This window comes from Paenibacillus polysaccharolyticus, from assembly GCF_023714295.1.
Taxonomy (GTDB): domain Bacteria; phylum Bacillota; class Bacilli; order Paenibacillales; family Paenibacillaceae; genus Paenibacillus; species Paenibacillus polysaccharolyticus_A.
Genome location: NZ_JAMAUN010000005.1, coordinates 1 through 57,671, shown reverse-complemented (window position 1 = coordinate 57,671; position 57,671 = coordinate 1). Strand labels below are relative to the sequence as shown.

The 57,671-nt window shown below is 46.9% G+C and carries 43 protein-coding genes, 1 pseudogene and 1 riboswitch (1 of these 45 running past the window's edge); of the genes and pseudogenes, 17 read left to right on the top strand and 27 right to left on the bottom strand.

The genetic code is table 11. The features are described from left to right. From M3629_RS14575 to M3629_RS14560, 4 genes are all read right to left on the bottom strand, one after another. Positions 1-934: the 5' portion of an alanyl-tRNA editing protein gene (locus M3629_RS14575; protein ID WP_251507564.1), read on the bottom strand. 248 nt of this gene lie to the left of the window's left edge; only the first 934 of its 1,182 coding nucleotides appear in the window; it begins with the start codon at positions 932-934; its stop codon lies beyond the left edge, outside the window. A 687-nt stretch (positions 935-1,621) separates the two neighbouring features. Further along, the gene (locus M3629_RS14570) at positions 1,622-3,769 is read right to left on the bottom strand and encodes an alpha/beta hydrolase family protein (protein WP_251507562.1); all 2,148 of its coding nucleotides are present in this window, start codon (positions 3,767-3,769) and stop codon (positions 1,622-1,624) included. A gap of 489 nt (positions 3,770-4,258) precedes the next feature. Continuing rightward, a complete protein-coding gene (gene dhaK, locus M3629_RS14565) occupies positions 4,259-6,028 on the bottom strand; it encodes a dihydroxyacetone kinase subunit DhaK (protein ID WP_251507560.1) in 1,770 nt (589 codons plus the stop codon). Beyond that, on the bottom strand, positions 6,029-7,168 hold the full coding sequence (locus tag M3629_RS14560) for a glycerol dehydrogenase (protein WP_090917434.1): 1,140 nt from the start codon (positions 7,166-7,168) through the stop codon (positions 6,029-6,031). Between the two features lie 367 nt (positions 7,169-7,535). Here M3629_RS14560 and M3629_RS14555 point away from each other — a divergent pair, with 367 nt between their 5' ends. Together M3629_RS14555 and M3629_RS14550 are read left to right on the top strand one after the other, a co-directional pair. Further along, positions 7,536-8,567, top strand: coding sequence for a PocR ligand-binding domain-containing protein (locus M3629_RS14555; protein WP_251507558.1), 1,032 nt, complete (start codon positions 7,536-7,538; stop codon positions 8,565-8,567). 106 nt (positions 8,568-8,673) lie between these two features. Next, on the top strand, positions 8,674-9,663 hold the full coding sequence (locus M3629_RS14550; RefSeq protein ID WP_251507556.1) for an aldo/keto reductase family protein: 990 nt from the start codon (positions 8,674-8,676) through the stop codon (positions 9,661-9,663). A gap of 6 nt (positions 9,664-9,669) precedes the next feature. On the opposite strand, the gene M3629_RS14545 is transcribed toward M3629_RS14550, so the two are convergent. The 4 genes from M3629_RS14545 to M3629_RS14530 are packed head-to-tail and all read right to left on the bottom strand — an operon-like array spanning position 9,670 to position 13,013. Beyond that, the gene (locus M3629_RS14545; RefSeq protein WP_251507555.1) at positions 9,670-10,545 is read right to left on the bottom strand and encodes a LysR family transcriptional regulator; all 876 of its coding nucleotides are present in this window, start codon (positions 10,543-10,545) and stop codon (positions 9,670-9,672) included. 28 nt (positions 10,546-10,573) lie between these two features. Beyond that, the gene (locus tag M3629_RS14540; protein ID WP_251507553.1) at positions 10,574-11,047 is read right to left on the bottom strand and encodes an SMI1/KNR4 family protein; all 474 of its coding nucleotides are present in this window, start codon (positions 11,045-11,047) and stop codon (positions 10,574-10,576) included. Next, entirely contained in the window at positions 11,044-12,138 is a 1,095-nt protein-coding gene (locus M3629_RS14535; protein ID WP_251507551.1) for a threonine aldolase family protein, read from the bottom strand. Before M3629_RS14535 ends, M3629_RS14540 begins: the two co-directional genes overlap by 4 nt. 14 nt (positions 12,139-12,152) lie before the next feature. Then, positions 12,153-13,013: a LysR family transcriptional regulator gene (locus M3629_RS14530; RefSeq protein WP_251507549.1), complete on the bottom strand. Its 861-nt coding sequence runs from the start codon at positions 13,011-13,013 to the stop codon at positions 12,153-12,155. 268 nt (positions 13,014-13,281) lie between these two features. Here M3629_RS14530 and M3629_RS14525 point away from each other — a divergent pair, with 268 nt between their 5' ends. The 6 genes from M3629_RS14525 to M3629_RS14500 all read left to right on the top strand — a co-directional run bounded on the left by M3629_RS14525 (position 13,282) and on the right by M3629_RS14500 (position 16,955). Further along, positions 13,282-14,274, top strand: a complete 993-nt coding sequence (locus M3629_RS14525) for a zinc-binding dehydrogenase (protein ID WP_251508120.1) — start codon at positions 13,282-13,284, stop codon at positions 14,272-14,274. 84 nt (positions 14,275-14,358) lie between these two features. Continuing rightward, a complete protein-coding gene (locus M3629_RS14520) occupies positions 14,359-14,661 on the top strand; it encodes a hypothetical protein (RefSeq protein ID WP_251507546.1) in 303 nt (100 codons plus the stop codon). A gap of 58 nt (positions 14,662-14,719) precedes the next feature. After that, positions 14,720-14,938: a hypothetical protein gene (locus M3629_RS14515; protein ID WP_251507544.1), complete on the top strand. Its 219-nt coding sequence runs from the start codon at positions 14,720-14,722 to the stop codon at positions 14,936-14,938. A 26-nt stretch (positions 14,939-14,964) separates the two neighbouring features. Beyond that, the gene (locus M3629_RS14510; RefSeq protein WP_251507543.1) at positions 14,965-15,486 is read left to right on the top strand and encodes a hypothetical protein; all 522 of its coding nucleotides are present in this window, start codon (positions 14,965-14,967) and stop codon (positions 15,484-15,486) included. Then, entirely contained in the window at positions 15,486-15,899 is a 414-nt protein-coding gene (locus M3629_RS14505) for a hypothetical protein (RefSeq protein WP_251507542.1), read from the top strand. The genes M3629_RS14510 and M3629_RS14505 overlap by 1 nt, the downstream gene beginning before the upstream one ends. 264 nt (positions 15,900-16,163) lie before the next feature. Next, positions 16,164-16,955 (top strand): formate/nitrite transporter family protein, encoded by a 792-nt coding sequence (locus M3629_RS14500; protein WP_090917411.1) that lies wholly within the window; start codon positions 16,164-16,166, stop codon positions 16,953-16,955. 231 nt (positions 16,956-17,186) lie between these two features. Here M3629_RS14500 and M3629_RS14495 read toward each other — a convergent pair whose 3' ends face one another. From M3629_RS14495 to M3629_RS14475, 5 genes are all read right to left on the bottom strand, one after another. Further along, on the bottom strand, positions 17,187-17,639 hold the full coding sequence (locus tag M3629_RS14495; RefSeq protein WP_251507541.1) for a GNAT family N-acetyltransferase: 453 nt from the start codon (positions 17,637-17,639) through the stop codon (positions 17,187-17,189). Between the two features lie 266 nt (positions 17,640-17,905). Then, positions 17,906-22,879 carry a DUF5724 domain-containing protein gene (locus tag M3629_RS14490; protein ID WP_251507539.1) on the bottom strand — a complete coding sequence of 1,658 codons (4,974 nt, stop codon included), beginning with the start codon at positions 22,877-22,879 and terminating at the stop codon, positions 17,906-17,908. A gap of 36 nt (positions 22,880-22,915) precedes the next feature. Then, positions 22,916-23,335, bottom strand: coding sequence for a hypothetical protein (locus M3629_RS14485; protein ID WP_154891135.1), 420 nt, complete (start codon positions 23,333-23,335; stop codon positions 22,916-22,918). A 414-nt stretch (positions 23,336-23,749) separates the two neighbouring features. Continuing rightward, on the bottom strand, positions 23,750-25,882 hold the full coding sequence (nasC, locus tag M3629_RS14480) for an assimilatory nitrate reductase catalytic subunit NasC (protein WP_373323222.1): 2,133 nt from the start codon (positions 25,880-25,882) through the stop codon (positions 23,750-23,752). A gap of 35 nt (positions 25,883-25,917) precedes the next feature. Further along, a complete protein-coding gene (locus M3629_RS14475) occupies positions 25,918-28,224 on the bottom strand; it encodes an FAD-dependent oxidoreductase (protein WP_251507514.1) in 2,307 nt (768 codons plus the stop codon). Positions 28,225-28,729: 505 nt separating this feature from the next. Between M3629_RS14475 and M3629_RS14470 the strand changes: the two genes are divergently transcribed. Continuing rightward, the gene (locus M3629_RS14470) at positions 28,730-29,962 is read left to right on the top strand and encodes a nitrate/nitrite transporter (protein WP_251507503.1); all 1,233 of its coding nucleotides are present in this window, start codon (positions 28,730-28,732) and stop codon (positions 29,960-29,962) included. A gap of 83 nt (positions 29,963-30,045) precedes the next feature. On the opposite strand, the gene fabF is transcribed toward M3629_RS14470, so the two are convergent. Further along, complete coding sequence (gene fabF, locus M3629_RS14465) at positions 30,046-31,284, bottom strand: beta-ketoacyl-ACP synthase II (RefSeq protein ID WP_251508102.1); 1,239 nt, start codon at positions 31,282-31,284, stop codon at positions 30,046-30,048. A 147-nt stretch (positions 31,285-31,431) separates the two neighbouring features. On the opposite strand from fabF, the gene M3629_RS14460 reads away from it, so the two are divergent. Then, on the top strand, positions 31,432-32,280 hold the full coding sequence (locus tag M3629_RS14460) for a helix-turn-helix transcriptional regulator (RefSeq protein ID WP_251507501.1): 849 nt from the start codon (positions 31,432-31,434) through the stop codon (positions 32,278-32,280). 74 nt (positions 32,281-32,354) lie between these two features. After that, positions 32,355-33,029, top strand: a complete 675-nt coding sequence (locus M3629_RS14455) for a response regulator transcription factor (RefSeq protein WP_251507499.1) — start codon at positions 32,355-32,357, stop codon at positions 33,027-33,029. A 22-nt stretch (positions 33,030-33,051) separates the two neighbouring features. Here the strand turns inward: M3629_RS14455 and M3629_RS14450 are convergent, their stop codons facing one another. The 6 genes from M3629_RS14450 to M3629_RS28670 all read right to left on the bottom strand — a co-directional run bounded on the left by M3629_RS14450 (position 33,052) and on the right by M3629_RS28670 (position 43,671). Continuing rightward, complete coding sequence (locus M3629_RS14450) at positions 33,052-36,252, bottom strand: response regulator (protein ID WP_285888775.1); 3,201 nt, start codon at positions 36,250-36,252, stop codon at positions 33,052-33,054. A gap of 266 nt (positions 36,253-36,518) precedes the next feature. Then, positions 36,519-38,513 (bottom strand): methyl-accepting chemotaxis protein, encoded by a 1,995-nt coding sequence (locus M3629_RS14445; RefSeq protein WP_251507496.1) that lies wholly within the window; start codon positions 38,511-38,513, stop codon positions 36,519-36,521. A gap of 191 nt (positions 38,514-38,704) precedes the next feature. Next, a complete protein-coding gene (locus M3629_RS14440; protein WP_251507494.1) occupies positions 38,705-39,541 on the bottom strand; it encodes a MetQ/NlpA family ABC transporter substrate-binding protein in 837 nt (278 codons plus the stop codon). Positions 39,542-39,592: 51 nt separating this feature from the next. Beyond that, entirely contained in the window at positions 39,593-40,264 is a 672-nt protein-coding gene (locus tag M3629_RS14435) for a methionine ABC transporter permease (protein ID WP_251507493.1), read from the bottom strand. Next, positions 40,251-41,093, bottom strand: coding sequence for a methionine ABC transporter ATP-binding protein (locus tag M3629_RS14430; RefSeq protein WP_251507491.1), 843 nt, complete (start codon positions 41,091-41,093; stop codon positions 40,251-40,253). The genes M3629_RS14435 and M3629_RS14430 overlap by 14 nt, the downstream gene beginning before the upstream one ends. A gap of 154 nt (positions 41,094-41,247) precedes the next feature. Beyond that, positions 41,248-43,671: a PQQ-binding-like beta-propeller repeat protein gene (locus M3629_RS28670; RefSeq protein WP_251507489.1), complete on the bottom strand. Its 2,424-nt coding sequence runs from the start codon at positions 43,669-43,671 to the stop codon at positions 41,248-41,250. 275 nt (positions 43,672-43,946) lie between these two features. Here M3629_RS28670 and M3629_RS14420 point away from each other — a divergent pair, with 275 nt between their 5' ends. After that, complete coding sequence (locus tag M3629_RS14420; RefSeq protein WP_251507487.1) at positions 43,947-44,909, top strand: copper amine oxidase N-terminal domain-containing protein; 963 nt, start codon at positions 43,947-43,949, stop codon at positions 44,907-44,909. 117 nt (positions 44,910-45,026) lie between these two features. Here the strand turns inward: M3629_RS14420 and M3629_RS14415 are convergent, their stop codons facing one another. The 6 genes from M3629_RS14415 to M3629_RS14390 all read right to left on the bottom strand — a co-directional run bounded on the left by M3629_RS14415 (position 45,027) and on the right by M3629_RS14390 (position 51,674). Continuing rightward, positions 45,027-45,728 carry an ankyrin repeat domain-containing protein gene (locus M3629_RS14415; protein WP_435368229.1) on the bottom strand — a complete coding sequence of 234 codons (702 nt, stop codon included), beginning with the start codon at positions 45,726-45,728 and terminating at the stop codon, positions 45,027-45,029. A 9-nt stretch (positions 45,729-45,737) separates the two neighbouring features. After that, positions 45,738-47,249 carry an S-layer homology domain-containing protein gene (locus M3629_RS14410; protein ID WP_251507485.1) on the bottom strand — a complete coding sequence of 504 codons (1,512 nt, stop codon included), beginning with the start codon at positions 47,247-47,249 and terminating at the stop codon, positions 45,738-45,740. Between the two features lie 120 nt (positions 47,250-47,369). Beyond that, positions 47,370-48,062 carry a response regulator transcription factor gene (locus M3629_RS14405; protein WP_251507483.1) on the bottom strand — a complete coding sequence of 231 codons (693 nt, stop codon included), beginning with the start codon at positions 48,060-48,062 and terminating at the stop codon, positions 47,370-47,372. Next, positions 48,055-49,536, bottom strand: a complete 1,482-nt coding sequence (locus tag M3629_RS14400; protein WP_251507481.1) for a sensor histidine kinase — start codon at positions 49,534-49,536, stop codon at positions 48,055-48,057. The genes M3629_RS14405 and M3629_RS14400 overlap by 8 nt, the downstream gene beginning before the upstream one ends. 219 nt (positions 49,537-49,755) lie before the next feature. Beyond that, positions 49,756-50,424, bottom strand: a complete 669-nt coding sequence (locus M3629_RS14395; protein ID WP_145415114.1) for a pectate lyase — start codon at positions 50,422-50,424, stop codon at positions 49,756-49,758. A gap of 368 nt (positions 50,425-50,792) precedes the next feature. After that, on the bottom strand, positions 50,793-51,674 hold the full coding sequence (locus M3629_RS14390) for a radical SAM/SPASM domain-containing protein (RefSeq protein WP_251507479.1): 882 nt from the start codon (positions 51,672-51,674) through the stop codon (positions 50,793-50,795). A gap of 229 nt (positions 51,675-51,903) precedes the next feature. Further along, a riboswitch (TPP riboswitch) is annotated at positions 51,904-52,006 on the top strand. A 156-nt stretch (positions 52,007-52,162) separates the two neighbouring features. Between M3629_RS14390 and thiM the strand changes: the two genes are divergently transcribed. From thiM to M3629_RS14370, 4 genes are all read left to right on the top strand, one after another. Then, on the top strand, positions 52,163-52,972 hold the full coding sequence (gene thiM / locus M3629_RS14385) for a hydroxyethylthiazole kinase (protein WP_251507477.1): 810 nt from the start codon (positions 52,163-52,165) through the stop codon (positions 52,970-52,972). Then, positions 52,972-53,784 carry a bifunctional hydroxymethylpyrimidine kinase/phosphomethylpyrimidine kinase gene (thiD, locus tag M3629_RS14380; RefSeq protein ID WP_251507475.1) on the top strand — a complete coding sequence of 271 codons (813 nt, stop codon included), beginning with the start codon at positions 52,972-52,974 and terminating at the stop codon, positions 53,782-53,784. Before thiM ends, thiD begins: the two co-directional genes overlap by 1 nt. Next, positions 53,784-54,449, top strand: a complete 666-nt coding sequence (gene thiE / locus M3629_RS14375; protein WP_251507473.1) for a thiamine phosphate synthase — start codon at positions 53,784-53,786, stop codon at positions 54,447-54,449. The genes thiD and thiE overlap by 1 nt, the downstream gene beginning before the upstream one ends. Positions 54,450-54,837: 388 nt before the next feature. Continuing rightward, positions 54,838-55,293: an Lrp/AsnC family transcriptional regulator gene (locus M3629_RS14370; RefSeq protein WP_251507471.1), complete on the top strand. Its 456-nt coding sequence runs from the start codon at positions 54,838-54,840 to the stop codon at positions 55,291-55,293. Positions 55,294-55,326: 33 nt separating this feature from the next. Here M3629_RS14370 and M3629_RS14365 read toward each other — a convergent pair. Further along, positions 55,327-56,512 (bottom strand): annotated as a pseudogene (locus M3629_RS14365) (MFS transporter). Between the two features lie 263 nt (positions 56,513-56,775). Here M3629_RS14365 and M3629_RS14360 point away from each other — a divergent pair. Then, a complete protein-coding gene (locus M3629_RS14360) occupies positions 56,776-57,519 on the top strand; it encodes a MerR family transcriptional regulator (protein WP_251507469.1) in 744 nt (247 codons plus the stop codon). The last annotated feature ends 152 nt before the right edge of the window (positions 57,520-57,671 follow it).

Here is a 57,671-nt window from a genome sequence, read left to right as displayed (position 1 = left end):
CAAGGCTTTGCATGTCCTTGAGTGATTTGTCCTCGAAAATCTGGGCAATAACCAGCCCTTCACGTGCCGCAAGCAGTTCCTCTGCATAGTAAGCGTCGTTGGTGGATTTTACAGCATTCAGCTCGCTTTGCAGCTGTTTCTGTTCCTGCTCCATTTTCTCAATACGCTCTAGAAGCTCGTCCCGGCTTGTCTTTAATTTGGTCGTAATGCCGTTCAGCACCTGCTGAATTGCCGTGAATTCGTTCAAAGCTCTCGTACCGCATTTAAAATAAATTCGTGTGTTACTCTTGATCTTCTCCGTTTTCAACAACTTAATGATGCCAATCTCGCCCGTTGCCGCCACATGTGTACCACCGCAAGCATTGTATTCCACACCCTCAATCTCCACGATGCGAATGTCCTCCGTTACCGTTGGTTGCTTCACTAAAGGCAGTCGCGCCGCCTCTTCCGCGGTAACCCAAGATGAGCGAACCGGAGCATTACGAACAATCTGCCGATTCACCTCTTGCTCGACTTCAGCCAGCTGTTCCGGGTCAAGCGTCTCTGTAGCTACATCAATCGTTGCGTAGTCCGTACCCAGGTGAAAACTGAGTGTCATCGCATCCGTCAGTTTTAGTGTAATTGCCGATAACAAATGCTGGCCCGTATGTTGCTGCATGTGGTCAAATCTTCGCTCCCAATCCAGCTCACAGTGCACTTCATCCTGCTCCGGGGCACGCTCCAGCTTATGCCACACTCCACCGTCTTCCAAGTTCACATCCAGAACCGCAATGCCGCCAATCTGTCCCAGATCACACGGTTGTCCGCCTCCATGCGGATAAAATGCCGTCTCGGCGAGCGTAACGAATACGCCATCTTCTTTCGTCACTCGATTGGTAATATGTGTATGCCACTCGCGCGTGTACGCAGCGTCATAGTAAATTTTTTGAGTCATTGAATGGATTCGTTCCCTTCTCGTTCAAGTAAGTTACAACTACTCTCAGATTACACTATTTCCCATAGCTAAAGCCAATATTGCTACTTCAACGTTCATTTTTATGAAAATATAAAAAGACCGCTCTGTAAGCCAAGTCCACAGAGCGGTCTATATTCTATCCAACGTTTAATTTGAAAACGTTGGATATGGATGTTCCTATCGATTACACCGGAACGAAGATGACAGACGAATGCTCGCTTTTGTAGACACCAAGAACAAAGCAGACAGAAAGAACCTGGAGAAGCATAGCGTTCGCATTTATCACCGGATTGTTCCCATAAGGGAATCAATCAACATAATCCGGGGATAAGGGCGATCGTAAGGTTTTCTGGCTGTGACGTTCCCGTGTGTCTACTCTCTACTCCCTTCAAGCCATAAAAAGACCGCTCTGTAAGCCAAGCCCACAGAGCGGTCTATATTCTATCCAACGTTTAATTTGAAAACGTTGGATATGGGAGTTCCTATCGATTACACCGGAACGGAGATGACAGACTAATGCTGGAGAAGCGGAGCGTTCGCCTTTATAACCCGATTTTCCCCTAAGGAAAAACTTCAATAAAATCGGGGGATAACAGCGATCGAAAGCATAGTCAGTCATCGGAGTGGTCAAGTGTAATCTAAGGCCACGCCATATCTTTTTTCACATTAAACCAAGTTCCAGAAGAGAACGGTATTCGCCACCGTCACCATCGTAAACAGCAACGTATTCACAAATGCCGCGAGCCATACATTGTTCGTTTTTTCAAACAACTTGCGTGCGTATACGGCAGCGATGATCAGACATGGCACCAGTGCGAACAACAGAATGCCGTTCAGCGCTTGAGTTGGATACAGCGCCACACCTGTCATAAAGTCTTTGCCATACTGTGCCAGCATCCACAATACCAGTCCGCCAACATTCAGTACAATCGCAAGGAACATCCCCCCGCGTTTGCCGCGTGTATTGGCGTTCAGAGCAACGGCACTCACAAAGTAATAGATCAGGAACAGTGGTGCATAACGCAGTGCAGTCACGAAATGTGCCTGTTCAAACGTACGTACCGCAAATGTCCAGATTCGGAAGTCGGTTCCGAAGATCGCCTGTACTGCGAACAATAGTGCATAGCCGATAACAATAGCTAGTACGGCTGTCACAAGGCTTGCAATAATGGTTCCAACGTTAAGGCTAATGCCGTAATCACTGAAACGAGTGCCTGCATCCTTTTTGGAGAAATAGTGGAATGCAAAGGTCACCAGAATCATAATCAACGCCGATACCAACGCCCAGTATACGATCTGGTTCGTCGTTGGTTCATTGAAATAGGTGCCTGTAACGACTATTTTACTCGCATAGTTAAACACAATCCACATCACCAGGGATACAATGACGAGCAGCACGCTGCCTACGCCCATGTTTTTCATCCGGCGGCTTGCCGCATAATTATTCTTTTTGCTTCCAGCCAAGATAAATCCAATGACTGCACCAAGCACACTTACGATCAACAAGATCAGAGCAATGACACGCAATACATTCAATCCGTCTGCCGATTTATCCATTAGCGTTGGGAAAAGAATAGCCGGAATCAGCGTGCTGAACGCAATCGCAAGCCAGTAGATCGTTTTTTGCTTGCCGCTTACCGCAGCGGAAACTGTTGCGATCTCGTTGCTAACCGCTTTACGCAGCAATGGCAGTCTGAGTAGCAACGTAATCAACGGTACAATCATAAGGAAGAAACCGATCAAGGCTACAAAGTTAAAGGCTTCCTTCGCCCACCAGATCTGATTTCCCGATCCCAGATTCACATTCGTCTGGTTCGGTGACGTTACCCCATTGAAAGCATGTGCGTAAAAGTCGATCAGATGTCCCGTAGTTGTTGGCGAGAAATGGTTCCACGGGTGAGTCTGATTCGGTGTGAACATGATGTGCTCGCCCGTTTGCGAAGGACGTACCACTTTTCCATCAACTATCAGGTCACCGGACTGAACTTCCGTGAATTTGTCCGTTTCCGCTTTTGGCGCATCTGCTGCCAGTCCAAGGAATGCTTTCCCCGAGATGGTAGCGGCAAAATCTTTGCGCATTACGGTACCTTTGATCTCTTTTTCAGCGGCTGTCTTCTCTTCGTCGGATTTATTGAAGAAAAACTCGTCATATTTACCCGCAATCATCCCTACTGTACGGCTTCCAAAAGCTGCTTGCAGCTGATCTTGCGGAGCCACGGCTGCCGCATACGAATAATCCGCGCCTACAGAGATTCCTGTATAGATCATGCGGTGACCAGTTTGCAATGCAGTCATCTCATCCATGTACATGGAGAGCAGTGTCGAGAATCCGCCCATGGAGTGACCGCTCACAGCAACATATGCGTTACCTTTATCATCTTTTTTGGTGAAATCCTGATCATAGATATATTTAGCTGCATCGAATTGAGAATAAATCCAGAACGTGCCGAACATATCTTTCACCGGAATAGGAGCACTCCAGCGGGAATCCCCGTGATCATACATATCGAGTGCGAGCACGATGTAACCACGTCTGGACATCTCAATGGCAGGAGCATCCTGCATTTCTTTCGTGTTCAAATAACCATGCGTTGTAATGATGACCGGTCTTTTGTCATCAGCACCCGCGCCTTTCGGCATGTACAGCAGACCCGACAGCGTTCCGTGGTCAGCCTGGAATTTGATCTCTTTAACCTTGACGGAATAGAAGGATGTGTTGAACATGCCGGCAAACAAGCTGCCGAAAATGACCAGAACGAGTGATAAAACCAGCAACCCCTGCGGTTTTTTCAAGAATGATGTGACTGTTCTCATTGGTTGGCTCCTTTAGTAATATAAAATGCGATATAAGTTGAACTAAAGATGTTTACACATGCACTTCGATGACAGAATAACCTTCCGATCGCTGTTATCCCCAGATTTTTTGATTCCCTTTTAAAAAGGGAAAACCCGGTGATAAAGGCGAACGCTTCGCTTCTTCAGGTTTTTTCTATCCTCTCCGTTATTGTGTAATTTAATAGTTCAAATTATATAGATAAATAGATATCACTATGCATACGCTTCCGTTCATAAAATGAGGGAAAACAGCATGTCATAATGCAGTTAACAATACAAGCCAACAATAAATCTAAATTTAATTATTCAAATTCGATGTAAATGAGTACATGTAAATATTGACTCACTATGGCCTAAAAAAGGCACACATAACGACGCCGGACTCCGGCGCCGTCACCTGTGTCAATTCGGTTTGTATAGTTCTGTATAATCTATATCGTCATTCAAACTATTTTAATGAATTCTATCTTACTTCAAAGACTCGGACAGTTCGGTGAAAATAACACCCAGCGCATACGCGCCAGCATCCGGATATCCCAGGCTGCGGTCACCGACCGTACCTGCGCGTCCCATACGTGCTACGATATCTTCCGTTTTCTTCGCACCTTCTACCGCTGCGGCTGCACCTTTGGCAAACACAGCTTTGAAGTCATCGCCAGACTCTGCACTTTGCGTCCAGGCATCTGCACATGGGACGAGTGCGTCGATCAGTGTTTTATCCCCTACAACCGCACCGCGTCCGAAGGAACGCTCACCTGTTGATTGAATGCCTTGTACCGCTGCCTGCATCATTTCAGCAAACTCAGCGACATTCAATTGTTGCTTCTCGCCAACTGCTTTGCCCGCTGCACGGAATGCCGAACCCCAGATTGGGCCGGATGCTCCGCCGCAATACTCCATGATGACGAGAGAGCATGCATCGAGGAATGAACCGATATCTTTTTTCTCTTCGTTAATGATGGTGTTCCACTCGCGCTTCAATTGACGGAAGCCTTTAGCTACGCTCATCCCGAAGTCACCGTCACCTGCATGCGAATCCAGTTCGCAGAACGGCACTTCGTTCTTGATGATGATCTCACCCATTTTATCGATCAGGTAAACCATGTTATCCAGTGAAAACTGATTGTTTTCAACAACAGCTGCTGATGCAACCGTCTGCACCTCATAGGATACTGGAGCATCTTCCGTCACAACTGCTTCGAGCGCTTCAGAGTAAGCAACTTGTGCCACTGGAGGGCCAGACACTTTAAATGCAGGTGTGTCGCTTTCCTTAAACAACAAGGTTTTCAATTCCTCATCCAGCTTCAGAATCGTTACCGATGCACCCGCCATGTCAATACTGGTCATGTAGTTGCCTACAAATGTCGTCGCTACGTTAAGACCTGCATGTCCTGCAAGCTCACGTTGAACTGAATTGTTGAGCAAGTACAGTTCTTGCAGAGGTGTCGCACCAAAACCGTTCACAAGCACAGCGATCTCGGCAGACGCATCCTGATCCAGCTTCATATCTTTGAGCAATGCGGACACCATACGTCCTGCAAGCTCATCTGCAGAGACGATTTTTTCACGACGAATACCCGGCTCACCATGGATACCTACCCCGAACTCCATCTCGTCTTCCGCGATTTCGAAAGTTGGTGTTCCCTTGGCAGGAACCGTACAAGACGTGAATCCAAAACCGATACTGCGCACGTTCTGCGCCGCTTTCTCGGCAACAGCCTTCACTTCTTCCAGGCTAAGTCCTTCTTCCGCTGCTGCGCCGGCAATTTTATGAACCAGAACCGTTCCAGCCACGCCGCGGCGTCCTACCGTATACAAGCTGTCTTGCACAGCAATGTCATCTTCCACACGTACATATTGCACGTTGATGCCATCTTCTTCAGCCAGATGCGCTGCGTTTTTGAAGTTCATCATGTCGCCGCTGTAGTTTTTGATGATAAGCAGTGTACCTTTATTGCTTGCCGTTGCTTTGATCGCTTGATATACCTGGATTTGGGAAGGGGATGCGAATACATCTCCGCATACCGCTGCATCCAGCATACCTTTACCGACATAACCAGCATGTGCTGGCTCGTGACCGCTACCGCCGCCGCTAATCAGGCTGACTTTATCCGCCTGAATCTCTCTGCGTTTGATCACTTTATATTTTTTCAGGAATTCCAGCTCCGGGTGCGCAAGCGCAATCCCGTTGCACATTTCCATGACAACATGTTCAGCTTGGTTGATGATTTTTTTCATTTATTTTGCCTCCTGGCGTGCTTTGTACTCCCGTCCGATTCGGTCAGCTGCTGCAATCGCTGCGGCTACTTCAGGAACAGTAATCGGGAATGGCATCGCGTGGATAGATTCCTCTGGAATGCACGCAATCTCTGCTACTTTCAACAATTCTTCTTGTGTAATGGTTTCTACGCCGATATCTGCCAGACTTACAGGCAATCCTACGGAAAGACAGAAATCCATCACTTGGTGTAATTCTTCGGTCGGTGCATTTTCAAGAACGAGCTGCGCAATCGTACCGAAGGACACTTTTTCACCGTGGAAATAGTGGTGTGTGCCTTCCAGAACCGTCAGACCATTGTGGATCGCGTGAGCTGCAGCCAAACCGCCGCTTTCGAATCCAAGACCGGACAGCAAGATGTTCGTTTCTACGATGTTTTCCAGGGCTTGAGTTACCACATTGCTGTCACTCGCTACTTTTGCTTTAGCGCCGTCCGTCAGCAACATTTCGTAACACAATTTAGCAAGTGCCAGTGCTGCATTCGTTCCTACAGCAGAAGGTGTGTACCCTTCACGGGAACCCATTGGCAGACTTGCATTCACACGGGAGTAAGATTTTGCTGTTGCTCTTGCCTCGAAATAAGTTGACAACGCATCTCCCATACCGGATACGAGGAAACGTGTTGGTGCATTCGCAATAACCGTTGTATCTACGAGCACCACGCTAGGGCTTTGTTTGAAGTATGCATAATCGTCAAAAGAACCTTCTGGTGTGTACAATACTGCCGAGTGGCTTGTCGGTGCGTCTGTTGCTGCAATCGTTGGGCAGATGATTAATGCATCACCTTCAGCAACACATTTTGCAGCATCAATGGCTTTACCACCACCGAGACCGATCGTGCACGTACAGCCTTTTTCTTTCGCAATTTCTTGCAAACGAGCAACTTCCTCACGTGAACATTCGCCTCTAAAACCGCTTTCAACAAACGTGATATTGAATTTTTCTGCTGTTGCATCCAGCTTGGCTTTGACACGCTGTACATCGTCCGGGTGTGCAATCAACAATGCAGAATCTCCGAAGGATTTTACGAAATAACCCAGGTTCAACAATTCGTCTTCGCCTTGCACGTATTTGGTTGGGCTGATAAATGCTTTTCTCATAATATGATATGCCTCCTAAAAGTAGATTCGATAGAATGTTTTGCGCAGCAACGCTTGTCCTTCTTGACTTGAATTCAGAGGTTAAGGTGCCTCGCTCCGTGTTACATCAAATTTTAATTGTTGCAATTGACCTAAATATAACGCAGAAGCAAGAGGTTTACAGTGGACTTTGATAACAAATTATTATAATTTGCAATCGTAATTTTTTGCTTTTTCACATAATCGTGGTATGTTATTGTCATGAGATGGGTGAATTTTGACCTCCCATGTTCCATTACCCGTCCTGTTCACGTCTTAATATGTACAACTTTCAACTTTTTAACGACTCTCCGATCGATGAATTCGGTCTGCCACGGAGGTTTTTCACATGATCAAAGAATATCTGCACATCAATAAAATACTGGATCTGGACAAGTGGAAGCGCCTTCAGGATTCCCTCGCCACCGTCACCAAACTTGCTATTCTTACCGTTGATTATAAAGGTATACCCGTGACCAGCCACAGCAGCTGTCAGGCTTTCTGCCAGAACGTTCGCAAAGACCCTGAGCTTCTTCCCTACTGCCAAAAATGTGATTCTCGCGGCGGTTTGGAAGCTGTCCGCCTTAACGAACCTTACGTTTATCTATGTCATTTCAATATCATTGATATTGCGATTCCGATTACGATTGACGGAAAATATATTGGCGCGGTCATGGCCGGACAAGTCAAACTGGCCGATCCCGAGAAGGGAAGCGATCTGGAGCAGATCGTGACGTCCAAAAACGTACCGATGCATGATGCGAAAATGAAGGAGCTGCAGGCAGATTACGACCAATTACCTGTCATGACGTATGAGGAGATCGTGAAGATTTCCAATATGTTATCCCTGCTCTGCAACTATATTGTCGAGGAAGCGCTGAACAAAAACTTGCTGGTGGAGATGTTCGAGAAAGCTTCAGGCAATCAGGAGTCCGTCAACTTGTCCACCATCCTGCCAGGGTATTCAATCCGCAACATCGAATCGATCAAAAAGGAAATGACCAATGCCATTGCGGACGCTTATCTCAAAAATAGTCCAAGTGATACGGAGAGTCTCAATCCGGTACTCCAGCCTGCTTTTGAATATATCCATAGCCATAAGAGCGAACAAGTGTCTCTTAAACAAGCAGCCGATCTGTGCCACCTGAGTCCAAGTTATTTCAGTAGACTGTTTGCCAAGGAGACGGGTGAAAACTTCACCACCTATCTCGCCAAGCTCAAAATCAAGTGGGCCAAGCAACTGCTGGAGGTCACAGACATGCCCGTTTCACAGATCAGCGATGAGCTGGGATTTAATGAATCGGGGTATTTTATTAAAATATTTAAAAAGTTCGAGGAAATCACACCTGCCCTCTATCGTAAATATATTCAGGAGAGCTGATTAACCTGTGATATGTTTTTCATATCAATCATGCGCTTAATAGATATTTCACCTAATTATCTGCACTTGCTACAATGGAGTCCAGATGAGTAAGGAGGCATGACAAATGGAATATCGCAAATTGGGAAACAGCGGTTTAACCGTCAGTGAGATTTCGCTGGGCAACTGGATTACACATGGATCACAAGTTGATGATCCAACAGCACAAGCTTGTGTCCAAGCTGCATTGGAGGAAGGTATTACGACATTTGATACGGCAGACGTATATTCGGATACCAAGGCGGAAACTGTGTTGGGACAGGCTCTCAAGGGAGTACCAAGAGAGAGTATTGAACTATGCACCAAAGTCTGTCATCCAACCGGCTCAGGTCACAATAACAGAGGACTTTCCCGCAAACATATTATGGAAGCCTGCAGTGCTTCATTACAACGATTGCAAACAGATTATATCGATGTCTATTACGCTCACCGCTATGATACACACACTCCACTGGAAGAGACATTCCTTGCGTTTGCTGATCTTGTTCGTCAAGGCAAGGTTCATTATATTGGGGTTAGTGAATGGACAGCTGCTCAGATTGAGCAAGGCTCCGCACTAGCTAAAGAGTTGCGTGTACCTTTCATCGCAAGTCAGCCGCAGTATTCGATGTTATGGCGTGTAATTGAGCAAGAAGTTGTGCCCGCAAGTGTACAGGCAGGTCTGGGACAGATTACATGGTCTCCACTCGCTCAAGGCATACTATCGGGTAAATACCTTCCGTATGAAGCAGTGCCGCCCGGATCACGAGCAGCAGCCCAAGCAGGGAAACCCTTCTTCAACAAGCTCGCCGGTCGTTGGTTACACGATGATGTGCTGACTGCTGTACAACAGCTTCTTCCTCTAGCGAAGGAACTAGGTTTGACTCTTCCTCAACTCGCTGTTGCCTGGGTTCTTCATCATCCCTACGTCAGCTCAGTGATTATTGGGGCATCCAGGCCAGGACAAGTACTGGAAAATGTGAAAGCTTCCGGTGTGAAACTGGATCAGGATATCCTCACTCGAATTGATGAAATATTAGGAAAATGGATTGAGAGAAATCCTGTCCTGACGGGTTAATATAGTTTAGTCGCTCTTGTCCATGTGTATAAAGCGGGTGACCACACCCTGATTCATGTCCGTCCGCCATGCCATGTATAAGGGCACGGAGGGCGGTTTTTCTATTAAAGATAAAAATACCACACCTCTGCGCTGAAACACCTCCACCGAAGAAGGAACAATGGAAACTCCCATGCCTGCAGCAACGAGGTTCACAATCGTATACATCTGGATTGCTTCCTGCGTAATTCGCGGTTCTACCCCATGCTCCCTGCAATACTCCCGAACGAGACGATGAAATGGTGAGCCCAAATGGCTAGGGAACAAAATAAAATCCTCTTCCGCCAAGTCAGTAATCGACACTTGAATCTGCTCTGCCAAAGGGTGATCGTCTGGAACCACCACCATTAACGTTTCTTCCTGGAAGATCCGGAAAGACACATTTGGCGTATGCTCCTGATATCGTAAAAATCCAATATGGATCTGTCCATCTTGCAGTGCCTGCAGCTGTTCAGAAGATGTCATCTCACGCAGTGTAATTTCGATCTGTGGGTACGCTGCTCGAAATCGCCTTAGCATATCGACCATCATACTGCCTGAAGCCGAATCCACAAAAGCTACCGTTATATGACCAACGATGCCTTGGTCAACCTTCTGTGTGAGATGGATAGATCGTTCAAGCTGAGCCAAAATTAGTCTTGCCTGATCTAGAAATACGGCTCCCGCAGGTGTTAGCCTAACCATCTTTTTCGTACGTTCCAACAGCTTAACACCTAGTTCTTCTTCTAGATTTTGGATCTGTTGACTCAGCGGAGGCTGAGTCATATTTAATCTTTCGGCCGCACGATGGAAATGAAGTTCCTCCGCCACGGCGATAAAGTAGCGTAACTTTCGAATATCCATTACACCTGATACACCTCCCCTCTCCCCGTTACTTCATCTGCTCCTCCACCCAGATGGCAGACTCGGCATGCATCGTCATGAGTGCACAGAAATCGGACTCGATTTCTACTAAAGGAACATCGTCTCCACTGTCATGTACGAGCATTAGCACTTTGCCAGAAGATTCATCCAGAACAGCCATACTGCCCTCACCAAATCCGCCGATTGGAAAAAGCTTCAGCCCGTCAGGCAGGTCGTATTCCTTCTCGTACTCTCGATATGCATCCAGAAACTCGGGATACGCCCAATCCAGCTCTTTGACTGAATACAAAGCGGGGTCACCAAAGTTGCACGCCCCGAATTCTAGTAGCAGCGCACGGTACGCCGCAGGCAGCTTCACTTGGTACTTTTGCTCAAAATTGTCGATGTCCTGCTCGGTTTCAGGTTTACTGCCACTCCCCATCGATGTTCCATATGCCTGCACCAACAAATCCCGAATCGGGTCTAGCTCTACGAATTTCATCTGTTTTGCAACTCTCCGTCCAGCCAAGTTAGTGCATCTCGTAGCTTCTCCTGCGGCACCGTATCGTATCGATCCCCTGTCGACATTTCGAATGAGCAGCTGTTGCCTCCGGTTTTGTTCAGATAAGATGTAATCGCGATATCAAACTGCTGCGCCATCTGCACAAGCAGTGGTTCAACCTCCGAAGCGGCAAGTGCAAAGTGAATGTGAAACATATTGGAAACGGGAATTTCAGGGATCGTGCGAATCCCATAGCATGCATTGAACAGTGAGGCCAGTTCCTTGGCCTGCTCGTAATAATGTCCCATTTTGCCAACACGTTCGTTGTAATAATACCGGGAGCTGAGAATATACGGATACAGGCCAATCAAGTCGCCGCCATGCCGCCGTTTCCAAACCTTGGATTCCTGCATGATGTCCGTATCCCCAGCAAGAATAGCTCCTGCAATGCCGCCAATACCTTTGTAAAAAGAGATGTATACACTATCAAACAAACCGCAGATCTCCGCTGGTGTTTTCTCGTAATAAGGCGTGATCTCAAACAGGCGCGCTCCGTCCAGATGCAGCTTGATCCCTTGCTCACGGCAGTACGCCGAGATCGCTTCCAGTTCCTCATAAGCCGGCAGTTGCCCGCCAATCTCACGTTGTGGCAATTCAAGTAACAAACAGGCGTAGTTCTCCTTAATTGCTTTCACATCGCTGAGAGTAATCAATCGATCCGCTTTGCCAAGCAAAATGCTTTCGATCTGATGCAGCTCCTTTAGCCCATCTTCTTCATGAATCTCCAGATGAGACAGCGGATGATACGCCACTCGCTTGATACCTGCCCGGTCACACCAGATGCGAAGGGCAATCTGCTGCGCCATCGTGCCGCTTGGGAAAAACACCGCCGATTCCTTCCCTAGCACATCTGCCATCTCCTGTTGAAACTCATCAATGATTGAGCCATTCCCGTAGTGGTCACTAAACGTTTCTCCATCCACCTGTTCCAGCGCTTCCTGCAGCACTTTCACTTTGCGGCTGCCGTGCCCGCCTACAATGTACGCCGCCTGACCGAATGCGTCGGCAAGCGTGAATTTGTTATTAACCAAAATCAACCTCTCCTTTACTGTTCCGGTATCGTCATAATCTCCACTAGAGCTTGAAGCGCGTTAGAACGATGTTCACCATGAGCATAAACAAATCCTACTTCCAGACGAGAATACGGGTCAGGCAATGATACAATCTGCACCTCACCTCTGGATGCCGCTTGAACCACCGAAGAACGGGGCAATAAGGACACGCCTAACCCGGAAGTAACGCCGTTAATAATGGTATCGAGTGTCCCATATTCCATGACATTTAATGAATCAACCCCTTGGGTTTTCAAAAAATCCTCCGCCTGAGCTCTGTGCGTGCATCCAACCTCAAAAAATAACATCGGCTTGCTGAGCAGTGTTGACATGTCATGTTCGTCCGGTTTAACGATGAGCACCAGTTCATCGTCATACATTTTTATATAATTCAGCTTCTCATGTTTGACCGGGCCATACACCAAAGCGCCATGTAATTCATGGGCTATAACCTTCTGATTCAGCTCATGTGTACCACCAGTGACAAGGGAATAACGTACCTTCGGATAACATGCGCAGTACTCGGCCAGAAGCGGTGTCAGAAAACGAGAAGCCGCAGTCTCAATCGAACCCAAACGAAGATTTCCTGTCGGTGGACTTCCTTCCTGTGCGGCCTGCTCTGCTTCATCTAATAATTCCAATATTCGATCTGCGTATCCCAGCAGGTTCTCCCCTGCCGGAGTGAGCAGCATCCCCCGATTGGAGCGATGAAACAACGGCACTTGAAGCTGATCTTCCAATTGTTTGATTCGTGTGGTCACGTTGGACTGAACATAATTAAGTGCGGTGGCGGCTTTAGTGATACTGCCTTCGCGGGCAACCGCCTGGAATATTTTCAAATCCCCTGCATCCATTTTCTTCTCACCTGCTTGTCTTTATATCAGAGCATTCCGCCCTATTGAGATGTCGTACATCAAGCTAAACACTCTTCATTTCTTCACGTATTCTTATCTATCATTATTCCTGATACTGACCTTCATTTCTGTTTATTTTACGTGTTTCCATCTCACCTGTACAATGACTCCGTAATGAGTCGTCCATCTACTCTATAAGAGCACTAAGCACGATGACAGAGTAACTATATTATACAGGGAGGTAACATCCATGAACGTATCCAAAACGATGAATGCAATCATCCATTCAGGTCATCGCGGCCTTGAAGGTCTTCAATATTCAACCTGTCCAACACCTGAAGCAGGCCCCGGACAAGTCGTTGTAGAGCTGAGCGCTGCTGGACTGAATCACCGGGATCTCTTCATTATGTCAGATCGTACGCCTCAAGACACTCCGCTTATTCCCGGATCGGACGGGGCAGGCATTGTGGTAGAAGTTGGCGAAGACGTGCAACATATCTCCATAGGCCAAGAAGTCATCATTCATCCGACGCTCGGCTGGGAGCATACCGCAGAAGTGCCTGTCGTTCCAGGTATAGTCGGCGGCCCTTCGCATGGAACACTAGCGCAATATATTACACTGCCTGCCAGCAATGTGTTGCCCAAACCTGAACATCTCTCCTGGCTTGAAGCTGGTGTATTGTCTCTTTCTGCACTGACGGCGTATCGTGCGCTGTTCACTCGCGGGGGGCTGAAAGCAGGCGAACATCTTCTGATTCCCGGAATCGGAGGTGGTGTCGCAACGTATGCTCTTCTTATGGCTTTAGCTGCGGGAGCAAAGGTCACCGTAACATCTAGAAGTGAGGTTAAACGAGCTGAGGCATTACGTCTCGGGGCTCATCAAGCTTTGGACAGTCATGCGGATTGGAATGACACGATGAATTCTGATGAGCCTGTAGACATCATTCTGGACAGTATAGGACAAGCCATGTTTCCTAAATACGATAAGATCATCCGACCCGGCGGCCGCATCGTCATGTTTGGCGCAAGTTCTGGCGATGACTTACATCTGCCGATTCGTTCGATCTTTTTTCCACAGATCAGCTTGATCGGTACTTCTATGGGCAGCCGTGAGGAGTTTGTACAGATGCTGGATTGGGTAGATAAACATAAGATCCGCCCTGTAATAGACAGCATCTATCCACTGCATAATACGGCACAGGCGTTTGAACGGTTGGAAAACGGCGAGCAGTTCGGCAATATCGCGATTACGATGCACTAAACAACGACCTTTTTACCATGAACTTTCCCCTTATCAATGATAGACTAATGCTTAGACATGGTCATCAGATAGGGGGATTTGTTTTTGACTCGTTTTCTTAAACGTTACATGAAACGCACTATCATTGTACTGATTGTATTTTTGCTGGCTGCTCAGATCCCTCTGGTGAAGGAATTACTGGCTAGAGGGGCTACAACTTTATACGTAGCTGTCAAATATCCAGATCAAACGATCACATTTGAACGCTTTGAATATGAGCCGCACTTTGGGGACTATATCATTTCTTATCAGACTCAAAAGTCAGATGCGCTACATCTCACATTAGCACCAAAAATGCTACCCATTTTCGTAAAATATGATCCATGGAGTGAGCCTATATTAAACTAAACGGAACGGGCACCATCTTATTCATTCAATCCACTTCATCATTCAGGAGGCACTAGCAATGTCCAATCATGAACATCTCGTTGTATTAGTTCACAAAATCATGAATGCAGAAGGAACTGAGCAGGAGTTAGATGATATGTTAACAGATGTGCAACAGGCATTGCCTTATGCGGAGGTTAGTAATCTGATTTTCTGGGATGAACGTGAGTTAACTGCGGAGCAGATTGTAGAAGAAGCGCTTCAAGCACGTCCAATACAGCTCCCGCCCCAATCTTGAACTTATTCAGGAGGTGAATGATATACATGTCTAATGAAGATAAAGAAATACATTATGCAATTGGAGCTCATCATTTCGATTCAGCGACTTCAGAGGAAAAACAGGAAGCGCTTCGTCAGATCATCGAATTACATGATGCAGAAATAACTCGGCAAGTCCTTGCTCTTGGTATGAATACACAGGAAGAAGATCTGGTGCGTATTGAAGCTTGGCGCGCTCTGGGTATGGCGGAAGCTTCCCCCCTTTTGCATAACATTCGTGAAGCAGCAGGACTGCTGGTACGTAATCCGGAAGAAGACGAGGACGTTCAGATTTATGCTTTAATGGCGTTAGCCCTGCTCCCCGTTACCGAAGCTGAAATTCAGCTGGCTCTGGATGTCATTCAGTCGGATGCCTACATTCTGGTGCAGAGTGCCGCTTTCGATATTGTAAAAGCAAACAAACACCGGCCGCATACTGTGCTGGCGCTGGAATCACTGCAAACGCATCCTGAGTTCGGTACTGCGGCAGTACGGGAACTTCAATCTATCTCGGGACGTGATCATTAATGAGTTTGAACGATAAACAGCAGTCACCAAAACAAGCTGATGAACATTTAACAGAGGAAACGACTCAGGCGGTACATCTTACTCAAGGCGAGATTCATGCCATTCAGAAGGCACTTCTTTTTCTCAAATTCGAATGTGAAGAGACTTCATCTTTGTTGTATGCAGGCAGTCCCTTAATCAATAGTGCTCTTAGCAAACTGAGAGAGGCAGACATTCACGGCGATTTTTCCAAACAGTTTCACTCTCGCCCTAGTCCCCATGCAGAAGCGTTTATGCGCGATAAGCTGGAACGCTCTTATAGCGAAGAGCATGTTCCACATGAACGGACAGAAGCACAGCTGAATGACATCTGGCAGAGTTGCATGTTCCCCTTTCCCGTGGAGCTATACAAGCGGGGGCTTGATCCCATATAACTTAAAGTCCTTCCCCTGTGGAAGGGCACCCTACGTTAGTTGTTTATGAACTAGGTATTTCTGTGTTAAATGCTTCTGCATTAAGTGTTTCTGTGTTTTGGTTACCCATCTTGATGTTTTCTACAGAAACGTACATACGCCAGCCGCCAACGTTCTCGGCGATCTAATGATATAAAGTTTAAATTCTTTCATTTCGGTCCACTATTGAAGCAAATTACAGGTATAATGTAGAAAACTTGGTTGATTACATACAGGAGGGGAATTATGGAAACGGAAGGTTTACGGGGCGTCGAGCAGCTTGCTCTGAAGAAACACAAAATCTACAAGCAAAGTTTGTTGCGATACCTGTCACGCTCCATGCTAGCCAGTATGTTCATCGGCTTCGGGGTCATCGTGGCTTTTAAGACGGGCAATTTCTTCTATATGGAGAATTCCCCGTTCACATACCCTATGGCAGCCATTACGTTCGGTGCGGCAATTATTCTGATTGCCTATGGCGGCGGTGACTTGTTTACAGGCAATACGTTCTATTACACCTATGCGGCATTACGCAAAAAACTGCGCTGGTTTGAAGTGGTTAAGCTGTGGATTGCGAGCTACAGTGGAAACTTGATGGGCGCGGCGGTATTTGCCCTGTTGATTTATCTTACGGGACTGTTCGATTCGGCACAGGTGAACGGTTTCCTACTCAGTGTAGTCGAGCACAAAATGGAAGCTCCAGCGATGCAACTCTTTTTCCGCGGAATCCTCTGTAACTGGCTCGTGTGTCTGGCGTTCTTTGTGCCGATGTTTATGAAAGAGAATGGCGCCAAAATGTTTGCCATGATGCTTTTTGTATTTTGTTTTTTCATCTCGGGATATGAGCACAGCATTGCGAATATGTGTACGTTTGCGATTGCGCTTGTGTTAAACCACCCGGGCACGATCTCATTCGGTGGTGTGATTCACAACCTGGTGCCTGTGACGCTAGGCAATCTGGTGGGCGGCGTACTGCTGATGGGCTTTATGTATTATGCGGTGAACAAACCTTTCCTGGACGATGAAGAGGCACATTAATTATCGAAAAAAGGTCCTCCTTACTGCCCAGTCTAACGACAGCGGCCCATGGTAAGAGGGAAACCCAAAACCCCCGGTGGTATCTCTTCTACTCTGGAGATACCACCGGGGGTTTTACTTTACCTGCTGTCCATCCGGAGATAAAGCCGCCGCTCCAGGTTGTTCGATCATCCAAGTTTCCTGTATAGATTGCTTCATGATCTACTCATATAACAGATGCTTCACCCTGAATTAGGCCCCTGCTCGTTTCATCTCCAGATGAAGCAACGGAAAAGGATTACCTGAACTGTCCAGTTCGGATCGTCCTGTCTGTACAAATCCCATCTTCGCATAAAACCGGGTTGCATCCTCATTCTGCTCATTCACATCTACTCTAAGCTCAGTGCCCTTCATTTTCATCGTTTGATGAACCAGAAATCGCCCAACGCCTTGTCCCTGAAAATACTCGTCTACAAACAACATCTCAATAAAGCTATTGTCCAGACCGATGAAGCCAATCGGCTCTTGCTCGGTATCCAGCACTTCCCAGACCTCGACTTGTTTGAATTCCAAAGCTTCACCGACCATCTTTTTATAAAACAGAATGTGATGCTCCTCCAGAAATGTATGTGTTGCTCGAACAGCACGCTCCCAGATAGCTACTAACTTGGCGTGATCCTGCTCCCGATAAGGTACCATTAACATATCTTATGCACTCTCCTCTGCTGAAAACATAATGTAGCGCAGAATCCCATCCGTACTTACTCATGTACCATTCGTATGTACCTTGATTCCTGCGTATATCTTAACATATTCTGTCATCCTCAACATCTGCAAACAACAGCATTATATAGCCAATCCAATCCATAGATTACACCGCTTCTTTTCTCATTAAAAAATGGTATGACCAATAGGCCGCCCCAAGTGAGGCGGCCTATAATTATTCGAGCACATCCATGCTATATATATCTTTATTGCTGAAGCTGTGCGAGAATCTGCGGATCTTTGATTCTCTTGTCCTCAGCCAGCAGTACGATTTTGGACAAAATCTCAGCGGTTCTTGGATCTTCATCCAGGAATGGCAGGAAGATTCTTCCCCGGTGCTGGCTATGCACAGGCACGATATACATTGCACCAGTGGCCTGCTTGAAGACATTACCGCTTCCCAAATGAACGGCATATTCCCCCAGCTCACCATCGATTCGTGCGTAATTGCCGTCCAAACGCACATTATCCAGCTTGAGCAAACGCAAAGACTCATTCACAATAACATGTCGCATCTCTATGGTTGTAAGACTTGCCTCTGGGTCCACACCGCCAACGTGGGCAATGCTAACTACCAGATCAATATCACGCATGACCTCTGAGAAGAACACCTGTGGTACATCCTTCAATTCTACAGGTTTATACGTGCGACGATCATAGAATTGAACGGTCTCCAGCGTAGGTGCCTCTGTATCTGCTGGAGAGAACCAGTCCGCCATCGCATAGAGATTAGCGATCAAGTTATGCTCATAACTCACCTTTTGCAATCCCTCTTCATAACTTACCGTCCATTGACGGCTTTTCAACAAACTTACCGTTTTATTCGGCTGAATCTGATATCCTGCGTAGCGACGAGAGACCGTACCTTGAGCAAGTTCATCTTCATTCGGCAGGTAAAATTCGCGGAAAACCTGTTTAAACGGCTGACGCTCCTGACGAGTAAAGAGATCGCGCTGGAATTCACTCCACTTGCCACTCTCATACAAATGTAGCGGATGTGCAATCAGCAACTGATCTTCTTCCTTCAATGTATAGGCAACTCCCTCTGCGACCGGGGCTAGCAAACCACCGGATGCAACATCAAATCTTCCAAGCTGCTCACCTGACTTGAAGATCAACGTCCTGAGTAGCGGATGAATGACCGGATTAAGCATCAGACTTGCAATCTCCTGACGTGTGAAGGCTGTGCCTGCGACCATGGAGCGCTCCAGTTCCTGTCTAGCCCGTCGATACTGATCGACCAGATCGGATTTTAGCTCCTTCAACTCTGCAATATATCCGTCCTTTTTGAGACGAGCAGGAACGGACTTCAGCACTTTGCCTTTACTAACAATGACGAGATCAGCCTGCCCCTCCTCATCAATGACGAGTTGAGCCGTCGTATCGTCATCCAGTGCATGCGGTTCGAAATACGATTTCACCTCATCCAGCTTACGCGCTTCCATATCCCACATGAGACGTGTTACATCAGCATAACCCGCGTTCCGCGCAAGGTTACCAAGCGCAATCTGTGAAGCTAATCCTTCACTCGCGCGCCGCTGCGCCCCGAACTGCTTGCTCTGCAACTGAAACTTCTGGATAAAGTCGTAACGCTCTCTTACATCCCGATCCCGTTCCTCTGCCAGCGGAATCAGACTATAGGTCAGTAAGTGATCCTTATTCCGCTTGTCTGCTACCGAATCATACATGTCCTTCAGACTGAGTTTGCCAAGGGCTGCATCTGCGAACAATTGTGATCTGCGATGGTTGGCTCCGCCCGAGATGTACTTCGCACAATCGTACAACAGGTTGAATCGCTCTTCTCCAACCTCAGCGTAAGCCTCTTCAAACCAGGCGATATCAAAGGCCCCATCATTAAAGTCCTGCGGCGTAATTGGGGAGTAATGCGCAACAATTGTTTCCTTCTCCGCACTGAATTGTTCATTAATGTGAGCATGGAAGTACCAAGCCGCACTACGAAGCCCCTTCCAGCCTAGATGTTTCGCCACAAGTTCCATCCATTGCGGTGCATACATGGCGGCTTCCAGCAGCTTTTTCTCCTTAACCGGATACTTCTGCAGCAATTCCGCCAGCAACTGTTCATCTTCCCCAGCCCGTGGATGACAGTGCTTAATCAGATAACTGAACATTTCTTTACGCGTTGTATTCCCTTCACCATAACTATAAATATACCCACGAACAAACGTATCCTGATCCATGGCAGCAACCAGATGCACCCAATGTTCCATGCCTTCAATGCGTTCCAGTTTCATAGCCAGATTACTCACTTCAGTAGATAGTTCCCCCCGGGTCAGTTCAATCTCCAGAATGCGATTGACCACCGTATCGCGCAGTTGAATCAGCTTTGGATCATCTTTGATCCGCTCTGTGCGAGCCGAGGTCATGTCACGGATGAACAGATAACGGAACGGTCCAACCATCAGTTGACGGTAAATCTCCTGATTATCAATCAGCTCTAATTGGTAGGCTCGCAGGAAATCGTCAAGTGACAGGAGAGACAACGGATGGTAAGGCTCTACCAGATGAGAGAATTGATAGGCTGTCTGGAAATATCGCTTAAAGCTCGCGTCGTCATACACGGCATTCCGGACAATATATTTCCACGGTTCAGTCAGAATCTGAAGCATTCCCATTTCCTTCTCCATATGCTCTGCAGGCATACTTAAAATAATGGAACCCCATGCCTTCTCTGCAATCTCGAAGATTTCAGCTGAATCACGATCCAGAAATGCAGCCGAGATCAATGCATGAACCTGATCTTTATATGGCAGTGTGCCCATCATCTCGTGCAGCTTCACTATCTCATTCAATGGATAGGTCTGTTCAGCAAATGTTTTGCGCCAACCCTCTAGTAATGGCATCTTTCTTAATTTGTCGTAATCATACTGCTCGCGATAAAAAGAGTAATGTTCATCCAATGTGCCATTCAGCTTGCCTAACTGCAGTTCGACATATAGCTGTAACAGTTCAATACTGCTCAGACCGTTTTGCTCGAAATATTGCTTCCACACTTCATCCAGCGGAAACTGATCCAGTTGTTTCATTTTCGACCGATCGCCATAAGGAACCTTGGAACGAAGGCTGGTTCCGACTAACAGGGTATCTTTGTAACCTGCATAGTACTCCACCACATATTCATGATCCCTGTGCTCATGAACCAGTTCATTTAATCCTTTCATGAAGGCACTGATCTTATCCAGTGATATATTAAATATATCCTTCGGTTTGTTGCCAGAAAGGTCACGTTCTTCATCGAGCAGCGTTTGCCGTTGATTCGGGTCAAATAGACCATAGCCATTGGAGGCCGTATAACGACTTCCTTCATTAAACAGTTTGTCGAGCAGCTTCTGTTCCTTGGCTGTAGGCTTCTCTAGTTCCTCTGCGAATGGCTTGAGCTGTTCCAGTTGCTCTGCACGTGCCGTATCCGTTTTAATCTCCGTTAACAGTTCAAGTGCACCCAGACGTTGCAGCTCATTCTTCGTTTTTAGTAATCGTTGAACTGAATCTTTCAACTTCTCAACAGGTTGCAACAACAGGGCTTGAATCACCTTTTGCCGGAGTGATCCCGTTTTGAGTTTTAACAGTACTTCCATCTGCTGTAGCTCATCTTCGGTTAGTACCAACTTTTTCACTTTTTGCAATGCACTCTCACGGTTACTCATGCTTTTGTCAGACAAACTTTCAAACACAAACTGGCGCTGCACCTCGTTATCAGGCTCTTGCACAAAATGCGACAGTAGCTCTCCGCGCATTTCGGGGCTTAATCGATCCTTGAGAGCAATAATCTCAGCAATCCAGTCCGCATCCATATCATAAGCAGCCAAATACAACATTTTTTTGATGACGTCATCACGATCGATCTGATAGTGCACAAAATCCAGCACACCTGAAGGCCCGCCTGCACCGCCCTTAGGAATGAAATCCAGCATCTGTTTGAATTGATCAAAATCATGGCGGCGTGCCTGTTTATCTTCAAGCACATCCCAGCGAGGCACATAGACACTGCGTTGGTGCTCCCCCTCTTCAAAGCTCCAATTGTGCGAATACGCCGCCGTATAATTTTTCACAACCCAGTGGATCAGTTCCGGATGCTGAACACCCAGATGATTACGCGCCATAGCAAGACGAAGCCCCAGGTACTGGCTGTTAGCCAGAACGTACTGAGCTACGATCTTCTGGTACATCTCACCCTGTTCCATGATCTCTGTAATCTTAGGTTGCAGGTCATTCTCTTCAATGACCGCCGTGGCCCACAGACTGATGTATAGTTTATTAGCATTTTTCTCCTGTCTCCACGCCTCACGAATATCCTCATGTACTAGCGCTTCGTAGACCTGTTCAAGTAATTGTGTTGCCACACGCTGGTTGGCCGCTTCAATCCCGATCCCTGTCCATACGCCCAATGCTCTGACGACAGAGCTGAACCGTATCAGATTGTTGTCCAGAATGATTTTTAATATGTAAATATACGCTTCTAACGTGCCTTCGTCCATTCGTTCCACAATGCTCTGGCGAAGTCCTTCCTGCAGTCTGGCTGCAATCAAGAGTTCACCCACCATGTGATAGGCTTCGGCCTGTTCACTCATAAAAATGCCTTTAATCATCTCGTTTGTCAGTAACGCAGCCTGATTATCCCCATAGATAATATCGTGCAGTGCCTGCTTGACTTCAAGGTTCGAATGATCCAGTTCATAGGCAATACAGTCCGGCAATACCGCACGGAACTCATGCTGATGAAGCATGTTTGGCTCACGAATGGTTAAATACTCGTTCAAACTAAACCCTCTTGCCTCCATCCGGAATAAACCAAGCAACTTGCGCATCACATGAACAACATGTTGTCTTGGATCGGCGGTCCGGAAAGGTCTGCGCTCATAGCTTGTACTATATGGATACAGCGTCGCACCTTCAGCAATATAGCGGAATCTGGCAACAAACCCGTCAGAGGCCAAGTGCTCAAGCACCTCAAGGATCGGCTGGAATAATGGCTGTTGCTTCTCGATCGCAAGGTTGATAAGTTGTCTTTCTATATTAAAATAGTCTTCTTCATCCCCACGCAAGTAAGTTGATTCTGCCAACGTTATCACATATTTCGCTACGTCCAGCTTTGCCTCTGTAAGCGTAGCTGCTCTCTCCTGTAATCCCTCAATATACGCCTGTACCTGATCTTCCTGATTCATCCTGTTCTCCTCCTTGTCATACTACTTCTGCTCCCCTTACCACAGACGTCCGGCCAGCATCGTGAAGCGGATAAAGGTCACATGAGCTCCATCCTCTATGTTCAGTGGTTGATCCAAATCTTCCAATTCTTCATCATTCAGAAATACTTTGTACATTCCGTCTTCATAAGCAAGTATCGCGGCTTCCTTCGCCTCTCCAAGATCAGGAACGCCCTCGCCATGTATTGTGCCAAAACCCACTTTTCCCGTAGCACCCTGCGCGTCGATGTCTTGAGGCATCAGATAAGCAAGCATCCCCGCTGCGTCCTTCCTCTCTCGAAAAGCTTGCACCTGTTGTTCAACCATGTTCTCGATAAGCAGTCGAAGTGTACTTGTTGTTTCCGGAAGTTCAGCGGCTTGTTTCGCAAGAGCCGGTTTGCGTTTGCCCAGACTTTTCACTGTAATCCATAATTTCAATGCATCGTGTCTCCTTTCATAACTTCATGCATAGCTTCATTCATAACTCCACCCACAAAAAACCAATTTATTACAAATAGCTAAATCCCATTCAATCAAGAGTTAATACCCGAGAGCAATAGATTTCAAAACAGAAAAAATACGTACATATGTACCCCTAATAAACATCATAACGAAATTGCTCACCTCTTTCATGGGCCAATATTCATGTTTCCATCGAACCAGCGAACTAGGGCGTGTCTTGAAACCCACTGAAGTGCACGTTTTACCCCCTTTTCGCCCCCTGTTACGTCACTTCCCCTTGACGTGCCCCGGCACGCCGTTGCACATATAACGCAAAAAGCTGCTACACCCCACGAAACATCATGAGATGTGCAGCTATTCCATATTTAAATAGTAAGTAAATATAATGTATCAGACCAGTCGCAAAGGCTGAATTTTCACGGCCGCTGTCTTGAATCCAGGCATTCGGCAGAAGGGATCCAGATCAGGCCTCGTTGCCCGGTTCACATTTTGGATTCCGCCCCAGTGCATGGGCACAAACAGCGTATCCTCGCGGATGGATGCCTTGATTCGCGAACGGACAGTGAAGCTTCCGTAGGCCGACTGGACCTCTACCCACTCTCCGTCACGGATGCGATGGCGAGCTGCCGTTGACGGGTGCAGTTCCACAAAGTTCTCTAACTCACGAGCAGCAAGTGCTGGGCTTCTGCGTGTTTGCACACCTGTTAGATAATGAGCGAGAATACGCCCATTCGTTAGAATCAAGGGAAAAGCTTCCGAAACATCATCCCACCCTAGACTGGCTCCCGGAGTAAACGTAGCTTTTCCGTCGACATGAGCAAATCGTTCATGAAACAACATTCCCTCGCCCTGCTCATCTAAAGAAGGACAAGGCCAGTACACTCCTTGTTCATTTCTCAGTCGTTCATAGGTGATTCCATAGTAATCCGCTACTCCGCCACGACTCGCAATTCGCAATTCATTGAAGATATCCTCAGCCTTCGCATATTGGAACAACGAACCTTTGCCCAGCTTCTCGGCAATGCGGCACAAAATGTCCCAATCGTCTAACGTTTCTCCAGGTGCAGACCTTCCTTGTTCCCGCAGGAGAACACGCCCTTCGAGATTAGTGAGTGTGCCTTCATTTTCCATATAAGCGGTTACGGGCAGTACAAGATCGGCCAATCTGGCCGTTTCAGACAGAAACATATCGGCTACGACGAGAAAATCAAGCTTTCGTAAACCTTCCTCTACCAAGCTTACATTCGGATTTGAAACGATCGGATTAGAACCCATCACAAGCAATGCGCGAATGTCCTGCTCATAGATACGTTCCATCATCTCATAAGCTGATACACCTTTGCCTGGCAAAAGAGTAGGGTCTACTCCCCAGACAGATGCTATATATGCACGGTCTTCCTCACTTTCAATAGAACGGTATCCTGGTAGCTGATCTGCCTTCTGTCCGTGCTCCCGTCCCCCCTGTCCATTTCCTTGTCCGGTAATTGCGCCATATCCGCAACCTGTTCTGCCGATCTTTCCGGTTGCCAGCACCATATTCAGAAAATGCCGGACAGCCATGTGTCCATCCGTCTGTTGTTCCACCCCGCGTGCCGTCATAATCATGCCAGTATGTGCTTCGCCATAAGCCATTGCCGCCTGACGGATCAAGTCCAGTTCGACCCCACATGCTTTTGCGGCCTGCTCAAGATTGAGACTTTCCATCTCCTGCACAAGCTGTTCATATCCGGTCGTACGTTTCTGAACAAAGCTGGAATCAGCCAAGCCCGCATCCATAATTACCTTCAGCATCGCATCGGCCAGCAGTGCATCCTTACCCGGCTTCACTTGGAGGTGAAGATCAGCAATGGCTGCCGTTGCTGTCTTACGAGGATCAATCACAATAATAAACGTTCCATTTTCCTTCGCTTCATTAAAATACGGTAAGAGCGTTGGCTGACACTCAGCTACATTCGTTCCTGCCAGTATGATACATGCTGCTTTAGGGATGTCCGAAAGCGGAAACGTTAATCCACGATCCATTCCGAAAACTTTGCTACCGGCAGAAGCTGCTGCTGACATGCAGAAGCGGCCGTTATAGTCGATGTACTTGCTGCCGAGTGCTACGCGGGTAAATTTTCCAAGCAGATATGCGGTTTCATTGGTCAACGATCCTCCGCCGTATACGCCTACGGTATCAGAACCATACGTCGTTTGTAGCTGTTGCAACCGATCAGCAATCGTCTGCATTGCTTCATCCCATGAGCACGGCTCCAATTCTCCCTGACGGCGAATGAGCGGATACATCAAACGCTCGGAACTGAACACTTGCTGATGAGCATTCATCCCTTTCACGCACAGGCGGCCCTGCGAAGCCTTATTGGGCATGCCTTGAACCATATACTCCGCTACTTTCTGACCTGCAACGGGAGCGGCAAGCTCTTCTACGGACATTTTGCATTGCACACTGCAATAAGGACATTGGGTCTCTTTTACATATAACCTCGACTTCGCTTGGTCTGTATTTACCGCGTCCATCATCATGCTCTCCTGCCTTTCCGGGTTATTCATGTAAGCTTTCAAGCTTTCACCTGAGCAATGAGGTTTTCAAAAAGGGTCTCCGTTCCACGCTCAACATCCTTCTCGCGCTCCTGTGCGCGATTAAACGTAAGTTCTCGCTGGAATTGTGTATTCAAAAGCGTTTCCCGAATCGACATCACTCCCAGACGTTCAGTCCACATCCATAAAGGTTCATCAAACCAAGCCGTTTGTCGATACCATTGCAGACAGGCCGATGCGAGAATGAACGCTTGCTGCTCTGATTCCGTTGTCCCGAGCAAGGAGCCCTCCTTTACCGGATGCCCGGCATGACCTCCGACGTAAATTTCCCATCCAGCCGGAGAAGCCTGCAGGCCTACATCGGAAACCAGTACATTCACCGGGGATCGAGAACCCCAAGCAATAGCGATGTTCACTTCGGAAGGCATCACTGCTGTTTTCCAATCGGTACGAAGTCTCGTCTCCAGATCGCTTGCAGTAATACTAGAAGCCAATGATGGTACATGTCGCTCCGAATAGATGTGAACCATCTGATCATGTCCCTGCACAAGTTCCCCTTGTAAATCTTCCGCTTCCAGTCCGTAAAGGTCTGTCTTCAGCACTGTTTTCGCATCATTTTCTGCGGAGGACTGCATTAATCCTGAAACACAAACATAATAGCGAATTGCAGGAAGGCATACCGGGCACCCGTGTTCCGAATGCCAGTTCAGCCCCCTCAACAGTGAATTGAACTGTTTGTCTTCCAATGGGAGGACTCCAGATCCAACGTTCGAAATGTCAGCTTCTTTTGCATATGACTCAAAGATAACGCTCACCCGATGCTTCAGCTCTGCGTGGCTCATCTCCGTACAGTGACATACAGGGAGCACGGCAGGTTTCTCCTTCGTACCGCCTGATTCAGCACTTGTGCTAACACCTCCATCAAGTTCCACACGTTTAGCGTGTTTCAACAGAGCGCCTACCATAGGTTTACAACCACCGCATGAACCTGAAGCTTTGGTTTGTTGCTTCACTTGTTCTTCCGTTTCCAGCCCTTGCTCCTGAATGGCTTTTAAGATCGCCGCTTTGGTTACATTGTTGCAAGCGCAGACCGTTTCCTGGCTTGGAAGCGCAGCTGCTGCTGTTACTGCAGGATCTGGCGTATCTTCCTTGGGGGCAAGCTCAGCCACATCGGCTACACGTTGTACCAGACCAAGGAGGGCCGTGCCCTCAACCGTGTTGCCAAACAAAATAGCACCTCTAACCTTGCCAGCTTGCATCAGCACTTTTTTGTACGTGCCCTGAACACCATCCAAATGCTGAATGGCCGTCTGCAACCCTTCGTCACTGATGTCTCCTGCCGAGAAAACATCTACCCCCGAGACTTTCAGCTGTGAATACGGAACAGAACCTGCATAGCCCGGCACCTCCTGTCCGCACAATGTGCGCGCCAGCACCTTTCCCTGCTCATACAGCGGTGCTACCAGACCATAACTGATCCCCCGATGCTCTGCACATTCTCCCACGGCATATATATCTGGTACGCTGGTACGCATATGATCGTCAACCACAACAGCACGATGTGTAGCAATGCCGCTTCTCCTGGCCAGATCCACATTCGGGCGAATCCCGACAGCAACAATGACCAGTTGTGCCTCCAGTTTGGATCCATCTGTGAAAAGCAGACCCTGCGCTTGTGAACGTCCGGTAACTTTTTGCGTATTTTTATTCAAAAGAAAGGACATGCCCTGATCTTCAAGCTCACGTTGAAGCATCGCTGCAGCTTCGTAATCCAGTTGTCGATTCATAATATAAGGGGCATTATGGACTACCACCGACTCCATCCCCAGATGCAACAGTCCCCTTGCAGCCTCCAGCCCAAGTAATCCACCACCGATGACAGCCGCTTTGCGGTATTCTTTGGAGTAATCTGACATGCGATTGCAGTCATCGATTGTCCGAAAAGATATTACACGTTCCTTATCGATGCCTGGGATCGGCGGAATAAATGGAGAAGATCCTGTCGCGAGGATCAATATGTCGTATGTTTCCTTTTTGCCAGATTCCGTCTCAATGAACTTCGTACGAGGGTCAATCCGATGAACCGTCTCACCTGTACACAGCCGGATATTACGCTCGGCATACCAGGTCCAGTCATTGATGATAATATCCCGTATGGAATGCTCACCTTGGAGTACTTTGGATAACATAATTCGATTGTAATTGGGGCGAGGTTCCGACCCGTAGATGACAATCTCGTACATATCCGGCTCCAGGTTAATAATCTCTTCTACACATTTCACTCCAGCCATACCATTGCCGATAACTACCAGTTTCTTTCTACTCATGGGCCGCCCCCTATCCCTTTCACATCTGCAAACTAAACCGAATTGCCTCTCTCTGATTTAAAACGCAAAGACCCCTTTTTCGATTTAAAACAGAACAACCCCTTTTCTGATTGAAAACGCAATAACCCCTTCTCCATATGGGAAAAGGGGCGCCATTGCCTCCGAGTTCTACACGCCATTGTGTAGATTCTTATTAAATTCAGATTAATTGAATTCAAGATATATGTCAACTAAATTGACATGTAATATGGATAATTAGACTAAAAAATAAATATCACAAAATTTAATGTTATTTTTGTTGACATTATCTTTTTCCCTTTTTATAATTTGAATCAAAATCACAGCGATGTGATCATCTCAGAAGCGGGAGCACAAAGACGTGTACCGCCTGTCGGCAACGGGGCCGCAAATCGTTCTAGTCCAGGACGGCTTGCGGCCTTTTTATGCCTAAACGGAAAATTAGAGATATAAAAAAAGAACCTACTTGGATGAGGAGCGATGAGGAATGGTAGAGAGCAAAAGTTTTTGGAAAAGCGGGCATAAGCCTACGCTGTTCGGAGCATTTATGTATTTTGATATCAGTTTTATGATCTGGGGTATGCTAGGTCCGCTCGCTGTCATTATTGCTATGGATTACCCGATGACCCCATTAGAAAAAGCAAATCTGGTCGCCCTGCCCATTCTCGGCGGTTCCATCCTGCGGCTAGTCCTTGGCTTCATGTCCGATTACATTGGTCCCAAATTAACCGCTCAGATCGGTATGCTTTTCACGCTAGTTCCGTTGTTATTAGGCTGGTTATGGGTAGACTCGCTCAGCCAACTGTATGTCGTAGCTCTTTTACTCGGCGTAGCGGGCGCTTCATTTGCAGCCGCCCTCCCACTTGCAGGCCAGTGGTATCCTAAAGAACATCAAGGACTTGCTATGGGGATCGCCGGAGCAGGTAATAGCGGAACGGTTCTTGCTACATTGTTTGCCAATCGTCTGGCCACTCATTTTGGCAGCTGGGAAGTTGTTTTCGGACTCGCGATCATCCCGATTGTTATCGTTTTTATCCTCTTTACCATCTTCGCCAAAAATAGTCCGAATCGACCAGAACCTAAGAAACTATCCCAGTACGGGATTTTGCTTAAGCAAAAAGATGCCTGGGTTTTCTGTGCCTTCTATTGTGTCACCTTTGGCGGTTTCGTTGGACTGTGTAATTATCTGACCATTTTCTTTAATACCCAATATGGGCTTTCCGCCGTTCATGCCGCCGACATTACGACGTTCTGTGTCATTGCAGGCAGCTTCTTCCGGCCTGTTGGTGGTTTTCTGGCCGATAAAATTGGTGGAACCCGGATGCTTACCTTCTTGTACTCCGGCGCATGCATCATGCTTCTGGGTGTGTCCTTCCTCCCGCCGCTTCCCGTAGTCATCGCCATGCTGTTCCTCGGCATGATGTGCCTTGGGGCCGGGAATGGTTCTGTATTCCAGCTGGTTCCGCAACGTTTTGGCAACGAGATTGGTCTAATGACAGGTATCGTAGGTGCTGCCGGAGGTTTGGGAGGTTACGCGTTGCCACTCATTTTGGGTCAACTGTACAGCACTTATCAATCTTACACGCCAGGGTTTGTTATTCTCAGTCTCATCGCTGCCGCTTCCATGTGCCTTGTTCTCTTCATGCAATCCCGCTGGCGGGTAAGCTGGCTGAGCAGAGGTGGCAAAAGCATTGCGGATTCAACTTCACTGACGTCTTGATCCCTTGCATCCATATGAAAACAGCGCAGCCATATTGGCGGCGCTGTTTGTTTTATTCCTCTCAATGATTCAATCCATTTTGCTTATGCTGAATACTTCTGAAGAATAATAACCGCATTATGTCCGCCGAATCCAAAAGAATTGGACATCCCTGTCTGCAGGACTGCTTCTCTCGCGACATTCGGGACATAATCCAGATCACATTCAGGATCTCTCTGCTCCTGGTTAATGGTTGGCGGTATGATGCCTTGCCGCAGCGTTTGAACGAGAGATATCGCTTCTGCTCCCCCTGCAGCACCAAGCATATGCCCTGTCATGGACTTGTTCGCTGTTACGGGGATATGATAGGCCAACTCGCCGAAAAGCTGTTTTATTGCCCTCGTTTCAGAAAGATCACCTGCCTCTGTGCTGGTCGCATGGGCGTTGATCACACCGATATCTCGAGGCTCCAGATTCGCATCGCGTAACGCTGCCCTCATGGCCAGATAAGCTCCCCGACCTTCAGGATGAGTGGCGACCATGTGGTACGCGTCGGAAGTAGCTCCATATCCGATAACTTCTGCCAGAATATTTGCTCCTCTTGCCTGTGCATGAGACAGAGCTTCCACGACCAGAATCCCCGCCCCCTCGGCCATAACAAATCCGTCTCTGCCTGCGTCAAATGGTCGGCTCGCCGCTGTATAAGCTTCATTTCTGGTAGATAACGCTGTCGCATTGCCAAAACTCGCAAGCGATATCTCTGTGACCGCCGCTTCTGTACCTCCGGCAAAGATCACATCTGCTCCTCTGTGGCGAATCAGCCGATACGCCTCACCAATAGCTGTGTTGCCAATGGAACAAGCCGTTACCGGAGAGAGCGTCGGCCCCCAGCAGCCGAATCTCATACTAACGGTGGCTGCCGCCATATTGGATATCATCATGGGAACAAGCGTTGGACTTACTCGAGATGCTCCGCGTTCCGACAAGACACTTCCCTGATCCATCAAAGTCTGAATACCGCCTATACCTGAGCCAATATATACACCTACTCGCTCCCGGTCCAGCGATTCCAGCACTAGACCTGAATTTGATAGTGCCTCATCTGCTGCCGCCACAGCAAATTGCACAAACTGATCCATACGCCTAACTTCTTTACGTCCAAATCGAGCTTCACCATCAAAATTACGAACCATTCCTGCAATTGTTGTTCTATATGCTGCACTATCCAGATGTTCGATTGGGGAAATTCCCGATCTACCTTCTTTCAAAGCGTTCCAGAATGTATCTACATCATTACCAAGTGGAGAGATCACACCCATACCTGTAATCACAACACGTTCCATACTCATCCCGATTGCCCTCCTTATAACGTCCTTCATTCAGTTTCCTGATGCTTATGCATTCATAGTGCCATTTCTGTATATCCTATTACAAGTTGTCAATTATCATAGTATAATAACTACCATGATAAACAGATTGAAGGTGAAGCATTGAGTGATGCGATTCGATTACAGGCATTATCCACTTTTCTGAAAACACAGCGTTCCAAACTCTCTCCGGAATCCGTGGGCTTGCCCGCCGGTGGCCGGCGAAGAACACCAGGTCTGAGAAGAGAAGAAGTCGCCCAATTGGCTAACGTCAGCACAACCTGGTATACCTGGCTGGAACAAGGACGAAACATTCAGGTTTCACATGCTGTACTGGACAGCATTTCTTCTGCTCTCAGACTCACTCCGGATGAGCGTAAATACTTATTTTCTCTAGCGACGGAGCATTATTCAGATCTGCCCGTGCCGGAACCAGACACGCTTCAACTTCATCCGTCTTTGCAAAAGATTCTGCAGGAACTTCGATATTGCCCTACCATTATCTCTGATCGCCGCTGTTTCATCGTCGGCTGGAACGAGGCCGCCGCTCAAGTTTTTATGAACTTTGAACAGATTCCCTTAGAGCAGCGGAATATGATCAGTCTAGTATTTGATCGAAAAGAGTTACGCAGGCTTGCAGTGAACTGGGAGGACTTCGTCAGCGGATTTTTATCTATTTTTCGTGGCTATTATGGTCGTTATGTCGACGATGAATGGTATAATTTATTTTTGGATGATATGATGAATCGCCACCCTGATTTTCAAGCGTTGTGGAAACAGAGCAGTGTAAGCAGCGCTCCTGATGTATGGATCGAATTCAGACATTCGAAAGCAGGAAAAATGTTGTTTGATCTGACCTCATTACAGATTCAAGGTAATTCCGATTTGCGATGCAGCATCTATACACCCGCACCAGAAACGGCAACAGAGCGTAAGCTCATGCAACTGCTTGATCGAATTAATGAATCCTGAATTGCTTACTTGCCAGGGAGAGCGACATCCATTACCTAACATACCTATATAACGTGGATTCAGAAAGGAACACCATGACTAAAGTGCTTATTATAGAGGACGACAACATGCTGGGCGACACTTTATCCCTGTACTTACAAGGTGAAGGCTACGAAGTATATCGTGTGGACACCATCGGATGTGCGCTTCCACAGCTTGAAACTAGACCAGATATCATTTTAATAGACCTGATGTTACCTGATTCAGGGGGGAAAAATCCATGCGCCATCGTGCGTGAGCATACCTCCCTACCGATGATTGTCATTTCTTCATTAACTGAGGTGTCCGAACGTATTCGTTCCTTAACCGACGGCGCAGATGATTTTGTCTGTAAACCTTTCAGCATGCAAGAACTCAAGGCACGCATCGAAGCCGTTTTGCGTCGCTATGCTTTAATGGAGAACTCTGCAGTGACCGAAACCGAAACAGGGTTAAGCCTTGATTTGGCACGTAGAACCATCCTGCTGAACAATCGCAGAGTCGAAACTACGTTTTCTGAATTTGAAATCATGAGGCTGTTTGTGCTGAATCCTGGCAAAGTGTTCAGTCGGTACGCTTTGATTGAGGCCATTCGCGGAATAGATGCCTATATTAATGATCGGACCATTGATGTACATATTACGAAACTCCGCAAAAAAATTGAAGATAACCCAAAAAATCCCCAATATATTCAAACCATATGGGGAGTCGGGTATAAATTTACACCTTAGGCATGGCCTCTGCTAGTCATATCTACCATGGTAATGACTCTGAAATATAATCGATTTCTTGCTGTACCTGTTGCAGGATAGAGGTGAACTCTCCTTCGAAAGATGAAACAGACAGAAGTGATTCCAGATGCAGAACGGCCTGCAGCAGTTTCACAGCATGCAGGTGGGCTGCAACACCTTTGAGAGAATGTGTACTCCGTACAACTTCATTCATTTGCTTTCGCTCAAGATAAGTCTGAATTTTTTTCTCGAACCCGTTATATTCTAAAGCAAACTTATTCAACGCGTACTGCAAAATGTGCGGTTTGTTATCCATCTGTTTCAAGGCTTTGTCCGTATCAATTCCCCTGATGTCATGTAAACCCTTCAGATCAATCCAGGTTGCCAATATATCTTGGAGCTGTTGTTCATCAATCGGTTTCGTCAGAACGGCATTCATACCTGCCTCTATATATTCCTTATGATCTTTCTTTAAACTATTTGCCGTAAGTGCGATAACGGGTAAGTGATCGTACTGCCTCATCTGACGAATGTGTTTAACAGTTTCTAATCCATCCATTCGCGGCATGAACAAATCCATCAAAATCAGCTTCCACGGCTGAACATGCAACTCGCTCAGTACCTCTTCCCCATCCTTCACCAGTTTCACTTCAAAGCCCAACTGCTGAAGCAGCGCCCGAATGGCGATCTGATTGATCTCATGATCCTCTGCCACTAAAATGGCTCCTTGATTTATTCGTTCGGAGGACGCATCCTGATTTATAATTCGGCTCAAATTCTGCACTTCTCCATCCTGTAATGTCAGCAACGTTTCAAACAGCCCGACACGGGTAATCGGCTTAAACAGAACGGCCTCCGGATATATAGAATTCTGTTTGTTTACAAGAACATTCTCGCTAACTCCACGCGTATACCCTAACACATGAATACGGGTACCATGCAGCATGTTCATTAACCTCTGCCAGCTTAGATCATCGTGTACATGCATCATATCCATATCGAGCATGATCAGGAGAGAAGACGATTCATCCCTCTCGTAATCATAGTTGTTATTGTCTAGCACTTCATGAAATGAAGGATAGATTTTGGGCCTGAGACCAAATGAACGCAACATCTGCTCCAGATTTTCTGCAACTCTTCTGTCACTTTCCACAATCATCACATCATTCACTGCATACAACAATGGATAGGTTGGCAAGAAAGAGCGATCCTCTATTTCTGTCAGTTCATACACCAGCTCAAATGTAAACATGCTATATTCACCAAGTACACTTTCCACTTGTAGACTGCCGCCCAATGAAGTGATCAGGAGATAACAAATGACCAAGCCCAAGCCAGAGCCTCCATACTTACGATAGGTTGATGGTTCGGCCTGACTGAAGGGAACAAATAAACGCTCCATCTGTTCGGGGGAGATGCCAATCCCGGTATCCTCTACCTCGAACCGAACTTCAACATGTTTATCCTCAAGTGCCAGCACTTCTGCGTGAAATATGACATACCCTTCATCCGTAAATTTAATGGCGTTGTTCAGCAGATTAATAAGAACCTGCTCCAACCGGAATGGATCACCGATTACCGTTAAAGGCAGCTCGGGATCGGTATGAAAAATAATCTTAATATCCTTGTTACCGATAGCTGTACTAATCTGATCCGCCACTCGTTTAAATACATCCTCCAGGGAAAAGGGGACATTCTCCACATTAAACATACCTGCTTCAATTCTCGAAAAATCTAGAATATCATTGATTAACGCAAGTAAAGATTGTGAGGATACGGTGATCTTGCCTAGATAGTCCTGCTGCTGAGGCGTAAGATGTGTTCGTTGCAGCAAGGAACCGAAGCTGGTAATACTGTTCAGTGGCGTCCGTAACTCATGGCTCATCAAGGCCAAAAACTCACTCTTCGCCTGACTGGCTTTATCCGCCTTCACTCTGCGATACTGGTCTGTCATATCTTGAAAGACAGCCTTAATCTGCTCATTGGAACCGGATGACTTAAGCGGATAAAGATGAACGCGAACATGCAATTCATCACTTTTTCCGATCTGGAAGGTTAATTCCGCCTCATGATTGGTATTAGACGAGAGAACCTCTTGCAATACGGTAACCCAACAATCTGATTTTTCCATCACGAGCAAATCTGCAAGCGCACGACCAATGACCTGTTGCCGATCCGCCTGGAGGACATCAAGAAATTTGTGATTAATGGACACGATGTTGCCCGTACTGTCCAATCCTGCAACCCAATTGGAGGACACTCGCTCCAGCAAACGATAGCGCTCCTCACTTTCCTGGATCCTTCGCCTGACAGCACGGTGTTCTGTAATATCAAGTCCATATCCAATGACATACTTCACCACCTTGCCCTCCAAAAAAGGCCCAAGCTTAACCAAAGCATAGTTTCCTTTGTGCTCAATCTCGAAAAAAAAGTGTTCACCTCTCCAGGCACGGTTGAATTGTGTCTTCAGAAATTGAATTTTATCTGGGGGCAGGGCCTTAATATTTCCCAATTGAAAGCTTTCCTCAAGACTCCGCATGTCCATACCTAGATGAGACAACATTTCCCCTTCAAGCAAAAGGAATTCAAACTTCCCGTTCAGCTTGCGCAGTTTAAATGTAAACCCCGGCTGTCTGCGCAGCATCTCCAGCATTTCCTGCTCTTTTTGCACCACTAACTGTCTGTAGTGATGATTCTGAGTCAGGAAATAGATGAACAGAACAACCAGTAGCATACATAGAATTTGAGACAGTAAGGTAATCCAGTGACTATAAGGTGTCGATGGATACGTCAGTACCATCGTGAACTGGTAAACCGAAATGAATAAGAGCGATCCGGAGAACCATCGGAGATTAAATTGATGTATATACTTGAAATTCAGGGATGCAGCTAGAACAAAAAAAAGTTCGTACAATGCATAATCGTAATTTTCAATGGACGGCCAAAAACCAGCATTAATTCTAAACAGCCACAAACCTGCAAAGGTAATAAATGCGGTCCCGCCCCCACCATAATAAGCAGCAAGAAGATATACGATGGATCTAAAATTTAACATCGTGCCGTCATCTAATATGATGGAGAAGTAGTATAACGCAGTACCTAACATGCTCATCGCTATCCCAATGATCATGCGAGAGGTCAACGAAGGCTTATGCCGATTACTCGATTGATTCAGATAATGATGAATGAGAAAGACAAAGATTAAAATTAATGTAAAATTCAAAACGAGATCGCGTAGCAAAGTTCACCATCCAATTTACGACTTTAGCATTGTTTAACATACGAAAAGACAGACCAGATTGGCCGATTGTATCTCTGCAATAATCAAATCATATTACGCGTCTCCCCCTTATTCAATCGCGGATATTGCCTTATTTCTCCCCAGTTTCTCCTCCTTTCTTCTAACATTTACCCTTCGATACACAATCCAAAAACTTCCTCAAAATAACTACACGGCATATAAAAAAGGAGCCTCTCGGCTCCCTCTCCCTAATACTTGAACTGCTGGATCAGACGTTGCAGATGTTCTGCCATATTTGACAAACTTCTTGCAGAAGCGGATATCTCCTCCATCGAAGCCAGCTGTTCTTCCGATGAGGCGGCAACCTCCTCCGAATTTGAGGCATTTGCTGAAGCAATGCCTGCCAATTCACTCGATACAGCTCCAACCTCCTGCACTCCAGCCGTAATCTGCTGGGATGTGGCTGCAATCTCTTCAATCTGGGGCGTGGTCTCGCGCATACTTTCCAGAATACGTTCAAACTTCTGAATAGCTTCAGTGGAAACTTCCATGCCTTGTTCGACTTCTAAAGCCACTTTCTTCATCATATCAACGGATTCCAATGTATCTTTTTGGACGGCAGAAGTCAGGGTAGTAATATCTTGAGCAGACTGCTGGGATTGCTCTGCGAGCTTACGAACTTCCCCAGCTACTACGGCGAACCCATTCCCGTGTGCACCTGCACGTGCAGCCTCAATCGACGCATTCAGAGCTAGTAGATTCGTTTGTTTTGCCATATTTCCCATCAGCTCTGTGATGGCCGAGATTTGCTCAGAACGTTGATCCAATGTCTGAATGATACGACTCATCTGTAAGACGGTCTCTTGAATTGATTTCATCTGATCTACCGTCTGCTTAACCGTGTGGCCACCTTCTTCTGCTTGTAATGTGGTCTGTTTGGCTAATTCGGACACATGAACTGATCTCTCCGAAATATTGGTTACACCAGACGTAATTTCGCGCATGGCCTCATGATTATGCTCAATACCATGCATTTGTTTCTCGGCTCCGAGCGTAATTTCCTGAATGGCTCTGGCCACCTGTTCACTCGCGGCACTGGTCACTTCTGCACTCTGCGTCATCTCTTCCGATGAGGAAACGACCTGACTTGCGCTATGCTCCACATTTTGGATCAGCAAACGCAGATTCGTCTGCATTTTGCCAAAAGCGTCGCTAAGTTCACCAAGCTCATCCGAACTTTTACTTACAATGGTTTGTGTCAGATCTCCTTCACTTACTTGTATCGCTTGATTTTTCAATTCTCTGATCGGTCTAATAATGGAGCGCATGACAAGCCAGATGATTACAGCCCCGACTCCAAGACAAGATAACAACACAATCATCATACGATGCAGAATTGGAGCTGTCGCCTCATCCACCTCGGAGGTGAACATCGTACCTGCGATTTTCCAATCCGTTGAACCATTCGTTAAATAGTACATAAACTTGAGTTCATCATTATAGACATAATCAAATGTGCCTGATTCGTTATCAAATACCTCTGCCCAAAATGACTCTTTCGCCTCTGATCCAGATGGGCTGTTCGGGTGATAGATATACTTTTTGCTACTATCCAGCAAGACCATATATCCCTGCTCCCCTACTTTGATCTTGCTTATACTACTGCTAATATCCTTTAAATCCAGATCAAGACTGACTACACCAGAGCGGTCGTCCAATGCCTTTGCTATGGAGACCGTAACTGAATTCGTTGATGTTGAGGTATAAGGGTCTGTGACGATAACCTGACCTGGTTGACTCATCGCTTCTGTATACCAAGGTCTGGTTCGCGGATCATAATCTTGCGGGGTGGTTGCATCCGAAGAAGATAAATATTTGCCATTTTGATCACCTACACTGACGAGAACCACATCCGGGTTCTGCCCGATGAATCCTTTTATTTCCTCCAGCATGTTTGCTTCTGAATTTTTCATAGTGTCTGCGGTGAAAACCTTCGCATAATATTCAACCTGCTTGCGTTTCACATTGATGATTAAATCAATCGTACTATTAGCCAAATTCACATTTTCCTCTGCACTATGTAGAATTTGTTTCGTTACTTCCTCTTTGGCATTGTTATAAGACAATACACCTATGGTGATGGAAGGGGCCGCCAAAAAGATAATGAAGGACATGATCAGTTTGACCTTAAAATCGGTTACAATCTTTCCTAACCAACCTGTTTTTTTGTTTTTCAACGACAATTCACTCTACCTCTTCCATATTAAATTGATATTGCACCAACATACAAAAAAATTATTAACTAAATTAAACGAATTTAACTCCGTTTCTATTAAGTTTCTAAACAGTTGTTAACAGAAGTTAGATTACAAAAAAAAGACCCGAGCAATTTCACTCGGATCTTAATGTTCAAATCTCTATACTAACCTATACCTTAGAATGCTGGAATGGCGATATCTGCGTAGTTCTTTTCGAAAAAGGCTTTCACTTCAGGACCAGCCATACGTTTAGCCAGCTTCTGGATGGCTTCGGAGTCTTTGTTATCCTCACGAGCTACCAACGTGATTGCAAAATGGGAATCGTCCTTCTCAGTCAGCAACGCATCCTTCTTAGGTGTCAGACCGAGCGGGCTCGCATAGGCAGGAGTCATAGCTACCAAATCTGCATCATCCATCATACGGGCAAGCATCAGCAAATCCACTTCTTTGAACTTGAAGTTCTTTTTATTCTCAGTGATATCCGCTTGCGTGGCGTTAAAGCCCACTCCTTCTTTGAGTTTGATCAGACCATTTTGCTCCATCATAACGAGGGAGCGCCCGATGTTGGAAGGATCGTTAGCAATCGCAACCGTTGCACCTTCCGGCAATTCATCAATGGATTTGTAGGTTTTGGAGTATCCGCCATAGATCGCGTTGTAGATGGGCTGCACAGGAACCAGGGTCGCATTGTTCGCCTCGTTGTATTGTTTCATGTACGGCACATGTTGGAAGAAGTTCGCGTCCACTTCTTTGTTCGCCAGCGCTGTATTCGGCTGTACGTTATCTGACAGCACCACAACCTCCAAGTTTACGCCATCTTCTTTAAGGAGCGGTTTAACGATATCCAGTACATCCGTCATTGGCGGAATCAATGTCGCTACCTTTAGTGTAACTTCCTGTCCGGCTTGTGCTTCTGACTTCGCCCCCTCATTAGCAGGCGTTTCTTCTTTTTTACCACAGGCGGATACAACGAGCATAACCGCGAGCAACATAAGCATTAATTTTGCTTTCATTGGATGTTTACCCCTTCTCTTTGTATTGTGTAGTCGTTTTTAGCACGTTCCTCAGGATCTGCGATCCAGCCAGCGAGACAGTCGGCTGCCCGTAAATTGAATGGTCTGTACCAGCACAATCATGATAACAATGGTAAATATCATAATTTCCGTTTCGAAGCGCTGGTAACCGTAACGAATAGCAAAATCACCAACACCGCCACCGCCCACAATCCCCATCACCGTAGAATAGGAAACAAAACTGATCGTTGCTGTGGTAAGTCCCAGAACAAGACCAGACCGTGCTTCCACATACAGGAATTTAACCACGAGTTGCACGGTTGATGCTCCCATAGAATAGGCCGCCTCGATGACTCCCTTAGGCACATCAAGTAGAGCCTGTTCGACCAGGCGGGCATAATAAGCAATAGCAATGACCGACAGAGGCACAGTTGCAGCTAACGTACCGATGGATGTACCTACAACCATCCGAGTAAACGGGATCATGAACACGACCAGCAGCAGGAATGGAAAGGAACGAATGATATTCACAAGACTGCCCAGAACCGTGAACAAGACTCGATTCTGGTATCGCTGCCCTTTACGAAACAGGTACAATAGCGTACCGAGAGGCAAACCGACCAGCACGGCTGCCGCGATAGAAATCCCCACCATTACAAATGTTTCACCAATGGCCTGCCAGATCTCATGCTGATATTTTAGCACCGACTCAGGTAACATCATGCCCGTCCTCCTGTTCCGCCAGAGGCTGGGGAGTGGTTCCCGTTTCCTTTACCGTTTCGTTTCCTTTTCCAACCAGAGTGCCGTCTACAAGCAGTGAGGTGAGGATATCCGGCTGTGGAACCGGGATACTGCGAACTTCCGATTCAGACAGGGTACGCACAATCTGCCCCTCTTTCATCACCGTAATACGGTGACATAATCGACGCGCCACTTCCATCTCATGGGTAACAACAACGATGGTTACGCCCATTGTCTCGTTTACATGGCGCAACACTTCCAATATTCCACCTGTTGTCTGCGGATCAAGTGAAGATGTTGGTTCGTCGCAGAGCAATACAGCTGGATGACTGGCAAGTGCTCTGGCAATAGCAACGCGCTGCTTCTGTCCTCCGCTCAGCTGTGCCGGATACTGGTTCGCTTTGTCCTCCAGGCCGACAAATCGCAGCACTTCCAAGCCTCGCTCTCGCCGCTGCACTCGAGATTTCCCCGCGAGTTCCAGCGGCATACTCACATTGGTCAGCACCGTGCGATTGCTGACCAGATTGAAATGCTGGAAAATCATACCGATGGATCTGCGTGCCTGACGCAAGTCTTGCTCGCTCATTCCGGTTAGTCGCTGACCATTGACGGTAACCTCTCCAGCATCAGGCTGTTCCAAACCGTTGAGCATCCGTAGCAAGGTCGACTTTCCTGCCCCGCTGGAACCAATAATGCCATGAATCTCACCTCTACCTATCTCAAGCGAGACGGATCGCAAGGCCTCAAATCCCTGATCCGCACGGGAACCGCGCTCGTTGAACCGTTTGCTCACACCATATAATGAAATCATGGAGATTCCTCCCGTGAATGATCATGTATGGTTCCTTCAAGTATCTCTCAAGAATCTTTCAAGAACACATGAAGAAAGCCCGCACAGCCGATAACCGGAGCGCGAGCAATCCTGTTCATTTATAATAAAACAACATGGCGGCCCAGACAAGCTTTTAAAAAGAGATATCTCCTTCCAGCTGATCAACTGGAAAGACACGGAAACGTCCGTTAGCTGATCCGACATACACTTTATCGTCGATTCGGTTGATCATGCCATTCTTCGCATCCCGATCCCGATGCTCTGGCGTACCCATGACGACATCATGCACACGTCCTAGTAGAGTACCGTCCTTTTTATCGATCACAAGCAAATCTTCATTTCGCGGAAGCAACAAACGATCTCCAATGATGAGGTAACTTCCCTGATTGGTCGAATATTGGTTTGCTCCAACAGATTCTTGTGCATCCCACCGTGTCTCCCCGGTATGGTAATCCACTGCAGCAGGATATCCATTTCTAATGACATACAGTTGATCCGCCTCTAGAAGTCCACGTTCAATTTTCGTATCAACCGTCCAGCGAATCTTGCCTGTATCTGGGTCAAATAAAGAGGTTGTATAATCTCCATAATCACCGTAACGATCTCCTTTTTGATTTTCACGAATCAGCACCATACCGTCATTCAGCACCTCCAACTGCTGACCTGGAAGGGCATGAAATTGAGATCGCTTCTTTCCAGAAGTCAGATCAAGTAACACCCATTGATCCTCCAGTAGCATCCAGCGCTCAAGAGGCCCTGAGCCAAACGGATCATAACGATAGATACCATCAAAATAAGGGTTGTTCTCGATAAAATCTGTATTGGATGATCCTGCCTCCACCTGCCAAACTGTTCGTCCCGTTAGAGGATCTGCGGCAACAAGCTGATTTTTCTCCTGATACAGAACATAAGGTTCGTCGGCACTCCGATTCATCAATTGATATCCTGTCGTTAATTTCTTAGTCCATAACCGTTTACCGGTTGAACTATTTAGCACATGAATCCATCCGTTACTGGAGCCTTGAGCCGCAGAGATATCTACAATAACTACGTTTCGGGCAGCTTTGATGCCGTTCACCCACACGATATCGTCGGCAGAATTGTTCTCGTTTGTACTTTTATTTGGCGTATCTTGTCCCTCAGGTTTATATTCCCATAAGATCCTTCCGTCTTTCAGGTTGAGATGGCGTATACGATCCAGATATTGTTTGCGGTCCGTGTCATAACTTGTATATAGTGTAACGGCATCCCGCTTGGTATTTAAAACCGCTTGAGCAGGGCCGTATCCGTTATGCACTCGCCAGAGCATTTTCCCTGTATGCCGATCCAGCGCGTAGTAGGAATCATCATAATGCATGCCACTAAACCCGCCATCGTCTCCCTTCATGAGGAGCACATCATCTGTACCCGCTTGTAAAAAGGTATAGTTCAGGTCCCCCTGGTTCACCCATTCCGGTTTCCAGGGTAGTGTTGGCGGGAGAGACTTCCCTGCTGCAACTTGAGTGATGTAACTAAACGTACCCATACGCTCGTAACTTCGGAGTTCTGCCTCGTTATTCTGACTCGCTGGCATATTCCAGCGAATCTCAGTTAGCTTGCCGTTGTTATTGAATGTTAACAATACATGTGCATCTTGCCGCTCATATCTCCAGGTCTGTCTAACCCGCATCGGATCACCTGGTTCATTCAGATTCCTGGACTGCTCTTTCCAATCCGGCTCCCCTAACCACTTGGCAACCTGCTTGGTGGTCGTCGTCTGATCCAGCTTGGTATCTACTAGATGGCGGATCATAGAGATTGGTAACGACGGCTCACTTACAAACCATCCATCTGAAACAGGCATTTGACGTTTGAGATCCTTCTTCTTGATCCAGAGCAGTGCATGATGATAACCTGTCCATTCCTTGCTCCAAATCCGGGGAGCAACGGAGACGCCTACCCAATCCTTCCACTCAGCCACGATGAGTGCCTTCTTCAATATCGCCTGGTCGGAAGGCCAAGTTATCGTGCTGTCCGGAGTGAGATATAATTTGCTGCCGGCACGAACAGTGAACGTATGAGGATCGGTTTTCGTTATGCTGTCACTCTGCTTAAGCGCATACCAGCCAGGAAGCCAGTAACTATCTTGCTGCTGGTTCTTGAGTTGCATCCACTCCCCCTGAACCCCAGTCAACGTATACTTTTCCTTCGGTATAGTAAGGTATGTAATCTTCATCTGATCTATCGCAGCGCGGTGATCCTTTCGGCCACTGAAAAGCGGTAAGCCCTCTCGGAGTATTATTCGTTCTCCCTTTTTATAGGGGATTTTGACGGAAATCTGCTCCGCTGGGAGCGATGATGATGAACCGGGCAACGGTATGTTGTTATAAATCGTATTGGAGACTTGAATTGGAGCATTCGTATCAGCTGCCTGTGTTGTTGAGACCTGAGCCTGTCCGCTCAACGCATCCGGTTGGGAATCTGGCTTCACACATCCTGTCAGCAATAGCACGGTTATTCCCGCTAAGGTAACGCACCGGGTATAACCCCATATGTTCTGATTAGGCTCCTTTTTCACACACATTCATCCCCCAATAGAAGTTATTTCCATATAAGACGCTCCCCATATCAAAAAGTTACCTGTTTCCCGAATGAATTTTGGAAAAATCATATCCTCCTACCCTATTGTATGTCCAACTTAACAACGTTTGTGCCTCCCTTAACGGAGCTTTATTTTACGTCCTCACTTAACAGTTTAATATACAGGAATTAGATTAATATTACGTTGATGTTCCATTAATATGCAACTTTTGGGATAATCAGTCCGTCTAATGATCTGAAAGGAGATTGATTATGAAAAACACAACACTATCACACAACTCAATTTGGAAGCAGAAAAAATGGAAGATGCTGCTGGCCGCCTCCATTCTTACCGCAGGAGTAACTCCTGCACTGTTCACGCCTACGGTGGCTGAAGCGGCTGCTACAACAAAACCTATGGCCTATATTAACAATATGCCTGCAGAATACGATGTGGTCATCCGCCAAGGCGTCACGTACATTGCCCTGACTGAACTGCAATTTCTCGGAGATTATACCTTCGGTTATGATAATAAGAGCAAACAAATCACCATCAAAACAAGCAGTGACCAATACGTGCTGACACCCAATAGCAAAACGATGAAAAAGAATGGACAAAATGCCTCCTTGTCCTCGACTCCAATCTTGGTCAAAGGGAAAGCTATGCTTCCACTTCGTGCCATTGGTGAGACGTTTGGCGCACAAGTACGCTGGAATCAGGCTGCCAAGGAAGCTTATATTTACACCACCAATGCTTCCGTAGTGAAGGACTACACCAGCTCCAATTTGACGGTAGCCCGTGAAGCAGCATTGCAGCTGCCACGGCTTTCAAGTCTCGGTCAACCGCGCCTGCAGGTGAAAAGTCCGCTTGGACCCGTGGATTCATCGACAGCTTATATTTTTGAGCAGGGTAAAAAGGATCGCTTCTTCATGATTGAGGACAATGATCTGGTCAGCTATTATATAATTACAAACGGCAACGCCATGCTGAAATGGCAGGCAAATCTGGCCAAGCAAGCCGGAACGATCGGTGATTTGTTCTTTATTAAAACGAAATCTGTGGCCGAAGCAGGAACACGTCCTTCTGTTGCAGGTAAAACACTCGTATCCTTCAAGTACTCCCGCATGCTGGAGGAAACCGCCTACGAGATATTGAACAAGGCTGGCTCTATTGCAAGTGGCTCTGTTGCTCCAGCCAAAGACAAGGTTATCGTTGAAGTGCCTGAGGAAAAATAGTGCATATCAACAAAAATGGGATGAGACAGCCAAAAGCTGCTCCATCCCGTTTTGTTATTTCCTTCGTTACCGCCTTGCCGGATACCCTTTTGCAGGCAGTACTAACATATCACTACACTACTTTGCACCCGCACGAATCAATATAGCTTCGATTTCCTTAAAGCCTTTTGCTCTGGCATGACGAAGGGGAGACACACCATCGCCATCAGCCAGATTAACATCAGCCCCATGATGAATGAGCAATTCAATGGTCTCCTGTTGCCGTTCATTGCCATCGTTTAGAATGATCGCCTCCAGCAATGCTGTCCATCCTAATTTATTCACATGGTTCACATCTACCGTGGTATTGGTCAGCAGCTCTCGAACCACGTCGACGTATCCATGCTCTGAAGCGGGGATGAGTGCTGTTCCTCCGTAACGGTTTGTGATAGCAGGGTCTGCTCCTGCCTGAATAGTCAGCTTCAAAATATCCAAATATCCTTCAGCACCCGCATATAAAAACGGACTATTCAACATGTCATCCTGCTGGTTAACATCCGCTCCTGCTTCAATCAGCTTTTGCACAGATGCGGTATCCTGATTGTACGTCGCAATCATCAAGGCCGTTCTTCCGTTCTGATCTTGAGCCTGAACATCCGCTCCCTCCTGAATGAGCTTTTCGATACTCCTGGTATCTTTTGCTTCAGCTGCACTGAATAACTGTTGATTTAGTGAGGCCATACGGCTTCCCTCCTTTGAGTTACTTTTTTCGTTAAGCATACAGCCTTGAACGAATAGCACACTGCTGATCAAGATGATCAGCATCAAGGATTTGTTCATGGGTTCTCCTTACTGTTGTACCACCGTTACCGATGATGCGACGCTCCAATCGCCAACCGGGTTCAGCATATAGTTTGTTCCGGAGATGAGTTTTTCCCCACTCGCAAGTTCAAATACACCTGCTGCCCCTTTCCGGCTCGAATATTTATACGTAGCTGTCAGGACTTGCCCAGCTGATGAGGTCAGGGTAACACTCCGTCCAGAGAATAGTTCATCTCCCGGATCTTGGGCAAGTGTCACTTCAACGGCACTATCACTTGCAACTCTGGCACTCTCAACGACTAATGATTCGAATGATTTCGCGGTAAACGAAGCTTGTTCAATATTGGCCCACTCGGAAGTCACGGTATAAGATACACCTGGTTTCAGAATCTGGCCTTCTGGCAATCGGAATTTGGGTTCTTGTCTGCCATCTGTCGATTGAGTAAAAGGTACATACTTGGCAATGATCGGCTCGCCATTTTCCGGCGTAACCGTAACTTGTCTTGCCTGCATGGACGAAATAATCTGATATGTTTTGCCGTCTGCCTGCTCCTGATCGTTCAGAATGAAAGCATTAGCCCCGCGACCAGCGCTGTATGCCGATATAATATAACCGTAATCCACTACTCCGTTTTCCTTTAAAGCTTCAATCTCAAACGTATCATTCGTGACCTGGCGCACTTGAGTCATATTTACTTTAACGTCACTGCCTTTGAATGAACCAGCATTTTGTCCTTTATATGTCAGAGTGTACGCTTCTCCGGCTTGTTGAACGGATGTCGGCACGATGTATGTAGCAACGGAGCCTGTTTTCAAACGAGGCATGTTGGTTAAGGTTAATCCACCGCTGAACGCAAAGTCTGTTCGGGATTTGGCAAACACTTCATCTTCTGCCGTAAGCGGCTTATCCAAAGTGATCACGAGCGTCATATTATTCAACGGTTTGATACTTTCAATGCGGACTTGATCCGAAGGAATAGCTTGATACGCCTTCTGCAACAACACTGCGGTCTCGCCCCGTGTTACAGAGCCTGTATCTTCATAGAAAGCACTCATCCAGTGATGTACGGACTTTACATCCCGTTTTAACGCTTTAGATACGACCTCTTCCAGCTCCGCATCCGTTACCAGGCTTTGAGGATGAAATTCGCCATCGACGGACTGCATGATGCCCATCTCCACTGCTTTCAGAGCATAGGGCGCATACCAAGCATTCGCTTGAACATCCGTTATCGTTGCTGCAATGTCTCCTGTCTTGTCCTGCAAATCAAATGTTCTATATATCAATGAAGCTAACTCTGCACGTGTGATCGCCCGAAGTTCACCCATCGATTGATCGCTATATCCGTGCATGATACCCAAACGGTTCAGTTCCTTGATGGCCGCCTGCACCTGTTGATTCGTAAGCTGTGTAGCCATAGCAGAGACAGAAGTCGTGAAACCGGCTGCCTGAGCTTGAGGTGTTGTGAATGGGAGTGTCGCTGTTCCCAATGCGGTTATGGTTAATAGTGCTACTAGTTTACGAGCTGTAAGATTCATGAAATGTTCTTCCCCTCTATAGGTAATTGCTGCATCTATCTATAGCGTAGGGGATAAAAAGAAACTCCAAAGGACAAATATATTAACAAAATATAAACTGCGTCGAATCTTTCTCTAAACTTATACGGTGAAACGATAACCCGCACCCCAGACTGTCTCGATGTATTCCGGATGTTTCGGGTCACTCTCCAGTTTCCCGCGCAGCTTGCGAACATGGACCGTCACCGTTGCAATATCGCCATTCGATTCCATGCCCCAGATTCGTTCAAACAGATCGGATTTGCTGAACACGCGGTTCGGATGACTCGCCAAAAATACAAGCAAGTCAAACTCTTTGGTGGTAATGCCCACCTCTTCTCCGTTCAAAAATACACGGCGTGATCCCTTGTCGATGTGAAGTCCGCGAATGTGAATTTCATCCTGTTCGGTTGGTCTGCTCTTGCCAAGCAATCTATCGTACCGGGTCAAGTGGGCCTTGGCTCTTGCGACCAGTTCGCTTGGGCTGAACGGCTTCGTAATAAAATCGTCGACACCGAGATTAAACGTGCGGATTTTATCGATCTCCTCTTTTTTCGCGGAAACGACAAGGATCGGTACTTCCTTCTCCTCACGAATGAGCCTGCATAATTCAAACCCGTCCATCCCTGGAAGCATCAAATCTACGATGACAAGTCGGTAGTTCTCGTCCAAAGCACGGCGCAAACCTTCATCCCCGTTATGACACAGCTCTACCGTAAATCCGTGGAGTTCGAAATAGTCCCGCTCCAATTCGGCAATAGTCGTTTCATCCTCAATGATCAGAATATCAGTCATGGCTTCTCCCCCTTTCATCTATGAGCCGTTTTAATTGGATATGGATGCTTGTGCCTTCACCCAGCTTACTTTCTGCCCAGATTATACCACCATGTCCAGCTACAATCTGGTGGGCAATAGCCAGCCCGAGGCCACTTCCGCCCGTAGACGAGTTGCGTGACTGCTCGGCTCGGTAGAAACGCTCAAATATATGCGGCAGATCTTCCTCGGATATGCCTTTCCCATTATCCTGGAATGTAATGGTATTCCACTCCTGACCGGCTTCAAGAATAATGCGGAGTCGTTTGTCGTCATCCTTCATATATTTCAGTGCATTCTCTACGATGTTAACTACTGTGCGTTGCAATTTATCGAGATCAACAGCGGATACCACGGAGCCTAAGGCTTCGTTATGCCAGTCCAATGATACGCCCTTATCCTCCAGATCATATCGCAATTCCTCAATGCTATCCTCTATAAAATCAACCAGATCTATCGGATTGAACACAAAGGGTTCCTGGTTCAAATCCAGTTTGGAGTATAGAAATAATTCGTCCACCAGTTTATCCATGCTAACCGCTTTGGAGTGAATGATGTTCACGTAAGCGTCCATCTTCTCCGGTGTGTTGGCTACCCCATCCCGAATTCCCTCAATATATCCCTTAATATTAGTAATCGGCGTACGAAGATCATGCGATATGTTGGAGATCAGCTCTCTGCGGTTAATCTCATCTTGCTGCCTTAGTTCATTGGAGTGCTGTAACTGATTCCGCATACTCTCAAATGCCTCACTAAGCTGTCCAACTTCGTCATTGGAGGACGGCTCAAGCTTGAAAGACAAATTACCGTTTTTGATCTGGTCGGCCGAACTTCGGAGCTGATGTAACGGCTGAATAAAACTGCGTGTGATCCAGCGGAACAAAAGCAGGTTAGCGATGATCAGGACACCAATCAACAGGAGAGACATCACAGGTAACAGCTTGCGCGTCAGTTCTGCAAAGGGACTTCTTTCCCGAATAACAAAGATGCTGCCCCGTTCTCCATCGGAATATTGAAAATCAAACTTGGCATACGCATAGAAACGCTCACCGATATTAAATGTGCTTCGAATCTGATTGTTGTTCAGATCATAGGCAGGAAGTGCCTGTCCAAGTCCAGGTTGATGGAATGTCCGTGATTCAAAGATCGGACTGTTCTCCCGTCTGACGTAGAGCCCGGATTTCTCGGCTCGAAGCTTCATATCAAATTCCCGGAGCAATACCTTGTCCTGCAGCTCGTCGGGATTACTTTTCGCCGTAAACTTCATCTCTTGAAAGATCGTCTCTCCCTGTTCCGTCAGTGGATTGATCTGATAATGGACTTTGTATATATCTCGAAAACTTTGCAAATCCCCTGTTGCGGCAATCGTATAGAGACTTGCTGTAAGCAAAATAAACAAGAGACTGATAACAAGCATACCCGTAAACGAAACTAGCATTTTGATGCGAATTGACATATGTATCCCCTCTTAACCATGCGATTGGTACAGTTAGTTTAGTGCACATGTTATCACAAGATGCTTCCTGTTGCCCATATGCAAATCAAATTGGCTGAATGTTGCCGTATGGCTATGAGCATAAAAAAAACAGGGTGAAGCAGCATTTGCTCTGCTCCACCCTGTATGGTGCATATGGCTTAATTGAATAAACAACATCCGCATTAAAACGATGAATGGTTAATACTGCGTATTACCGGACTGGCTCGTTTTACCCGAAGCAAATCCTTTGAACAGCGTTGGCACCTTGGAATAACGGGTATTCGTAATTTTGCCTTGGGAGCTGCTGCTGTCTGTGCGCATAATGGCATCTTTTACATTCGAGATGTTGGAATTATCAAGAGTCATGTTGACAGTGAATGTTGTGCCTCCATTTTGCCGCACCAGCTTGCCGATATCATCGGCACGGAAGTTTTTAATGTTAATTGTGCCTGCCGCATTGATCTGGAACACTTTATCATAAGCCTTGTATGCCGCACCGCCTGTGATGTTCACCGTTCCTGACGATTTCAACGTCAACGCGTCCTCGCCCACATCCTGCCATACCACATTCGAAATATTACAGTTACCATAACAATGTACACCGTCTGCCGCTGGCGCACCAATGATGACATTTTTCAGTGTAGCGCCTGCTTCCAGCCGGAAGACCGGCTTCTGATTCTCTGCTTGAGAACCGTCACCCAAGGTGGATGGATTAGCCACAAAGGTTTTTCCCTGTCCATCATACGTCGTGCCCTTAGGTACAACAATCGTTGAGTTTACAACCGTTGGCGCAGCCGCTGCGGGTAATACACCAAATATGGAAGCGACCAGACCGGCGGACAACAACAGCGTTAACATTTTTTTCATCATCAACATCCTCCCTTAATATGAGTGAATTTGCCTCCAAGCACGCTAGCTTGTCTCACAAAACTGCAGAAGAGAACAACGCTCGGAACCTGTCCTAATCCTACAAAAAAAGGGATATTACAGGAATAATCCCGAGAACAGATTTACATTTTTTAGCATAAATCCAGATGGAAAGCCTTGTTATTTGAATATCGAATTTTTGATATGTACCGATATTAACTCGCAATATGCTGCTTTTACCTTTAAATCCCATAAAAAAAGGCCCTATCGTCTGATGGCAGACAATAGGGCCGTAGAACGTTTTATCTATACTTCAACAAGACAAGCCTGATTTCACTAGAAATTATCCTACAATGTGCCACACCGTCTCAAGCTCCCGCTCCAAAACGCTGGCGATATCCGCATTTGCGGCAAAGTTCTTCTACGGCTTCACGTTTGGAAAAACCGTACACCAGATTGTTTGCACGCTCTCCATCGACAATATCGGAAAAAGACTTCTCATGGATGTTACCAAGGTTGATGACACCTTCTCCATCCAGACAGCATGGAACCACGGTTCCATCGACAAGCACAGCTGCCTGACTGCGAAGTGCATGGCAGAAACCTTTCCCATCATCTTCAGGGGCATCGAGACTTGGCCATTGGAATTCATGATCCTGATTCAAATATACGTTAGGTGCGATTTTTACGCCGCTACCCGGAAGTACCTTTTCTTCAATCCGAAAGTCGAGATTAAATTCCCGTTCCAGCACCTCAAGCGTCTCCCGATTTCGATTCATCTGTGCATTGGTGAAGTTATCCTGTGTCAGATTCCATAATCGAAACGAAACAATGACATTGTGTTTCACCGCTTCACGTACAAAGGACAAAATGTTACGTAGGTATCCGTCACGATCCGTCGAACCTTCATGACCGTCGAAACTGTGCAGTGAGAAATTCATCTGTCTCAGTGCAGGTTTACCCAATAACTTATGCTGTGTCTTCGGCAGCAGCGTACCGTTGGTCGTAATGTTAACTTTAAATCCCTTGGCATGAGCCATATCCAGCAGCAAGTCAATTTTGGGATGAAGCAGCGGTTCCCCTTTGACGTGCAGGTAAATATGTTTCGTGTGTGGTTTGATCTGATCCAATATATTATTAAAGACTTCAGGGTCGATGAATCCTTTGGCTCGCTTCGTTTGCGGGCAAAAGCTGCATGCCAGATTACAGATGCTCGTAATTTCGATATATACTTTCTTAAACGTTTTCAACTCAGGGTCCCCATTCTGCCGGGAGGAACAACGGTCCTGCCCTCATTCGTAGTACGGCCATATGAGCCAATCCCCATTATATCGGGTTAACGAGCCAAGGTAAATCGTAATCAGAGGATCAGTACGAAAGTCCAGTATATTTTCACCGTAATTTCAGGACTCAACTGCCCTCCCTATTTACATTAAGCCAAGATGGATATATGCTGAGGACATAACTGCATATCTTGTATATTTGCACTGGGGGAGCCTTGCGGCTGAGACGAATACGACGATTCGGACCCTTTGAACCTGATCTGGATTATACCAGCGGAGGGAAGTGGAGCGGCTTTTATTGGCAGTAGGGGATCTCTATCCTAGATGGGGATCAACTTCAGTTCAAGCGTATAGCTCTGCTCATTTCTCCGGAAATGGGCGGGGCTTTTTTGTATTTCAGCTAGTCGTCTCGCTCATAACCATATCCATCATTTGAAAATAAGGAGGTCATTTGGATGTCTTATCTTGAACGTGTACGTTCACTCAATCCTTTGGTTCATAATATTACCAACCTTGTGGTTGCTCCTTTTACCGCAAATGGTCTGCTTGCCCTCGGAGCCTCTCCGTTTATGGCCTATGCTCATGAAGAAGTCGCTGATGTCGCTCGAATGGCTGGTGCGGTGGTTCTGAACATCGGCACATTGGATGAAAAGGTCGTTCAAGCGATACGTCTAGCCGGACAATCAGCCAATGCACATCATGTGTCTGTTGTCCTTGATCCTGTTGGTGCAGGAGCCACGACATATCGCACCGATACGGTACAGATGCTGGTTCGTGAGCTTCGTCTTACCGTATTAAGAGGCAATGTCGCCGAAGTGGCTCATGTCATTGGTGTGCCATGGAATATCAAAGGTGTGGACGCTGGGGTTGGCGAGGGTGATCGGATTAGCATTGCGGAGAAGGCCGCGCAACAGCTTGACTGTATTGTCGTTATTACGGGCAAGTACGACATTATTACAGACGGATATCATACTTTCCTCACAAGCAACGGACATGCATTGCTCACCCAAGTTACCGGGGCAGGCTGTCTGCTAAGCTCAGTCATTGGTGCTTTTGCTGCGATTGCCGAGCCGGGGCGCGACATGCTTAACAGTGTGGTGGAAGCTGTCTCAACCTACGGTGTAGCCGCTGAACAGGCTGCAGCACGAACGGCTCATCAGGGGCCAGGCAGCTTCCAGATTGAATTGTTAAATCAACTGGCGCAGATTACACCTTCGCTGTTCTCCGAGCATGCACAAATCCGTCAGATTCGTGGAGGTGTGTGATGAATATTGCTCAAGCGTTAACGATTGCCGGGTCTGATAACGGCGGCGGTGCAGGAATTCAGGCGGATCTCAAAACCTTTCAGGAACTTGGTGTATACGGCATGACGGTCATTACTGCAATCGCCGCGCAGAACACTACAGGGGTTCAAGGCGTGTTTCCGATTGATTACGACGGCATTGCCCAGCAACTTGATTCAACGGGAGTCGACTTTCAGCCGCGTGCCATCAAGACAGGTATGCTGTATAGTGCCGAGATTATTCGTCTTGTTGCGGCAAAATGTCAGCAATACGACTGGTCAAATCTGGTTATTGATCCCGTGATGGTTGCCAAAGGAGGTGCACCTCTGCTCCAGCAGGAGGCTGTGCAATCACTTGTGGAAGATCTGCTGCCTCTTGCTTTGGTTATCACACCTAACATTCCGGAAGCTGAACTACTTATCGGGAGTTCGATTCGGAACCTGAGTGAGCGCGAGGAAGCCGCAAAGCAATTGGTGCAGATGGGTTCAACATATGCCTTGATTAAAGGAGGACATGATACGGGCAGCGGTACGGTTATCGATGTCCTGTATGACGGGCATTCCTTTCATTATTTGGAGAACCTTCGTGTTATGACACGCCATACCCATGGAACCGGCTGCACGTTCTCTGCTGCCATTACGGCGGAACTGGCGAAGGGTGCCTCTATTCTGGCTGCCGTTACGACCGCGCGAGCATTCATTCAGGCAGCCATTGAAGATGAGCTGGGGTTCGGGACCGGGCACGGGCCAACGAATCACTTTGCGTACCAGCGCAGACAGCGGGGTGAACGCTGATGCGTAGATGGGATGCGGAAGCGGTGCGCCGCGCGCTGCCGTTGTATTTGGTGATGGGTAGCGTCAATACGACGCGAGACCCGGTGGAGGTGCTCCGCCAGGCGATCACTGGCGGCATCACGCTGTTCCAGTTCCGCGAGAAGGGAACTGGTGCACTGGCAGGCGAAGCCCGCATAACGCTTGCGCTGCGGCTTCGTGAGGTGTGCAGCCAGCACGGGATACCGTTCATCGTGAACGATGATGTGGAGCTGGCTGTGGCGGTGGAGGCCGACGGTGTGCACGTCGGCCAGGAGGATGCGGACGCGGCGCTGGTACGCGCCCGCATCGGAGATGGGCGGATGCTGGGCGTATCCGCCCACTCCGCCCTTGAAGCCCGCCGTGCCGTGCAGGCGGGCGCAGACTATCTTGGCGTCGGGCCGATGTACCCGACGCGCTCCAAAGCGGATGCCCACGCTGTGCTGGGTCCCGCCGGGGTTGCGGAACTGCGCGCCGCAGGCATCGCAGTTCCGGTGGTCGGTATCGGCGGCATTACGCCCGATACCGCGGCCGCCGTGATGGCGGCTGGAGCCGACGGCGTAGCCGTCATCTCCGCCATCGCGGGCGCGGCCGATGTGCACGCAGCGACTGCACAGCTCGCTGCGATCACCCGCCGGGAGCAGGCATAGCCATGCTCCCTGCCCGATAATGCAATGGGTGCAGCCACTCGGTCTGCAGCCTTTGCATTCTTGTTTTATTCTTCGCCTCCTTTGCCTCGTTCTACAACCTATACATCCTCCTGATTCCTTTTTCATCCTTATCCTTCCGCAAACTGGTCATCCTGTAGCGCCCCATACCTCCTTCTGCTTCCTTTAAATCCTTTCGCCTTTCTCACCTTCTTCCCACCTTGCATCACGCACATATCGATCTCGTCCCCCTCCCTTCCATCCCAAACATATTTAATATATAAATCATTTCTGTTATAATGCTTCACATTTACAAATCATTATCTTTTAATTACTATGAATATAAAAGCATTTCCGAAAAATCACCTATAGAATAAAAGGAAGTGAGTTTATGGATCAGATCGATAGAAACATCCTGTTTCATATGGAAATCCAAGCCAGATTGTCCATGACCGAATTAGGAAAATTGGTCGGACTTTCACAGCCAGCCGTCACGGAACGTGTAAAACGACTGGAGGAAAGTGGTGTTATTGAAGGGTACCGCACCATCATTAATCCGCAAAAATTAGGAAAACAGAGTACATCCTATCTACTATTTCAGACTAGAGAATGCACTGCTTTCCTTGATTTCTGCCGTATGTCACCCGAAGTTGTAGAATGTTATCGCGTCAGTGGAGAACACAATTATTTATTGAAAGTCATGACAGATTCTATTGCAGATTTAGAGGCATTCGGAAATCAATGTGACAAATACGGAACCTATACTACACTTATCGCAATGTCCTCGCCTATTGCATCCAAAAACCTAATTGATGAACCCCAGTTCCTGATCTCAAAGGAATCCTAACCATTCATCTTTTCTATTTTAGATATCACCATTTCAAGGTGAACTAGGAAATCCTTGTTTTTTAGAGCACAACGTGATGAGAAGAGCGATAAACAACAATATCACCAAGGAACCCGGCAGGAATCTAGCTCCGCTCCAATGAAGCAGGATAGCACCGACCATACCTCCCGCACCGATCCCTAGATTCCATGCCGTTACCAACATCGATTGGGATATCGGCACTGCGGCCTCCTGCATGTGCAATAGCTGTTTGGAGTAACGTTGCCGCTCCGCCAAAGGTCAATCCCCATGCAATCACCCCTATAATGATAACAGCCGGCTGATTGCTCCAGATTGCCATCGCCGCTGAGGCAAAAGCAAATATCGCAACACTTAATAGCACCAGTATCCTTAAGTAGCGATCAATCAGCAGTCCAATAATCCAAATACCCACCACTGAAGTTACGCCAAATAGGAGTAAAATCAGATCAACTCTATGGGCCAGTGCTGTATTTTCCAGAAAAGGAGAAATGTAAGTATACAAAATATTATGAGCTAACACCCAGGCAAGCACCACAAATAAAATAGGCCGGATTCCAGGAAGAAACAGGATTTTATGCAGTGAGAGTTGATTCTGCTTGACCTCGCCTTCATAATCTGGAACTTTCCAGAACACCCATACGATAAGCGCGAGCGTCAATATAGATATCGTTCCAAAGATTAAACGCCAGCCTACATACGTCCCCAAAAAAGTACCGATCGGAACACCAAGCGCTAATGCCAAAGGTGTACCTGCCATAGCAACGGCTATAGCTTTTCCTTTTAGTGGGTCGGGCACCATGCGACGTGCATATCCAGCGGTCATTCCCCATAACACCCCCGCTGCTACTCCTGCACAAAAACGCGCAATCAACGTTACAACATATACCGAAGATACGGCAGTCACCGTGTTAAATAGAAGAAAGCCAATAATACATAACAACAAGAGAGGTCTACGCCTCCACCCGCGTGTTGCCACAGTCAGCGGAATTGCAGCTGCCAGAGAGCCTGCAGCATACAACGTAACAAGTTGTCCGGCTTTTGCCTGCGTTATGCCAAGACCAAAGGCAATCTGAGGGAGTAGTCCAGCTGGTAGGCTTTCAGTCAGTATGCAGATAAATCCTGCCATAGCTAACGCTAGCAGAGCCGCCCATGGAAGACTTTGTTTTTGGGCATATGTATCATCTTTAATGGAATACATCTCGTTTGAAATCACAATGAAAGCTCCTTTACTCTGTATTTTGGATAGCTCGAATGTTCACTTGCTATCTTTAATAAGCTTACAGAAATGAGCAGGGGTTTTGCATACAGCATTAAAGGTACTTAAGCATGTTAACGAAGAAAAACCTTATTTTTCACAAGCTTTGCTTGGAATTCCTATGATCCTCCACCATCACATAATTAACATATTGACTCTCACGTAACGTGACATTGTACAATTCATGTTGTAAGGAGGTTCCACCCATGGCCATGAAAGTAAAAGAAGTCTCCGAACTTGCTTCGATCAGTGTGCGCACACTGCATCACTATGACGAGATCGGGCTGCTTGTTCCAGATGAGATCACTCCTGCCGGATATCGATTGTATTCGGATGTCAATCTGGAACGACTCCAGCAGATTTTATTTTTCAAAGAACTCGGCTTCTCGCTGAAAGAAATCAAAAACATTTTAGATGATCCTGCCTTTGATGCGGAGGAAGCATTGCATATGCACAAACTCATTTTGCTGGAGAAACGCCAGCGTCTGGATCAAATGATTACCACCATTGATAGAACCGTACTACATCTGAGAGGAGAGATTGAAATGACCCCTAAAGAACAATTTCAGGGCTTTGATTTTAGTCAAAATCCGTACGAACAGGAAGCACGTCAACGCTGGGGTGACAACGCCGTCAATGAGACGAACCAGAAATTAAATGACCCGCCGGCTGGCAAACAGAAAGAACTGTCTGATCAGATGAATGATGTCTTCAGAAGATTGGCGGCCATTCGCCACACAGCACCCGAATCTGCCGAAGCACAGGCCGAGATTAAACAGTGGTACATGGTTCTGAATCAATTGGGGAGCTATTCTCCAGAAGCTTTCAAAGCTCTTGGCCAAATGTATGTAGATGACGAACGTTTCACGCGGAATATCGATCAGTTTGGAGAGGGGCTAGCACCATTTATGTGTAATGCCATGGCTGTTTTCGCCGATCAAAATCAATGACTTCAAAAAGGACGTAACGCCTAAGTAAAATGTACCCTATAAGATGGACACTTAAAAAAGGTCATCTTGTAGGGTCTTTTTTGTGTACAATGAATAAAAAACGAGCGGTGGTCAAGCAAATGTCAAAAAAACACTTTACATTGCAAGAGCAA

Coding starts and splice junctions, on each gene's coding strand:
- M3629_RS14515 (WP_251507544.1), top strand. CDS start 14,720: ATGTCCAATCATGAACATCTCGTTGTATTAGTTCACAAAATCATGAAT.
- M3629_RS14555 (WP_251507558.1), top strand. CDS start 7,536: ATGATCAAAGAATATCTGCACATCAATAAAATACTGGATCTGGACAAG.
- M3629_RS14570 (WP_251507562.1), bottom strand. CDS start 3,769: ATGAGAACAGTCACATCATTCTTGAAAAAACCGCAGGGGTTGCTGGTT.
- M3629_RS14360 (WP_251507469.1), top strand. CDS start 56,776: ATGGCCATGAAAGTAAAAGAAGTCTCCGAACTTGCTTCGATCAGTGTG.
- M3629_RS14510 (WP_251507543.1), top strand. CDS start 14,965: ATGTCTAATGAAGATAAAGAAATACATTATGCAATTGGAGCTCATCAT.
- thiM (WP_251507477.1), top strand. CDS start 52,163: ATGTCTTATCTTGAACGTGTACGTTCACTCAATCCTTTGGTTCATAAT.
- fabF (WP_251508102.1), bottom strand. CDS start 31,284: ATGGAACGTGTTGTGATTACAGGTATGGGTGTGATCTCTCCACTTGGT.
- M3629_RS14530 (WP_251507549.1), bottom strand. CDS start 13,013: ATGGATGCAGGGGATTTGAAAATATTCCAGGCGGTTGCCCGCGAAGGC.
- dhaK (WP_251507560.1), bottom strand. CDS start 6,028: ATGAAAAAAATCATCAACCAAGCTGAACATGTTGTCATGGAAATGTGC.
- M3629_RS14550 (WP_251507556.1), top strand. CDS start 8,674: ATGGAATATCGCAAATTGGGAAACAGCGGTTTAACCGTCAGTGAGATT.
- M3629_RS14405 (WP_251507483.1), bottom strand. CDS start 48,062: ATGACTGATATTCTGATCATTGAGGATGAAACGACTATTGCCGAATTG.
- M3629_RS14505 (WP_251507542.1), top strand. CDS start 15,486: ATGAGTTTGAACGATAAACAGCAGTCACCAAAACAAGCTGATGAACAT.
- M3629_RS14400 (WP_251507481.1), bottom strand. CDS start 49,536: ATGTCAATTCGCATCAAAATGCTAGTTTCGTTTACGGGTATGCTTGTT.
- M3629_RS14545 (WP_251507555.1), bottom strand. CDS start 10,545: ATGGATATTCGAAAGTTACGCTACTTTATCGCCGTGGCGGAGGAACTT.
- M3629_RS14455 (WP_251507499.1), top strand. CDS start 32,355: ATGACTAAAGTGCTTATTATAGAGGACGACAACATGCTGGGCGACACT.
- M3629_RS14395 (WP_145415114.1), bottom strand. CDS start 50,424: ATGAAAAAAATGTTAACGCTGTTGTTGTCCGCCGGTCTGGTCGCTTCC.
- M3629_RS14410 (WP_251507485.1), bottom strand. CDS start 47,249: ATGAATCTTACAGCTCGTAAACTAGTAGCACTATTAACCATAACCGCA.
- M3629_RS14415 (WP_435368229.1), bottom strand. CDS start 45,728: ATGAACAAATCCTTGATGCTGATCATCTTGATCAGCAGTGTGCTATTC.
- M3629_RS14440 (WP_251507494.1), bottom strand. CDS start 39,541: ATGAAAGCAAAATTAATGCTTATGTTGCTCGCGGTTATGCTCGTTGTA.
- thiD (WP_251507475.1), top strand. CDS start 52,972: ATGAATATTGCTCAAGCGTTAACGATTGCCGGGTCTGATAACGGCGGC.
- M3629_RS14475 (WP_251507514.1), bottom strand. CDS start 28,224: ATGAGTAGAAAGAAACTGGTAGTTATCGGCAATGGTATGGCTGGAGTG.
- M3629_RS14420 (WP_251507487.1), top strand. CDS start 43,947: ATGAAAAACACAACACTATCACACAACTCAATTTGGAAGCAGAAAAAA.
- M3629_RS14430 (WP_251507491.1), bottom strand. CDS start 41,093: ATGATTTCATTATATGGTGTGAGCAAACGGTTCAACGAGCGCGGTTCC.
- M3629_RS14525 (WP_251508120.1), top strand. CDS start 13,282: ATGAATGCAATCATCCATTCAGGTCATCGCGGCCTTGAAGGTCTTCAA.
- M3629_RS14490 (WP_251507539.1), bottom strand. CDS start 22,879: ATGAATCAGGAAGATCAGGTACAGGCGTATATTGAGGGATTACAGGAG.
- M3629_RS14370 (WP_251507471.1), top strand. CDS start 54,838: ATGGATCAGATCGATAGAAACATCCTGTTTCATATGGAAATCCAAGCC.
- M3629_RS14560 (WP_090917434.1), bottom strand. CDS start 7,168: ATGAGAAAAGCATTTATCAGCCCAACCAAATACGTGCAAGGCGAAGAC.
- M3629_RS14470 (WP_251507503.1), top strand. CDS start 28,730: ATGGTAGAGAGCAAAAGTTTTTGGAAAAGCGGGCATAAGCCTACGCTG.
- M3629_RS14540 (WP_251507553.1), bottom strand. CDS start 11,047: ATGAAATTCGTAGAGCTAGACCCGATTCGGGATTTGTTGGTGCAGGCA.
- M3629_RS14435 (WP_251507493.1), bottom strand. CDS start 40,264: ATGATGTTACCTGAGTCGGTGCTAAAATATCAGCATGAGATCTGGCAG.
- M3629_RS14500 (WP_090917411.1), top strand. CDS start 16,164: ATGGAAACGGAAGGTTTACGGGGCGTCGAGCAGCTTGCTCTGAAGAAA.
- thiE (WP_251507473.1), top strand. CDS start 53,784: ATGCGTAGATGGGATGCGGAAGCGGTGCGCCGCGCGCTGCCGTTGTAT.
- nasC (WP_373323222.1), bottom strand. CDS start 25,882: ATGATGATGGACGCGGTAAATACAGACCAAGCGAAGTCGAGGTTATAT.
- M3629_RS14495 (WP_251507541.1), bottom strand. CDS start 17,639: ATGTTAATGGTACCTTATCGGGAGCAGGATCACGCCAAGTTAGTAGCT.